The organism is Cellulomonas persica, assembly GCF_007989825.1.
Lineage (GTDB): Bacteria > Actinomycetota > Actinomycetes > Actinomycetales > Cellulomonadaceae > Cellulomonas > Cellulomonas persica.
Window position 1 is genome coordinate 1 of the sequence record NZ_BJUA01000009.1, and the last position, 55,947, is coordinate 55,947.

58 protein-coding genes (1 of these 58 only partly in view) are annotated in these 55,947 nt (G+C 73.8%); 27 read left to right on the forward strand and 31 right to left on the reverse strand.

Going from position 1 to position 55,947, the window contains the following annotated elements:
- Positions 1–573: dienelactone hydrolase family protein (locus tag CPE01_RS09995; protein WP_146806511.1), on the forward strand; the 573-nt coding region annotated here is incomplete at its 5' end.
- A gap of 17 nt (positions 574–590) precedes the next feature.
- Here CPE01_RS09995 and CPE01_RS10000 read toward each other — a convergent pair.
- Positions 591–2,510 (reverse strand): heavy metal translocating P-type ATPase, encoded by a 1,920-nt coding sequence (locus CPE01_RS10000; RefSeq protein ID WP_146806512.1) that lies wholly within the window; start codon positions 2,508–2,510, stop codon positions 591–593.
- Between the two features lie 169 nt (positions 2,511–2,679).
- Between CPE01_RS10000 and CPE01_RS10005 the strand changes: the two genes are divergently transcribed.
- Positions 2,680–3,297, forward strand: coding sequence for an RNA polymerase sigma factor (locus CPE01_RS10005; protein ID WP_246783857.1), 618 nt, complete (start codon positions 2,680–2,682; stop codon positions 3,295–3,297).
- Entirely contained in the window at positions 3,294–4,370 is a 1,077-nt protein-coding gene (locus CPE01_RS10010) for a hypothetical protein (RefSeq protein WP_146806514.1), read from the forward strand. Before CPE01_RS10005 ends, CPE01_RS10010 begins: the two co-directional genes overlap by 4 nt.
- A gap of 25 nt (positions 4,371–4,395) precedes the next feature.
- On the opposite strand, the gene CPE01_RS10015 is transcribed toward CPE01_RS10010, so the two are convergent.
- From CPE01_RS10015 to CPE01_RS10040, 6 genes are all read right to left on the reverse strand, one after another.
- Positions 4,396–5,343 (reverse strand): NAD(P)-dependent alcohol dehydrogenase, encoded by a 948-nt coding sequence (locus CPE01_RS10015; protein ID WP_146806515.1) that lies wholly within the window; start codon positions 5,341–5,343, stop codon positions 4,396–4,398.
- A 97-nt stretch (positions 5,344–5,440) separates the two neighbouring features.
- Entirely contained in the window at positions 5,441–6,262 is an 822-nt protein-coding gene (locus tag CPE01_RS10020) for a TspO-related membrane protein (RefSeq protein ID WP_146806516.1), read from the reverse strand.
- Between the two features lie 66 nt (positions 6,263–6,328).
- Positions 6,329–7,627 (reverse strand): flavin-dependent oxidoreductase, encoded by a 1,299-nt coding sequence (locus CPE01_RS10025; protein ID WP_146806517.1) that lies wholly within the window; start codon positions 7,625–7,627, stop codon positions 6,329–6,331.
- Positions 7,624–8,166, reverse strand: coding sequence for a DUF3237 domain-containing protein (locus CPE01_RS10030; RefSeq protein ID WP_146806518.1), 543 nt, complete (start codon positions 8,164–8,166; stop codon positions 7,624–7,626). Before CPE01_RS10030 ends, CPE01_RS10025 begins: the two co-directional genes overlap by 4 nt.
- Before the next feature lie 30 nt (positions 8,167–8,196).
- Positions 8,197–8,613: a DUF1905 domain-containing protein gene (locus tag CPE01_RS10035; protein ID WP_146806519.1), complete on the reverse strand. Its 417-nt coding sequence runs from the start codon at positions 8,611–8,613 to the stop codon at positions 8,197–8,199.
- 169 nt (positions 8,614–8,782) lie between these two features.
- Entirely contained in the window at positions 8,783–9,817 is a 1,035-nt protein-coding gene (locus tag CPE01_RS10040; RefSeq protein ID WP_186811493.1) for an SMP-30/gluconolactonase/LRE family protein, read from the reverse strand.
- A gap of 245 nt (positions 9,818–10,062) precedes the next feature.
- Between CPE01_RS10040 and CPE01_RS10045 the strand changes: the two genes are divergently transcribed.
- From CPE01_RS10045 to CPE01_RS10060, 4 genes are read left to right on the forward strand one after another with little or no spacing between them, the layout of a single operon-like run.
- Positions 10,063–11,145 carry a cupin domain-containing protein gene (locus tag CPE01_RS10045; RefSeq protein WP_246783873.1) on the forward strand — a complete coding sequence of 361 codons (1,083 nt, stop codon included), beginning with the start codon at positions 10,063–10,065 and terminating at the stop codon, positions 11,143–11,145.
- Complete coding sequence (locus tag CPE01_RS10050) at positions 11,142–12,011, forward strand: fumarylacetoacetate hydrolase family protein (RefSeq protein WP_246783858.1); 870 nt, start codon at positions 11,142–11,144, stop codon at positions 12,009–12,011. Before CPE01_RS10045 ends, CPE01_RS10050 begins: the two co-directional genes overlap by 4 nt.
- A 1-nt stretch (position 12,012) precedes the next feature.
- A complete protein-coding gene (locus tag CPE01_RS10055; RefSeq protein WP_146806522.1) occupies positions 12,013–12,783 on the forward strand; it encodes a maleylpyruvate isomerase family mycothiol-dependent enzyme in 771 nt (256 codons plus the stop codon).
- A 22-nt stretch (positions 12,784–12,805) separates the two neighbouring features.
- Positions 12,806–13,252: a MarR family winged helix-turn-helix transcriptional regulator gene (locus tag CPE01_RS10060; protein WP_146806523.1), complete on the forward strand. Its 447-nt coding sequence runs from the start codon at positions 12,806–12,808 to the stop codon at positions 13,250–13,252.
- 54 nt (positions 13,253–13,306) lie between these two features.
- On the opposite strand, the gene CPE01_RS10065 is transcribed toward CPE01_RS10060, so the two are convergent.
- The 4 genes from CPE01_RS10065 to CPE01_RS10080 are packed head-to-tail and all read right to left on the reverse strand — an operon-like array spanning position 13,307 to position 16,815.
- Positions 13,307–14,113, reverse strand: coding sequence for an ABC transporter ATP-binding protein (locus CPE01_RS10065; RefSeq protein ID WP_146806524.1), 807 nt, complete (start codon positions 14,111–14,113; stop codon positions 13,307–13,309).
- Positions 14,106–14,891 (reverse strand): ABC transporter permease, encoded by a 786-nt coding sequence (locus tag CPE01_RS10070; RefSeq protein WP_146806525.1) that lies wholly within the window; start codon positions 14,889–14,891, stop codon positions 14,106–14,108. The genes CPE01_RS10065 and CPE01_RS10070 overlap by 8 nt, the downstream gene beginning before the upstream one ends.
- Positions 14,891–15,802, reverse strand: a complete 912-nt coding sequence (locus tag CPE01_RS10075; RefSeq protein ID WP_246783859.1) for an ABC transporter permease — start codon at positions 15,800–15,802, stop codon at positions 14,891–14,893. Before CPE01_RS10075 ends, CPE01_RS10070 begins: the two co-directional genes overlap by 1 nt.
- A 5-nt stretch (positions 15,803–15,807) precedes the next feature.
- A complete protein-coding gene (locus tag CPE01_RS10080) occupies positions 15,808–16,815 on the reverse strand; it encodes an ABC transporter substrate-binding protein (protein WP_146806526.1) in 1,008 nt (335 codons plus the stop codon).
- A 189-nt stretch (positions 16,816–17,004) separates the two neighbouring features.
- Between CPE01_RS10080 and CPE01_RS10085 the strand changes: the two genes are divergently transcribed.
- The 5 genes from CPE01_RS10085 to CPE01_RS10105 all read left to right on the forward strand — a co-directional run bounded on the left by CPE01_RS10085 (position 17,005) and on the right by CPE01_RS10105 (position 22,583).
- Positions 17,005–17,979 carry a PaaX family transcriptional regulator gene (locus CPE01_RS10085; RefSeq protein ID WP_186811494.1) on the forward strand — a complete coding sequence of 325 codons (975 nt, stop codon included), beginning with the start codon at positions 17,005–17,007 and terminating at the stop codon, positions 17,977–17,979.
- 154 nt (positions 17,980–18,133) lie between these two features.
- Positions 18,134–19,894: an AMP-binding protein gene (locus tag CPE01_RS10090; protein ID WP_146806528.1), complete on the forward strand. Its 1,761-nt coding sequence runs from the start codon at positions 18,134–18,136 to the stop codon at positions 19,892–19,894.
- Positions 19,891–21,081 carry a thiolase family protein gene (locus CPE01_RS10095; RefSeq protein ID WP_146806529.1) on the forward strand — a complete coding sequence of 397 codons (1,191 nt, stop codon included), beginning with the start codon at positions 19,891–19,893 and terminating at the stop codon, positions 21,079–21,081. The genes CPE01_RS10090 and CPE01_RS10095 overlap by 4 nt, the downstream gene beginning before the upstream one ends.
- A 63-nt stretch (positions 21,082–21,144) precedes the next feature.
- A complete protein-coding gene (locus CPE01_RS10100) occupies positions 21,145–21,654 on the forward strand; it encodes a MaoC family dehydratase (RefSeq protein ID WP_146806530.1) in 510 nt (169 codons plus the stop codon).
- The gene (locus tag CPE01_RS10105; RefSeq protein WP_443092627.1) at positions 21,651–22,583 is read left to right on the forward strand and encodes an SDR family NAD(P)-dependent oxidoreductase; all 933 of its coding nucleotides are present in this window, start codon (positions 21,651–21,653) and stop codon (positions 22,581–22,583) included. Before CPE01_RS10100 ends, CPE01_RS10105 begins: the two co-directional genes overlap by 4 nt.
- A 27-nt stretch (positions 22,584–22,610) precedes the next feature.
- On the opposite strand, the gene CPE01_RS10110 is transcribed toward CPE01_RS10105, so the two are convergent.
- Positions 22,611–23,570 (reverse strand): PaaX family transcriptional regulator, encoded by a 960-nt coding sequence (locus CPE01_RS10110; RefSeq protein ID WP_146806531.1) that lies wholly within the window; start codon positions 23,568–23,570, stop codon positions 22,611–22,613.
- A 115-nt stretch (positions 23,571–23,685) separates the two neighbouring features.
- On the opposite strand from CPE01_RS10110, the gene CPE01_RS10115 reads away from it, so the two are divergent.
- From CPE01_RS10115 to CPE01_RS10125, 3 genes are read left to right on the forward strand one after another with little or no spacing between them, the layout of a single operon-like run.
- Positions 23,686–24,546, forward strand: a complete 861-nt coding sequence (locus CPE01_RS10115) for a fumarylacetoacetate hydrolase family protein (protein ID WP_146806532.1) — start codon at positions 23,686–23,688, stop codon at positions 24,544–24,546.
- Positions 24,543–26,693 (forward strand): acetate--CoA ligase family protein, encoded by a 2,151-nt coding sequence (locus tag CPE01_RS10120; protein ID WP_246783860.1) that lies wholly within the window; start codon positions 24,543–24,545, stop codon positions 26,691–26,693. Before CPE01_RS10115 ends, CPE01_RS10120 begins: the two co-directional genes overlap by 4 nt.
- A 56-nt stretch (positions 26,694–26,749) precedes the next feature.
- Positions 26,750–27,997: an FAD-dependent monooxygenase gene (locus tag CPE01_RS10125; RefSeq protein ID WP_146806533.1), complete on the forward strand. Its 1,248-nt coding sequence runs from the start codon at positions 26,750–26,752 to the stop codon at positions 27,995–27,997.
- Between the two features lie 196 nt (positions 27,998–28,193).
- Here CPE01_RS10125 and CPE01_RS10130 read toward each other — a convergent pair whose 3' ends face one another.
- Positions 28,194–30,128 carry an endo-1,4-beta-xylanase gene (locus CPE01_RS10130; protein WP_146806534.1) on the reverse strand — a complete coding sequence of 645 codons (1,935 nt, stop codon included), beginning with the start codon at positions 30,126–30,128 and terminating at the stop codon, positions 28,194–28,196.
- Between the two features lie 568 nt (positions 30,129–30,696).
- Here CPE01_RS10130 and CPE01_RS10135 point away from each other — a divergent pair.
- A complete protein-coding gene (locus CPE01_RS10135; protein ID WP_222592904.1) occupies positions 30,697–31,251 on the forward strand; it encodes a winged helix-turn-helix domain-containing protein in 555 nt (184 codons plus the stop codon).
- 91 nt (positions 31,252–31,342) lie between these two features.
- Entirely contained in the window at positions 31,343–31,711 is a 369-nt protein-coding gene (locus tag CPE01_RS10140) for a hypothetical protein (RefSeq protein ID WP_222592905.1), read from the forward strand.
- Positions 31,712–31,820: 109 nt separating this feature from the next.
- On the opposite strand, the gene CPE01_RS10145 is transcribed toward CPE01_RS10140, so the two are convergent.
- Positions 31,821–32,627, reverse strand: a complete 807-nt coding sequence (locus CPE01_RS10145) for a Nif3-like dinuclear metal center hexameric protein (RefSeq protein ID WP_146806536.1) — start codon at positions 32,625–32,627, stop codon at positions 31,821–31,823.
- Positions 32,628–32,762: 135 nt separating this feature from the next.
- Here CPE01_RS10145 and CPE01_RS16900 point away from each other — a divergent pair, with 135 nt between their 5' ends.
- A complete protein-coding gene (locus CPE01_RS16900) occupies positions 32,763–33,686 on the forward strand; it encodes a cold-shock protein (protein WP_146806537.1) in 924 nt (307 codons plus the stop codon).
- Between the two features lie 80 nt (positions 33,687–33,766).
- On the opposite strand, the gene CPE01_RS10155 is transcribed toward CPE01_RS16900, so the two are convergent.
- The 7 genes from CPE01_RS10155 to CPE01_RS10185 all read right to left on the reverse strand — a co-directional run bounded on the left by CPE01_RS10155 (position 33,767) and on the right by CPE01_RS10185 (position 39,691).
- A complete protein-coding gene (locus CPE01_RS10155; RefSeq protein WP_146806538.1) occupies positions 33,767–34,330 on the reverse strand; it encodes a hypothetical protein in 564 nt (187 codons plus the stop codon).
- Positions 34,331–34,568: 238 nt separating this feature from the next.
- Positions 34,569–34,853, reverse strand: coding sequence for a helix-turn-helix domain-containing protein (locus tag CPE01_RS17060; RefSeq protein ID WP_503825992.1), 285 nt, complete (start codon positions 34,851–34,853; stop codon positions 34,569–34,571).
- 19 nt (positions 34,854–34,872) lie between these two features.
- Positions 34,873–36,099 carry a cytochrome P450 gene (locus CPE01_RS10165; RefSeq protein WP_146806540.1) on the reverse strand — a complete coding sequence of 409 codons (1,227 nt, stop codon included), beginning with the start codon at positions 36,097–36,099 and terminating at the stop codon, positions 34,873–34,875.
- 4 nt (positions 36,100–36,103) lie between these two features.
- Positions 36,104–37,339, reverse strand: coding sequence for a VOC family protein (locus CPE01_RS10170; RefSeq protein ID WP_146806541.1), 1,236 nt, complete (start codon positions 37,337–37,339; stop codon positions 36,104–36,106).
- A 48-nt stretch (positions 37,340–37,387) separates the two neighbouring features.
- Positions 37,388–38,053 carry an SDR family oxidoreductase gene (locus tag CPE01_RS10175; RefSeq protein WP_146806542.1) on the reverse strand — a complete coding sequence of 222 codons (666 nt, stop codon included), beginning with the start codon at positions 38,051–38,053 and terminating at the stop codon, positions 37,388–37,390.
- 45 nt (positions 38,054–38,098) lie between these two features.
- Entirely contained in the window at positions 38,099–38,644 is a 546-nt protein-coding gene (locus CPE01_RS10180; protein ID WP_146806543.1) for a P-loop nucleotide/nucleoside kinase family protein, read from the reverse strand.
- A gap of 78 nt (positions 38,645–38,722) precedes the next feature.
- The gene (locus tag CPE01_RS10185) at positions 38,723–39,691 is read right to left on the reverse strand and encodes a DUF5692 family protein (RefSeq protein WP_146806544.1); all 969 of its coding nucleotides are present in this window, start codon (positions 39,689–39,691) and stop codon (positions 38,723–38,725) included.
- A 203-nt stretch (positions 39,692–39,894) separates the two neighbouring features.
- Here CPE01_RS10185 and CPE01_RS10190 point away from each other — a divergent pair, with 203 nt between their 5' ends.
- The 3 genes from CPE01_RS10190 (at position 39,895) to CPE01_RS10200 (ending at position 42,446) form a co-directional block, all read left to right on the forward strand.
- Positions 39,895–40,494: a TetR-like C-terminal domain-containing protein gene (locus tag CPE01_RS10190; RefSeq protein WP_146806545.1), complete on the forward strand. Its 600-nt coding sequence runs from the start codon at positions 39,895–39,897 to the stop codon at positions 40,492–40,494.
- A 75-nt stretch (positions 40,495–40,569) separates the two neighbouring features.
- The gene (locus CPE01_RS10195) at positions 40,570–41,178 is read left to right on the forward strand and encodes a GNAT family N-acetyltransferase (protein WP_146806546.1); all 609 of its coding nucleotides are present in this window, start codon (positions 40,570–40,572) and stop codon (positions 41,176–41,178) included.
- A complete protein-coding gene (locus CPE01_RS10200) occupies positions 41,175–42,446 on the forward strand; it encodes an APC family permease (protein WP_146806547.1) in 1,272 nt (423 codons plus the stop codon). Before CPE01_RS10195 ends, CPE01_RS10200 begins: the two co-directional genes overlap by 4 nt.
- A 13-nt stretch (positions 42,447–42,459) precedes the next feature.
- Here CPE01_RS10200 and CPE01_RS10205 read toward each other — a convergent pair whose 3' ends face one another.
- Positions 42,460–43,233 (reverse strand): YqjF family protein, encoded by a 774-nt coding sequence (locus CPE01_RS10205; RefSeq protein WP_246783861.1) that lies wholly within the window; start codon positions 43,231–43,233, stop codon positions 42,460–42,462.
- 160 nt (positions 43,234–43,393) lie between these two features.
- Here CPE01_RS10205 and CPE01_RS10210 point away from each other — a divergent pair, with 160 nt between their 5' ends.
- Together CPE01_RS10210 and CPE01_RS10215 are read left to right on the forward strand one after the other, a co-directional pair.
- Positions 43,394–43,969, forward strand: coding sequence for a hypothetical protein (locus tag CPE01_RS10210; protein ID WP_186811507.1), 576 nt, complete (start codon positions 43,394–43,396; stop codon positions 43,967–43,969).
- Between the two features lie 16 nt (positions 43,970–43,985).
- Complete coding sequence (locus tag CPE01_RS10215) at positions 43,986–44,501, forward strand: hypothetical protein (protein WP_146806549.1); 516 nt, start codon at positions 43,986–43,988, stop codon at positions 44,499–44,501.
- 115 nt (positions 44,502–44,616) lie between these two features.
- On the opposite strand, the gene CPE01_RS10220 is transcribed toward CPE01_RS10215, so the two are convergent.
- The 4 genes from CPE01_RS10220 to CPE01_RS10235 all read right to left on the reverse strand — a co-directional run bounded on the left by CPE01_RS10220 (position 44,617) and on the right by CPE01_RS10235 (position 48,253).
- The gene (locus CPE01_RS10220; RefSeq protein ID WP_146806550.1) at positions 44,617–45,189 is read right to left on the reverse strand and encodes a GNAT family N-acetyltransferase; all 573 of its coding nucleotides are present in this window, start codon (positions 45,187–45,189) and stop codon (positions 44,617–44,619) included.
- A gap of 71 nt (positions 45,190–45,260) precedes the next feature.
- Positions 45,261–46,073, reverse strand: coding sequence for an SGNH/GDSL hydrolase family protein (locus CPE01_RS10225; RefSeq protein ID WP_246783862.1), 813 nt, complete (start codon positions 46,071–46,073; stop codon positions 45,261–45,263).
- A gap of 113 nt (positions 46,074–46,186) precedes the next feature.
- A complete protein-coding gene (locus CPE01_RS10230) occupies positions 46,187–46,771 on the reverse strand; it encodes a dihydrofolate reductase family protein (RefSeq protein ID WP_146806552.1) in 585 nt (194 codons plus the stop codon).
- Between the two features lie 111 nt (positions 46,772–46,882).
- Positions 46,883–48,253, reverse strand: a complete 1,371-nt coding sequence (locus CPE01_RS10235; protein WP_146806553.1) for a cellulose binding domain-containing protein — start codon at positions 48,251–48,253, stop codon at positions 46,883–46,885.
- A 176-nt stretch (positions 48,254–48,429) separates the two neighbouring features.
- On the opposite strand from CPE01_RS10235, the gene CPE01_RS10240 reads away from it, so the two are divergent.
- A complete protein-coding gene (locus CPE01_RS10240) occupies positions 48,430–48,771 on the forward strand; it encodes a hypothetical protein (protein WP_146806554.1) in 342 nt (113 codons plus the stop codon).
- 4 nt (positions 48,772–48,775) lie between these two features.
- Here CPE01_RS10240 and CPE01_RS10245 read toward each other — a convergent pair whose 3' ends face one another.
- On the reverse strand, positions 48,776–49,252 hold the full coding sequence (locus tag CPE01_RS10245; protein WP_146806555.1) for a MarR family winged helix-turn-helix transcriptional regulator: 477 nt from the start codon (positions 49,250–49,252) through the stop codon (positions 48,776–48,778).
- 110 nt (positions 49,253–49,362) lie between these two features.
- Between CPE01_RS10245 and CPE01_RS10250 the strand changes: the two genes are divergently transcribed.
- On the forward strand, positions 49,363–49,947 hold the full coding sequence (locus CPE01_RS10250; protein ID WP_146806556.1) for an isochorismatase family protein: 585 nt from the start codon (positions 49,363–49,365) through the stop codon (positions 49,945–49,947).
- Between the two features lie 214 nt (positions 49,948–50,161).
- Here the strand turns inward: CPE01_RS10250 and CPE01_RS10255 are convergent, their stop codons facing one another.
- On the reverse strand, positions 50,162–51,295 hold the full coding sequence (locus tag CPE01_RS10255) for an epoxide hydrolase family protein (protein ID WP_146806557.1): 1,134 nt from the start codon (positions 51,293–51,295) through the stop codon (positions 50,162–50,164).
- Positions 51,296–51,358: 63 nt separating this feature from the next.
- Between CPE01_RS10255 and CPE01_RS10260 the strand changes: the two genes are divergently transcribed.
- A complete protein-coding gene (locus tag CPE01_RS10260; RefSeq protein WP_146806558.1) occupies positions 51,359–52,336 on the forward strand; it encodes a helix-turn-helix transcriptional regulator in 978 nt (325 codons plus the stop codon).
- Between the two features lie 52 nt (positions 52,337–52,388).
- Here the strand turns inward: CPE01_RS10260 and CPE01_RS10265 are convergent, their stop codons facing one another.
- On the reverse strand, positions 52,389–53,039 hold the full coding sequence (locus CPE01_RS10265; protein WP_146806559.1) for a class I SAM-dependent methyltransferase: 651 nt from the start codon (positions 53,037–53,039) through the stop codon (positions 52,389–52,391).
- 111 nt (positions 53,040–53,150) lie between these two features.
- Here CPE01_RS10265 and CPE01_RS10270 point away from each other — a divergent pair, with 111 nt between their 5' ends.
- Positions 53,151–54,092: a helix-turn-helix domain-containing protein gene (locus CPE01_RS10270; RefSeq protein WP_146806560.1), complete on the forward strand. Its 942-nt coding sequence runs from the start codon at positions 53,151–53,153 to the stop codon at positions 54,090–54,092.
- Between the two features lie 94 nt (positions 54,093–54,186).
- On the opposite strand, the gene CPE01_RS10275 is transcribed toward CPE01_RS10270, so the two are convergent.
- Together CPE01_RS10275 and CPE01_RS10280 are read right to left on the reverse strand one after the other, a co-directional pair.
- Positions 54,187–55,251, reverse strand: a complete 1,065-nt coding sequence (locus CPE01_RS10275; protein WP_246783863.1) for a DMT family transporter — start codon at positions 55,249–55,251, stop codon at positions 54,187–54,189.
- A 104-nt stretch (positions 55,252–55,355) separates the two neighbouring features.
- Positions 55,356–55,947, reverse strand: partial view of an RICIN domain-containing protein gene (locus CPE01_RS10280; RefSeq protein ID WP_146806561.1) — the 3' portion only. Its footprint extends 608 nt past the window's final position; the window shows 592 of its 1,200 coding nt (coding positions 609–1,200); the start codon falls outside the window, past its right edge; it ends in the stop codon at positions 55,356–55,358.

Here is a 55,947-nt window from a genome sequence, read left to right on the forward strand (position 1 = left end):
GACCCGCGCCTCGTGGCGCGGGCCCGCCGCACGGCGGCGCACGGCTACGCGGTCGCCACCATCGACGGCTCAGGTTGCGGCGTGCGGCCACGCGTCGCCGCCGACGACGAGGCGCGCGCCGAGGTGCGTCGCGCGGCGCAGGCGGGCGAGCCGCTCGACGAAGCACTCGAGGCGCTCGTCGGACCGCTGGTCGAGCGGGTCGCCCCCGAGTGGCGGACCGCGCTGGACGCCGTGCTCACGCTGCCCGAGGTCGCCGGCCCCGTGGGGTACTCCGGCTGGGCGGCGCTCGGCGTCCTGCTCGCGGCGACCGAACCGCGGATCGCGGCGATCGGGCTCTTCGCCGGGGGCTACGTGCCCCGTGCACAGCGCGCGCAGGCCGCGCACGTCACCGTCCCGGTGCTGCTCCTGCTGCAGTGGGACGACGAGGGCAACCCCCGCGAGGCCGCGCTCGACCTGTTCGACGCGTTCGGCAGCGAGCACAAGACGCTGCACGCGAACGCCGGCGGGCACCTCGGCACACCCGCGTTCGAGCTCGAGGACACCTGCCGGTTCTACGACCGTCACCTGGGGTGAGCCGCCGGCGGTCCGGCTCAGCCGGCCACGCGGGCCACGGGCTCGGTCTCGCGCGGCAGCGCGAGCTCGGCGGTCACCTGCGCGAGCTCGGCCCGCTCCGAACGGCTGGGCCGGACCGCCAGCAGCGCCCACAGGATCGTCGCGAGGTCGACCGCCTCCTGGAGCCACGCGCCGACGAGCGCGGGTACCTGGCCGGCCGCGGCGAGCACCATGAGACCGACGGACAGCGTCAGGCCGATCCCGATGGACTGCCAGGCCACCCGCATCGTCCGCTTGCCGATGTGCACGGCGCGCGCGGCGCGCGACAGGTCGTCGAGCGTGATGACGACGTCGGCGGACTCGCTCGCGGCGCTCGACCCGCGTGCACCCATCGCCACGCCGACGTCCGCGGCGGCCAGCACCGGGGCGTCGTTCACGCCGTCGCCGACCATCAGCACGGGACGCTGCGGCGCGGTGCGGATCGCCTCGACCTTGTCCTGCGGCAGCAGCTCGGCGCGCACGTCGTCGATGCCGGCACGTGCGGCGACATGGCGCGCGACCTCCTGGCCGTCGCCCGTGAGCATCATGGTCGTGCGGATGCCCGCGCGGTGCAGCGACGCCATGGTCGCGGTGGCCTCGGTGCGCAGCTCGTCCGCAAGGGCGAGGTACCCCACGTACCGCCCGTCGACTGCCACGTGGACCACCGTCACGCCCTGAGGGCGGGGCAGGTCGTCGCCGGCGGAGTCTGCCGCGCCGGCCTGGCTCGCGACGTACCGAGCACGGCCCACGACGACGACCCTCCCGGCCACGAGCCCGCGCACGCCGTGCGCCGGGGTCTCGGAGACGTCCTCGGCGGGTGGGACGTCCCCCAGGTCCTCGCGGGCTCGGTCGACGACGGCGTCCGCGAGCGGGTGCCCGGAGTACTGCTCGACCGCGGCGGCCAGGAGCAGGACCTCGTCGGCGTCGATGCCCTGCGCGTGGATCTCGGTGACCCGCGGCCGGCCGTACGTGAGCGTCCCGGTCTTGTCGAACGCGGCCGTGCGAGCCTGGGCGAGCTGCTCGAGCGTGCCGCTGCTCTTGACGATGATCCCCGCCCGCGCGGAGCGCGACATGCCGCCCATGAACGCCACGGGCGCGGCGATGATCAGCGGGCAGGGGGTCGCGACGACGAGCACCTCGGCGAGCCGGGCGGGGTCACCGGACACGAGCCACGCCGTGACCGCGAGGCCCAGCGCCCCCAGCGTGAAGGGCACCGCGACCCGGTCGGCGAGGCGCACGAACGGCGCCTTCGAGTCCCGCGCCTGGCGGACGAGCTCGATGATGCGCTGGTACTGCGAGTCCGCCGCGGTCGCGGTGGCGCGGATCTCGATCGCCTCGGCCCCGTTGACCGCGCCCGACAGCAGCCCGTCGGCCCGGTTCCGGTCGACCGGCAGGGACTCACCCGTGAGCGACGACTCGTCGAGCGTCGCGCTCGCGGACTCGAGCACGCCGTCCACCGGCACGACCTCGAAAGGCCGCACGAGCAGCCGGTCGCCGATCACCACGTCCTCGACAGGCAGGTCCGTGGGTTGCCCCGCACCGTCGAGGCGGTGCGCGATGCGGGGCGCGTTCTCGAGCAGCCCGGTCAGCGCGCGCGACGCGCGTCCCGCCGCGTAGTCCTCGAGCGCCTCGCCGCCGGACAGCATCAGGCACACGACGAGCGCCGCCCAGTACTCGCCGACGACGACCGTCGAGACGATCGCCGTCACCGCGAGCAGGTCGATCCCGTAGCTGCCGGACCGCAGGTCGGTCACCATCCCGCGCGCCTGCAGGAGCGCGACGACCACCGCGAACGCGGACACCAGCCACCGGGCGGCCGTGGGCTGCCCGGCGAGCTCCAGCGCCCCGCCCACGAGCCCGACCGCAAGCGTCGCGATCACGACCGGGTACGCGGCGAGTCGCGCCACGTAGGTGCGCATACCTCACTGGTACGCCTCTTGCGCGCACTTCTCCAGCAAGGAAAGGCGCGCCTGACCGGCGCCGAGCGGCTGGGCGGTGCCTCCCGCGCGCTGCGCTGGTGGCGGTCAGGAGGCGCGCCGGGCGTCCGGGTCGGCGTGACAACCGGGCGCTGCCGGACACTGCATGGATGTGAGCATCCTTCGCGATGAGCGCCAGGCGCCCGACACCGCCGCGGCGAGGTTTGCGACCCTGTGGGACGAGAACGCGCCGCGCGTGCAGGCGTACGCGGCACGGCACGTGGGGGTCGAGGGCGCCGAGGACGTGGTCGCCGAGGCGTTCCTGGTGGCGTGGCGACGGTTGGGCGACGTACCGGACCCGGCCCTGCCGTGGTTGCTGGTCGTCGCCCGCAACACGATTGCGAACGGGCGCCGGTCGTCGTTGCGTCGCCGTGCCCTCGAGGCCGAGCTGACCCGCGTCGCCCACCTCATGGGCCGCGACGACGACCCGCACGCGCCCGTGGGTGAGCGCGAGAGCCTGCTCGGCGCGCTCGCGCAGCTCACAGGGCGCGAACGTGAGGCGTTGCTCCTCGTCGGCTGGGACGGTCTGGGGCCGGCCGACGCCGCACGGGTCGCGGGGTGCAGCCCGGCGACCTTCCGGATGCGGCTGTCGCGGGCCCGGCGTCGGCTCACCGAGGCCGCCGACGGACCCGCCCACGCACCGGGCACCGCACCGGCACCCGACCCGGCCCATTCACCCGACCCCGCCCACACACCCGCGAACGTCCTGATCCTGGGAGTCCAGCCATGACGCGAGACCCGTGGTCCGTCCTCGTCGACGTGGCACCCGATGCCGTCGACCCCGCCTCCCTCGACCGCGCTCGCACGCGCGTCGACGCCGACCGGCACGGTGTCGCGAACCTCGGTCGGGCCCGCCGCCACACGCGCCGCGTCGTCCTCGTCGCGGGCCTGTCCGTGGCCGCCGCCGCGCTCGCGGTCGTCGTGCCCGTCGTCGGCCGCGAGGACACCGAGCGGCCGTCGCCCGTCGCCCGGATCCTCGGCGTCATCCCGGCGGCGGCCGTCGACGCGAACTGCTCCAACCAGCAGGACCCGGTGCCCGGCCCGGCGGACCCCGACCGGCCCGTCGAGCGCGGCGAGTGGTCGACGATCCCCACCGTGCGCGGGCTGCTCCACCTCGTCGGGGATCGGACACCGGAGTTCGCCGCGGTGAGCTCCGGTCCGGCTGTCTGCGACGCGATCCCGGTCACCGTCCTGCACGACGAGCCCGGCAAGCGCGGGATCGTCGTCTACCGCGACGTGACCGAGCCGTTCCACGGCGCCGAGGCGATCCTCAAGGACGCGACCGTCCGCGGGTTCCCGGCGCAGGTGCTGAGCCCGCCCGCCGGGCACCACTACCTGTCCTGGACCGACGCCGATGGGATCCGCTGGTTCGTCGAGGCGAACGGCATGACCGTGCCGGAGCTTGTCGCGACCCTCGACGCCGCGCTCGACGACACGGGCCTCGCCGCGGTGCCGGATGGCTACGAGGCCGTCCCGGTCCCGCCGCACGACCCGACGGGGACGGTGTACCGGTGGTCGGTGCAGTACGAGCAGGGCGGGTACGTGTACCTGGAGGTCACGAGCCCCGCCCGGACGCCCGTCGACGCGAGGGCGGCGTGGCCTGGCGAGCAGGAGTTCACGACGGTCGCGGGCGTGCGCGCGCTCTACCTGCCGCAGGAGCAGGGGGGCGCTGGGCTGCGGTGGGTCACCGACGACGTGAGCTACCGGCTCGTCGTGGCCGGTGCGGATCTCGCCGAGCTTCAGGAGGTCGCCGAGAGCCTCGAGCCCGTCTCTCTGGACGACCCCCGCCTGCCCGGCCGGTAGTCCGCTCCGGTTGGACGTCGCTGGGTCACGGCGTGACGACGACCTTGCCGAGCGCGCGGCCCTCGCCGACGTGCGCGAGCGCGTCCGCGACGCCGTCGAGCCCGACGGTGTGGTCGACGTGGATGGAGATCTCCCCCGTGGCGCACCTCTCGGCCAGAGGGGCGAAGTGGGACGGGCCCTGCTTCACGACGAGCACACCCAGCGAGCGCCCGGTCACGGCACCCGCGGCGGCACCGACGGTCAGCACCCGCAGCAGCGACCGCACGGACCCGCCGACGCACCGGTACACGCCGCCCGGCGCGAGCGCGCGGCGGTAGGCGAAGACGGACCGGTGGGCGACGAGGTCGAGGACCAGGTCGTAGCGCTCGCGCGTGAAGTCCTCGCGGCGGTGGTCGACGACCTCGTCGGCGCCGAGCGAGCGCATGTAGTCGAGCTTGTGCTCGTTGTCGACGCCGGTGACGTGCGCCCCGAGCTTCTTGGCGAGCTGGATCGCGAACGTCCCGGACCCGCCGCCGGCGCCGTTGACGAGCACGCGGCGGCCTGCGGCGGCCCGCGCCGTCCCCTGGAGAGCGATCGCGCCCGCCTGCGGGATCGTCGACGCCTGGACGAACGTCAGCCCGGCCGGCTTGAGGGCGAGGTCGCGCTCGCGGACCACGGCGTGCTCGGCGAAGCCGCCGAGGAGCGCGAGGTTGTCCCCGTACACCTCGTCGCCGGGCGCGAACCGCGTGACGCCGGGCCCGACGGCCTCGACCGTGCCGGCGATGTCGGACCCGAGGACATGCCGACGCGGCGCGCGGAGTCCGCTGAGGCGCGCGTAGGCGGGTGAGCCGCGCAGACCCTCCCAGTCGCTGAGGTTCAGCGACGTCGCCGCGACCGCGACCAGCACCTGGTCGTCGGCCGGACGCGGGGTCGGCACGTCGGCCAGGCGCAGGACCTCGGGCCCCCCGTACCGCTCGTACACGACTGCCTTCACGTGAGGCCTCCCGATGGGCGTCGGCGCGTGCGTGCCGCTGGTCACGCGAGCGTAGTCACCGGCCGACGTGCGCAGCGGCGATCCTGGCGACGAGGGGTCAGCGACGTCGCGCGGCGAAGGACGTGACCAGCGGGGCGAGCAGCGCGACGGCCGCGGCGACGAACGCGGCGGTCGCGACGGTCTCGTCGACGAGCGGGCCGTCGGTGCGGCCGACCCCGATCCACGTGAGCCCCCACGCCATCGCCAGGCCCACCGGGAGGACGACCGCCGGGCTGCTGCTGCCGTACAGCGCGTACGCGACGGCCAGCAGGCCGCCCGCGGCCACCAGGATCACGGACCAGGTGGTCGCACCGAGCCCGAGCTCGCCCACGTCGGCGGCCGCGAGGAACGCGGCGGTGTTCGCGAGCGTCGCGATGCTGACCCAGCCGAGGTACAGCCCGACGGTGACGTCGGTGACCGTCGAGGCGACCGCGCCGGTGTGCGCGAGGTGCACGAGCGTGACGAAGAGCCGTGCCAGGACCGCGAGCAGCACGACGATCACCGCGACGCTCGCACCGACCGACCCGGCCTGCACCACGCCGATCCACAGCGCGTTGAGCAGCATCGAGGCGAGCACCCACCACGCGACGGCCCGCAGTCGCGGGTCGGTGGCGTTGCGGGGCAGCGCCTGCACGACCGCGAACACCGCGAGGCCCGCGTAGATCACCGACCAGATCGCGAACGCGGGGCTGTCGGGCGCGACGGGCGTCGCGGTCGCGGACAGCGCGCCGTCGGCGGCCTCGGCGATCGGCTCGCCGCCGAACGCCCCTGAGCCGATGGTCGCCGCGACGATCGCGACGACGGCGCCGACGAGGACGACGACCTGCCGGACCCGGTCCGAGGTCGCGCGGTGGGCGGGCGGTGCGCTCGTGGTCTGCATCCGGTCAAGGCTGGCAAGCCTTCACCGACTCGGCATCCCGAACGGCACCGGGCCCCCGACGTGCCCTCACGCGTCGATGCGGGTGCCCAGGGTCGCGCCGGGCGCGATCGTCGGCTCGGCGGCGTTGAGCTGCTCGATCGCGAAGCCCGCGGCGGCCTTGTAGCCGGCCATGAACGCGTTGCGCTCGAGCTCGGGGACCACGTCGTCGATGTCGTCGAACTGCCCGCCGCACCGCTCGTCGACGAGATCGAGCAGCCCGAACGGGCCGTCGCCGCGGTTGCGCAGGACGAGCTGCGAGATCGGGCCGCACAGCCGCTCGTCGAACGCGGCGAGCGCGTCGGGCGTCACACCGTGCTCGAGCATCGCGGCGCCGAGCAGGCGGGCGTCCATGATCGCCTGGCTCGCGCCGTTCGACCCCGTCGGGTACATCGCGTGGGCCGCGTCGCCGACGAGCAGCACGGGCCCGTCGTGCCACGTCGGCACCGGGTCGCGGTCGATCATCGGGTTCTCGTAGGCGACCTCGGCGCGCGCCAGGAGGTCCGGCACGTCCAGCCAGTCGTAGGTCCAGTCGGCGAAGTGGTGCGCGAACTCCGCGACCTCGACGCGCCGGAACCAGCCGCTCGCCGCGCGGTCGTCGACCTCGTCGACGCGGATCTCGGCGATCCAGTTGACCGTCGCCAGGCCCGTCTCGGGGTCGGCTGGCGAGATCGGGTAGACGACCACGCGGTGCCGCGCCGAGCCCAGCCCGACGAACGACGCGCCCGTGCGGATCGGCCGTGCCTGCGTCGTGCCGCGCCACATGATCGTGCCGCCCCAGTGGATCGGCGGCTGGTCGGGGTGCATCTGCGCGCGCACCGCCGAGTGGATGCCGTCCGCGCCGATCAGCAGCGTGCCGCGCTCGCGGAACGGGCTGCCGTCCGCGCGCGTCCCGACCACGCTCACCGTCCCGTCGCCGTGCTTTTCGTACCCGGTCACGCGGTGGCCGAGCAGGAGCGCGTCGTCGCCGGCGCGCTCGCGCAGGGTGTCGGCGAGCAGCAGCTGGAGGCGGCCCCGGTGCACGGCGTACTGCGGCCAGCTGTAGCCCGCGCGCAGGCCGCGCGGCTCGGAGTAGATGTCGTTGCCGTTGCGACCGACGAGCGCCCACTCGTGCGTCGCGAGGCCGATGCCGTCGAGCACGTCGGCGCCGATGCCGAGGTCGCCGAGCTCGCGCACCGCGTTGGGCTGCAGGTTGATCCCCACGCCGAGCGGCGCGAGCTCGCGCGCACCCTCGAGCACGACGAAGGGCACGTCGAGCTGGTGCAGCGTGAGCGCGACGGTGAGGCCGCCGATGCCGCCGCCTGCGATCAGGACTCGCTGTTCGGTCACGTCTGCGGTCCTCGTTCCAGGGTGTCGGTGGGGGTGTGGTCGTCCAGGGTGTGCGGGGCGTTCAGGGTGTGCGCGTCGTCCAGCGTGTAGAGGTCGACCTGCACGGTGCTGCCGTGACGTGCGCCGGTCCCGACGAGCACGAGCCGGTTGAGCCAGCGGTAGTCCGGGTGACCGCTCTGCAGCCGGGCGGTCGAGAGCATCGAGTAGGCGTCGGGCGGCGTCGCAACGCCCGTCGCGAGCTGCGCCATGACGTCCGGCGGCCCGTACCGGAAGCCCTGGTTGACGATCTCGACGAGCGCGCCGTCGTCGGTCCGGAACGCGTAGCGCGCGTCCATCTCGGCCACGCCGTCGTCGTGCACGGTCAGCCAGTCCGCGCCCACGTCGAGGATCGACCCGCTGATCCGGCCGGTGACGCGTCCGCCCGCGATCGGCACGATGCGGCGCTCGCCGCCGTGACCGGGCCCGACGTCCAGGAGCGGCGCGAGCTCGACCTCGAGCGTGCAGAACGGCCGCAGCTGCGGTGGCGTCAGTGCCAGCACGTGTCCTCCCCGGGCCTCGGGCACCGAACCCTACCGGGGCGGCGTCCGTGCCGGGTCGTAGTAGTCGTCGTCGTCCGCCGGGTCGTGCAGCGGGCGCTGAGACGGCGACGGCGGTGGCGTGGCCGCAGACTCGTCGTCCGGTTCGTCCGGCGGCCCGTCGGGTTCCGGGACGACCACGAGGAGGTCGACGTCGTCGCCCAGCTCGACACCCTCCGCCCGACGAGCCGCGACCTTGAGCGGCACGCGGAACCCGCCGTCCTTGGGGAAGATCGACGTGGTGAAGGTCGTGCCCCCGAGCGTCACCGTCGCCGGGATGCAGCCCCAGCCGTACGTCACGCGTGACGCGACGGCCCGCAGCCGGCCGGCCTCCGGGTCCGGGAGCACGACGAAGTGGTGGGGCGCCGGACCGCGCCACCAGATCACCTCGCCGCTGAACCGCAGCTCCACCCGGCCAGCATGACAGCGCCGTCCGACACCGGGCGAGGGCGCCAGCGGCGCGGCTGCCGCGCCCGCCGCGCTGGACGTCGTACCTCGGCAACGGCGCGCGTGGTGGGTGGGGATGCGCTCGCTCAGCGAGCGCATCCCCACCCGTTGCGCGCGAGCACGCGGCGCGGCATCAGGGGATCGGGATGCGGGAGACCGTGAACGGCTCGGGTGTGCCGCCCGCGGTGCGGGTGTCGAACTGGCTGTTCACGACGAGCAGGTCGCGTCCGGCCCGCGCGATCGTCGTCGGGTCGTCGAACGACGGGTCCGACGTCCGCGAGACGACCCGGCCCTCGGTGAAGCTCCGGTCGAGGTCGACGGCGACCACCGACTGCGGGCTGCCGGCGGTCCACTCGGCAGCGAGCAGACGGTGGCCGTCGAGCAGCAGGCCGTCACCCTGGACCGAGCCGCCGTGCAGGTCGACGACCGAGACGCGGCCGTCGGTCAGCCCCACGCGGAACAGCTGCCCGGTGCGCGTCTTGGCGACGACCGCGGTCCTCCCGTCGGGCGAGATCACCAGGCCGTTGGCGTTGACGTCCTGGTCGTAGGTGAACTCGGTGCCCTCGAACGACACGACGGGCTCGAGCAGCTCGGTGCTCGTCGTCCGCTTCTCGCGAGCGTCGATCTTGTAGAGGACCGGGCGCATCGAGTCCGTCACGTAGATGTCGCCGCGCGGGCTGATCGCCAGGTCGTTGACGAACGTCGGCGTGCCGTCCTGCACGACCTCCCACGACCCGGTGAGCACACGGGTCCGCAGGTCGTACGCCCACACGCGGCCCGTGAAGCCGCCCGCGACGAGCAGCGTGCGGCCGTCGACCTTGAGCCCGACCGCGATCACGCGGCCGTCCTGGCCGCCCGGCAGGAACGGCGTCGCGGTCGGCTCGTCCAGGTCACCCCGGTAGATCGTGCCGTCGGTGGTGCTGCTGACGTAGAAGTGGTCGCCGTGCGCGGCGACGCCCTCGGGGTAGACGTCGTCGGCGGCGGGGCCGACGGGGTCCAGGAGGTACGTCGTCGGGCGGTGGTGGTGGCCGGGCCCGTGGCCGGGAAGCCCGGGAGCGTGGTGGCCGGGGCCGGGGTGGCCGGGCCCGTGCGCGGCCGCCGGGACGGCGGTGACGAGCGTGAGCGCCATGACGGCGGCGGCGAGCGAGGTGGTGAGCCTGGAGCGCATGCGGTCCCCTGCGGCGGGGTCGAGGCGTCCCATCGGGTGCGGGCCCCCGCCGTCACCGTCCGAAGAGCGACCGGTCAGAACGGGACGAACCGGCGCGCCCTCACTGTAGGAACCCCGTCCCGGTGCTGCCAGGGGGTGGCCGGTGGCTGGACGCCGCCGAGCCCTTCCGGGCGGGGCGGCTCGCGGTTATCGTTGGTATACCAACGACTGACGACGACGTCATCGAGGAGCGCATCGTGGACCAGATGGACGGCACGGCCGACACCCCCGAGCTCCAGCAGCTCTACGCCGACTTCGCGGCCAACGACCTCGCCCCGCTGTGGACCCAGCGGGACGACCTCATGCCTCTGTCGCCCGCGCCCAAGGCGGTCCCGCACGTCTGGCGGTGGAAGACGCTCTACGACATCGCCGAGCGCTCGGGCGAGCTCGTGCCGGTCGGGCGCGGTGGCGAGCGACGCGCGCTCGGCCTGGCGAACCCGGGCCTGCCCGGCACCGCCTACGCGACGCCCACGCTGTGGTGCGCGATCCAGTACCTCGGCGGTCACGAGACCGCCCCCGAGCACCGGCACAGCCAGAACGCGTTCCGCTTCGTCGTCGAGGGCGAGGGCGTGTGGACGGTCGTCAACGGCGACCCGGTCGCGATGCGGCGCGGCGACCTGCTGCTGACGCCCGGGTGGAACTTCCACGGTCACCACAACGACACCGACCAGCCGATGGCCTGGATCGACGGCCTCGACGTCCCGTTCTCGCACTACGCGGACGTCGGCTTCTTCGAGTTCGGCTCCGAGCGCGTGACCGACGAGGCGTCGCCGGACGTCTCGCGCGCGGAGCGGCTGTGGGCGCACCCCGGCCTGCGCCCGCTGTCCGGCCTGGAGGACCAGACGAGCTCGCCGTTGTCCGCGTACCGCTGGGAGCACACGGACCGCGCGCTCACCGAGCAGCTGCGGCTCGAGGACGAGGGCTACCCGGCCACCGTCGAGCAGGGTCACGCCGCGATCCGGTACACCAACCCGACCACGGGCGGCGACGTGATGCCGACGCTGCGCTGCGAGTTCCACCGCCTGCGTGCGGGCGCCGAGACGCCCGCACGGCACGAGGTCGGCTCGTCGGTGTGGCAGGTGTTCGAGGGCGACGGGACGGTCGTGCTCGGCGGGACCGAGCACCGCGTGGGGACCGGCGACCTGTTCGCCGTGCCGAGCTGGGTGCCGTGGTCGCTGCACGCGGACTCGCAGTTCGACCTGTTCCGCTTCAGCGACGGCCCGATCATCGACCGCCTGCAGTTCACGCGCACCTACGTCCCCGGCCAGCGCAACGAGGACCTGCCGTGAGGCTCGCGACCCTGCGGGTCGCGGACGCGTCCAGCACGGGGGCCGGCACCGGAACGGGCCACCGGACCGTCGCGGTGCGGATCGACGACGAGGTCGCGGTCGAGCTCGGCGCGCCCGACGTCGGCGCGCTCCTGGCCGACCCGGGCTGGCGCGGCCGCGCCGCGACCACGGACGGACCCCGGCACGCGCTCGCGGACCTCGCGCCGCACGCATGGGCGCCGCCCGTGCTGCGGCCGTCGAAGGTGGTGTGCGTCGGACTCAACTACCGCCACCACATCCTCGAGATGGGCCGCGAGCTGCCCATTCACCCGACGCTGTTCGCCAAGTACCCCGAGGCGCTGATCGGCCCGTACGACCCGATCGTCCTGCCCGCCCACGCGGCCGACGCCGTCGACTGGGAGGGTGAGGTCGCGGTCGTCGTCGGGACGCGTGCCCGGCGGCTCGACGAGACCGCGGCACGCGAGGCGATCGCGGGCCACGCGGTGCTCAACGACGTGACGATGCGCGACTACCAGTACCGCACGGCGCAGTGGCTGCAGGGCAAGACGTTCGAGGCGACCACCCCGTTCGGCCCGTGGCTGACGGTCGACGACGACGGCGCGCTCGCGGGCGAGCTGCGCACGCTCGTCGACGACGAGCAGGTCCAGCACACCGCGGTCGAGGACATGGTGTTCGGCCCGGCCGCCCTCGTCGCGTACATCTCGCAGATCGTCACGCTGCACCCGGGCGACGTCATCGCGACGGGCACGCCCGGCGGCGTCGGCCACGCGCGCACACCCCCGCGCTACCTGCGTCCGGGCCACACGTTGACCACGACGGTCACGGGGCTGGGCGAGCTCCGCAACGCCGTCGTGGCGGAGGTCTGACGTGGTCGCGCGCACCGACAGGACGACCGACCCGGACCTGCGCGCGGCGCTGCTCCTGGCCCGGCGCGGCCAGGCGTACTTCTCCCGCAAGCTCAACGAGCTCGCGAACGACGAGCTCGACGCGCCGTCCCTCGTCCCGGGCTGGACGCGCCGCCACGTCGTCGCGCACGTGGGCCTCAACGCGCGCGCCTTGACCCGCCTGACCGAGTGGGCTGCCACGGGCGTCGAGACCCCGATGTACGCCTCGCGCGAGGAGCGTGACGCGGAGATCGAGTACGGCGCGACGCAGCCTGCGCGCGCGCTGCGGAACCTGTCCGCGCACGCGGCCGTGCACCTCAACGTCGAGTGGCGTGACCTGTCCGACGAGGCGTGGCGCGCGCAGGTGCGCACCGCGCAGGGGCGCGTCGTGCCGGCGAGCGAGACGGTCTGGATGCGCACGCGCGAGGTCTGGGTGCACGCGGTCGACCTCGACAACGGCGCGTCCTTCCGCCAGTTCCCCGCCGAGCTCGTCGACGCCCTGCTCGCCGACGTCACGCGCCTGTGGCGCACGCGGGCGGACGCCGAGGGCGTCGTCGTTCCGCTGCTCGAACCCACGGACCGTCCCGCGGGCACGGCCTGGGGTGCGGTCGGCCCGAACGGTGACGACGAGGGGCGGCCTCACCTGCGCGGCCGCGCCGCAGATCTCGCGCAGTGGGCGACGGGCCGGGGCGGCGGCCCCCTGCTCACCTCGGTGGCCGGCTCGCCCGTCCCGCCGCCGCCGCGGTGGCTGTGAGCCGGCTCCGAGCGCTGGCACCATGACCGTCGTGACCGACCCGCTGCCGCTCGACCTCGCCCGGCACACCGGCTTCCTGGTGCGCCGCACGCAGCAGGTGCACCTCGCGGCGTGGGCGCAGGAGGTCGGGCCGGCGCTCACCAACGTCCAGTTCGGCGTGCTCAACGTGCTGCACCGGCTCGGTGAGGCCAGTCAGCGCGAGCTGTGCGACGCCCTGGACCTCGACCGCTCGACCGTCGCGGGCCTCGTCGCCCGGCTCGAGGCGCGCCGCCTCGTCGCCCGCGTCCGCGCCGCCACCGACCGCCGCCGCAACGTCGTCCGCCTCACCCCCGACGGCCTCGACCTGCTCCGCAGCGTCGTCGCCTCAGCCGCCCACGTCGACGACGTCCTGACCGCCGCGCTCACACCGGACGAGCGCACCACCCTCCAACGCCTCCTGACGAAGGTGGTGGGAGACGACCCGGTGTAGTCGGGTCGGGGGACATGGCAGCGTCCCTCCTGGGGAGCGGGTAGTTCCTGCGGATCAGTGCGGGACGGGGGTGGCGGCGCCGCGCTTGGCGCGTTGGATCTGCTCGTACACGTGGGTGCGGAGCTCGGTGAAGCGGGGCATCGCGCGGGTCGTGAGCTGGTCGCGCTCGTCGGGCAGGTCGATCGCGAGGTCCTCCTGCACGAACGTCGGCGAGCTCGACAGCATGAGGACGCGTTCGCCCAGGTAGACGGACTCGTCGATGTCGTGCGTGACGAACAGGACGGTGACGCCGAGGTCGCGCCACACGCGTCGTACGAGGTCCTCGAGGTCGGCGCGGGTCTGGGCGTCGACCGCCGCGAACGGCTCGTCCATGACGAGGATCTCGGGCTGGTAGGCCACGGCGCGCGCGATCGCGACGCGCTGCTGCATGCCGCCGGACAGCTGCCACGGGTAGGTGTCCAGCGCGTGGCCGAGGCCGACCTCCGCGACGGCCTGCTCGACCACGGCGCGCCGTTCGGCCTTGGGCATGCCGCGGGCCTTGAGCGGCAGCGCGACGTTGTCGCGGACGGTGAGCCAGGGGTAGAGGCTGCGGCCGTACTCCTGGAACACGAGCGCCATCTTCTTGGGCGGGGTGGTGACGGGTGCGCCGTCGAGCGTGACCGCGCCCGCGGTGGGCGTGAGCAGGCCGGACAGGCACTTGAGCAGGGTCGTCTTGCCGCACCCGGACGGGCCGACGATGCAGACGAGCTCACCGGGGCGCACGTCGAAGGTGATCGAGCCGACGGCCTCGACCGGGCCGGAGGCGCCCTGGTAGGTCTTCTTCAGCTCCCGGACGGACAGCAGGGGTGTTCGCTCAGCCACGTGCGACCTCTCTCGAGCCGTGGTACCAGTGCAGGACCCGTCGTTCGACGAGCTGGAAGACGGCGGCGACGAGGACGCCGATGAGGCCGAGCAGCAGGATGCCGCTCCACATCTCGGCGACCATGTACTGCCGCTGGAAGAACACGATCTGGTAGCCGAGCCCCGACGACGACGCGAACATCTCCGAGATCACCATGAGGATCAGGCCGATCGACAGGCACAGCCGGATGCCGGCCATGATCTGAGGGCTCGCGGCGGGCAGGACGACGTACCGGTAGGCGAGGACGCCGCGGACCCGGTAGGACCGCGAGGTGTCGACGAGCACGGGGTCGGTCCCGCGGACGCCCTCGATCGTGTTGAGCAGGACGGGCCACACGCTGCCGGAGACGATCACCGCGAGCTTCATGGAGTCGTCGATGCCGAGCACCAGCATGAGGACGGGCACGAGCACGACGGGCGGGATCGCGCGGAAGAACTCGAGCATCGGCTCGAGCAGCGCGCGCAGCCATGGCGTCGCGCCGATCGCGGTGCCGGCGACGATGCCGATGACGATCGACAGCAGCACGCCGATCGCGAACCGGCTGAGGCTCGGCAGCACGTCGTCCTTCAGCGTGTCCGGGGACAGCCACGTCGTGACGAACGCGTCGAGCACACGCGACGGCGGCGGGAAGTAGAGGTTCGTCGAGTCCTGCGTGGCGAGCGCCCACGCGAGCACGAGGATCGCGGGGAGCCCGACGACGAAGGCGATCGAGACGAGCGAGCGACGCACGGCGGCCATCAGCGAGCACCCTCCTTGCGGACCGACGGGTGCCAGTGCAGGACGCGTCGTTCGACGAGGCGCGTCGCGAGGTTCACGAGCAGCCCGAGGAAGCCCGTGACGAGGACGAGCGCGTACAGGCCGGGGGCGTCCGGCGCGGAGCGGTACACGTCGATCTGCCGGCCGATCCCGGGGTTGCCGATGACGAGCTCGGCCGTGATCGTCAGGACCAGCGCGATCGACGCCGCGAGGCGGAACCCGGTGATGACGTACGGCAGCGCGGTCGGCAGCACCACGTGCCGCAGGCGTTGCAGCCGCCCGAGCCGGAAGCTGCGTGCGGTGTCGTCGGCGACGGTGTCGACGTCCGCGACCCCGTACATCACCTGGTTGAACACCTGCCAGAACGGCGCGTAGACCACGACGACGAGCGCGGCCTCACGGGACAGGCCGGCGACGAGCACGGCGAGCGGGATGATCGCGACCGACGGGATGGGCCGCAGGAACTCCACCGTGCTGCGGGTCGCGCGCCGCAGGAACGGCACCAGGCCGATCACGGTCCCGGCGACGACCGCGGCGACGACCGCGATCGCGAGCCCGAGCGCCCACGTCACGACGGTGGCGCCGAGCGCCGACCAGAACGTCGGGTCGCCGAGCTCGGTGACCAGCCGCGCGGACGTCGTCGTGAACGGCGGCAGGTAGGTGGGGTCGACGATCTCGGCCCGGGCGACGACCTCCCACGTCAGCGCGAAGCCGACGACGCCGAGGAACCCGAGCAGCGCGGTGCGACCGGCCCCGCGCGCGGGGCGGCGAGGGCGCGCCGGGGCGCGTGCGGTCCCGTTCGTCATGCCCCCGCCCTGCGGGGCCGCACGGGCGCCGGCCCGGGCCGGGGAGCGCGTGCCCCCGAGGTCCGGGCCGGTCACCGTGTCGGCCACCTGCTTCACTCGACGATCAGGGTGTCGAGGTCCGGGGCCTTGTCGAAGTACTCGTACTGGACCGCGAGGTCGGACAGGCCCTGCAGGACGTCGACGTCGAGCTCGGTGGAGAACGTCGGGAAGCGCAGGTTCGCCGCGGCCGGCTCGGGCAGCTTCATCTCGTCGACGAGGGACTGCCGCACGGCGTCGTCGTTCTCGGCGGCCCACGCGAACGCCTCGGTGAGCGCGTCGCGCACCGCGTCGACGAGCTCGGGGTCGTCGGTCACGGTCTTGCCCGTGGTCTGCACGACGAGCGTCGGCAGGCCCGGCAGGGTGGCCTGGTACGGGTCGACGACGCGTGCGCCGCCCGCGCCGACGATGATCGAGACGAACGGCTCGGGCACCCACGCGGCGTCGATGTTGCCCGCGTCGAGCTGGGCCTGGGCGTCCGGGAAGGCCACCTCGACGAACTCGATCGAGCTCGGGTCCCCGCCGTCCGCCTCGACCGCGGCGCGGATCGTGAGGTCGCCCGCGGCGCCGATCGAGTTGACCGAGACCTTCTTGCCCGCGAGGTCGGCGGGGCTCGTGATGGCGCTGCCTGCACCGACGACGACCGAGTTGATGTCGTCGCCCTCGGTCAGGCTCTGCGCGTAGTTGGCGATGATCTTGACGTCGAGCCCCTGCAGGCTGGCCCGCATCGCGCCGAACGGCTGGCCGATCGAGAAGTCGATGTCACCGTTGATGAGGGCCGGCATCGCCTGCGCGCCGCCCTGGATCGGCTGGACGGTCACGTCGAGGCCGTGCTCGGTGAAGATGCCCGCCTCGACGGCCGCCCACAGCGGGGCCGTCTCGCTGATGGTCAGCGCGCCGATCGTCACCGCCTGCGGTGCGGTGTCGCCGTCGTCCGCGGGCGCGGTCGTCGCGTCGGCACCGGCCGTGGTGGGTGACTGGCTGGGCGAGTCGGACGAGCACGCGGCGAGGCCGAGGGTCAGCGTCGCGACGAGCGCCGCCACGAGAGCGGGACGTCGGTTCATGGGGGTCCTCAATTCTCCGTTGAATCGCGGGTGACTGACGGGCAGCTCCGCACGCCGTCGGGACCGACCAGCGCTCGGACCATGCATGACACTCGTCCAGCAATCGTGCATTTCAATGTCACGTGTGTCAATGACGTCCGGGCCGTTCGTCCCGTGCGTTCGCACGACGCGCGTGCGACAATCCGCCGCATGCCCACGGCGCCCGAGGACGGTCTCGCTCCCGCGCCCGGACGCCAGGCCGCCGGCGAGCACGCGCCCGCCGCTGCCGCGGTCCGGCGGCGCCCCGAGCAGCTGCTCCTGGCCTTCATGGGCGAGCTCATGCTCGCGGGCGGAGCGGGCCCGCTGCCGGCGTCGGTGCTGATCGCCGTCCTGGGCGAGCTCGGCGTCGGCGAGGCCGCCACGCGCGCCACGCTCAGCCGGATGGTGGCGCGCGGCCTGCTGCTGCCCGCGCGTGTCGGGCGCTCGGTCGTCTACCGGCTCACACCCGACAGCGAGCGGGTGCTGGGACAGGCGCGGGACCGCGTGTTCGACGAGGACCCGTTCGCGCCGCGCGGCACCGGCTGGACGCTCGTGACCTTCTCCGTGCCCGAGAGCAGGCGGGACGTGCGCCACCGGGTGCGCGCCCAGCTCGTGTGGGCGGGCTTCGGGCTGCTGCGCGACGGGCTGTGGATCGCGCCGGGCGAGGTCGACGTCGCCGCGGCCCTGGGTGAGATGCACGACGACGCGCGTGCGGCTCCCGACGCGGCCCGTGCGGTTCCCGACGAGGCCCGTGCGGCGGACGACGAGGGCGGTGCGGTGCACGGCGGGGGACCCGCGTCCCACGACGGCGAGCTCGAGCTCGCCGCGTTCCGCGCGCACGAGGTGCCGGGGTTCTCGGCGGCGCGCAGCGTGCGGACCGCGTGGCGGCTGGACGCCATGCGCGCGCACCACGAGCAGTTCCAGGCGCGCTGGCGGCGCGCGGAGCCCGACGCCTCCGGGTCGTTGCGCGACCTCACGGCGCTGGTCGCGGACTGGCTCGACCTGCTGCGCACCGTGCCGCGCCTCCCGGCCGACCACCTCGCCCCCGACTGGCCGGGCGCCGCCTCGGTCGAGGTGTTCCGCGGTCTGCACGCCGCGCTCACCGAGCCCGCGCGCGCCGAGCTCGCGCGCCGTCTCGCGGCCTGAGCGCACCGCCGTCGCGGCCGGCGCGATCGCGCGGTCGTTGGACATCTCGCTGACGATCGTCACGAGAACCATTGACGTCGATGCGGCACAGCGGGCACGATCGCAGGCACCAGCCGTCGCGCCGCAGCGCGGCCCGCCCACGAGGATGTGAGCAGTGGCAGACGTCTTGTCGTCCCCGCCGGACCTCGACCGCGCCAACTACGCCGCGATCTGGGACGCCGTCGCGCGGGCCGTGCCCGACCGCGTCGCGGTGCGCGCGCAAGGCGTCACGCTCACGTACGCCGACCTCGAGGAACACGCTGCCCGGCTCGCCGCGACCTTCGTCGCGCACGGCCTGGGCGTGGACTCGCGGGTCGCGATCTTCATGTACAACCGCGTCGAGTACCTGATCACGCTGTACGCGGCGTACAAGCTCGGTGCGATCCCCGTGAACATCAACTTCCGCTACCACGGGGCCGAGCTCGCCGAGCTGCTCGAGATGTCGCGCCCCAGCGCGCTCGTCCACCCGAGCAGCCTGGGTGCGGCGGTGCGGGACGCGGCGCAGCGCGTCGAGCTGCCCGGCCTCGTGCTCGTCGTCCCCGACCAGCCGCACGACGAACCGCACGACGAGGCGCCCGGCCAGACCCGCCCGGACGGTGCGTCCGACGAGGACGCCCCAGGCCGCGGCGACGCGTCGACCGACGCCATGCTGTTCGCCCGCGCGCTCGACGCCGAGCCGCTGCCCGCCCAGGACCGCGGGCCGGAGCACAAGATCTTCATGTTCACCGGCGGCACGACCGGCCGCCCCAAGGCCGTGGTCTGGACGCACGGCAACCTGTTCGACAGTCAGCTCTTCTCGATCTACGGGTCGCTTCCCGTCGCGCAGCCGACGTCCCTGGCCGACGTCACGCGCATCGCGGCGCGCGACGACCTGCCCCGCACGGTGTGCCTGCCCCTGCCGCCGATGATGCACGCGACCGCGCTGTTCAACGTGATGAACGCGATGGTGCTCGGCGGCACGGTCGTGTTCCTGCCCGCGGCGCGATTCGACCCTGCGGCGGCGGCGCGCGCCATCCAGGAGCATGGCGTGACGCGTCTGATCGTCGCGGGCAACGCGATCGTCGGACCGCTCGTCGACGTCCTGGACTCGCCCGAGGCCGCCGGGATCGACATCTCGTCGCTCGGTACGGTGCTGAGCAGCGGGATGGTCTGGTCCGACGACCTCAAGCGCCGCCTGCTCGAGCACGCACCGCACGCGACGCTCATCGACATCATCGGCTCGAGCGAGGGAGGGCCGTTCGCGTACGGCGTGGTGCGCGGGCCGGACGACCTGCCGTGCCGGCTGCGCCTGGCACCGGGCGCCGTCGTCCTGACCCCCGACCTCACCCCGGTGACGGAGGTCGGCGGGACCGGGATGCTCGCGTACAGCGGCGCGATGCCGCTCGGCTACCACGACGACCCGGCCCGCACGGCCGAGACGTACCCGGTGATCGACGGCGTGCGGCACGTGATGCCGGGCGACTGGGTGCGCGTCCTGGGCGACGGCTACGTCGAGCTGCTCGGGCGCGGGTCGGGCGTCGTCAACACCGGCGGGGAGAAGGTCTTCCCCGGCGAGGTCGAGAAGGTGCTGCTCGCGCTGCCCGGCGTGGTCGACGCGGTCGTGCTCGGCCTGCCGGACCCGCGCTGGGGCGAGGTGGTCACGGCCGTCGTCGTGCCCGCGCCCGGGACGCAGATCGCGCCCGAGCAGGTGCAGGACGAGGTGGGCCGCCGGCTCGCCGGGTACAAGAAGCCGCGGCGCCTGTACGTGCTCGACGAGCTCACGCGCAGCCCCAGCGGCAAGCTCGACATGCACCGCCTGCGCCGCCGGCTCACGGAGGTCGAGCAGCCTGCGCTGGTCGACGCGGCGGGCGCCCCGGACGGAGGTCAGGGCCGATGAGGTTCACCGACGCGCACATCCCGTTCGGCATGGCCTGGACCTCGCCGTTCGCCAAGTGGCAGGGTCCGCTGGCCGAGCTCAACAGCCTGGACCTGGCGGTCGACGTCACGGGCCGGGCGCTCGCGGACCGCGGTCTGGACCCGCAGGAGATCACCGAGTGGACGCTCGGGTGCACGGTCCCGCAGCAGTACGCGTTCTACGGCGTCACGGGTGTCGCGCGACGGCTGGGCGCAGGGGAGCACGGCGGGCCGTGGATCTCGCGTGCGTGCGCGACGTCGGCCGCGGTGGTCGAGCACCTCGCGACACAGGTCGAGCTGCGCGCGCACACGACGACGATCGGGGTCGTCACCGACCGCACGAGCAACGGCCCGCTCATGCTCTGGAGCAGTGCGGCGGGTCCGGGTGGGGCGCCGGTGAGCGAGCACTGGGTGCTCGACCCGATGAAGCTCGACCCGACCACGGGCCAGTCCATGAACGACACGGCCGAGAACACCGCGCGGTCCGCGGGGTACACGCGCGAGCAGGTCGACGAGGTCGCGCTGCTGCGCTACGAGCAGTACCGCAGCGCGCTGGCCGACGACCGCGCGGTCCAGCGCGCGTACATGGTCCCCGTCCGCATCCCCGGACGGCGCGGGGACACATGGGTCGAGGAGGACCACGGCGTCTTCCCGACGACCGCCGAAGGGCTCGCGCGGCTGCGTCCCGTCGCGCCGGACGGCGTGGTCACGTACGGCGCGCAGACGCACCCCGCGGACGGGTGCGCGGGCGTCGTCGTCGCGAGCACCGGACGCGCGCGCGAGCTCGGTCGCGACGGGGTCACCGCGCAGATCCTGGCCACGGGCTTCGCCCGGGCCGAGCCTGCGTACATGCCCAAGGCGCCCGTCCCCGCGGCGCTGCGCGCGCTGCACGACGCGGGCCTCGACGTCGCCGACGTCGACGTGGTCACGACGCACAACCCGTTCGCGGTCAACGACCTGTGGTTCGCCGAGCAGACCGGCTTCCCGCTCGAGCGCATGAACCCGTACGGGTCGTCGCTGGTCTACGGGCACCCGCAGGGGCCCACGGGCGCCCGCGCGGTGACCGAGCTGATCCACGCGCTGCACGCGCGCGGCGGCGGGACCGGACTGTTCACCGGCTGCGCTGCCGGGGACTCCGCCGGCGCCGTCGTCGTCCGCGTCGACGGCTGAGCGCCCGCCCGACCCCGGACCCGACCTGCCGAACCAGCCCGACGACGAGAGCGAGCACCCCTGATGTCCCACGACCCCGTCACCGAGGCCCCCGCCGACGCGCCGCCTCCCGCGACGACCGCCGCGACCACCGTCGCGCTGGCCGACCTGCCCTCGCTCGTCGGCACCACGTTCGGCCCGTCGTCGTGGCGCACGATCACCCAGGAGCAGGTGAACCAGTTCGCGGACCTCACCGGCGACCACAACCCGATCCACGTCGACCCGGACTACGCAGCGACCACGCCGTTCGGCGGGACGATCGTGCACGGCTACCTCACGCTCGCGCTCGTCGTGCCCCTCATGGCGGAGGTCGTCGAGGTCACGGGCGTGCGCACCGGCATCAACTACGGGCTCGACCGCCTGCGCTTCCCCGCACCCGTGCGCGTGGGCTCGCGCATCCGCGTGACGTCGACCCTGTCGGCGGTCACCGACGTCCCCGGCGGCCACCAGGCCGTCTACGAGAACACGTTCGAGGTCGAGGGGCAGGCCAAGCCCGCTGCGGTCTCCGTCATGATCGTGAGGTACTACGCATGAGCATCGACCTGACCGGGAAGTCCGCGATCGTCACCGGCAGCGGCCAGGGCCTGGGCCGCGCGTACGCCCGCGCGCTGGCCGCGGCCGGGGCCGGGGTGGTCGTCAACGACGTCAACGGCGACGCCGCGCAGGAGACGGTCGACGCGATCGTCGCCGGCGGCGGCCGGGCCGTCGCGGTGATCGCCCCGGTGGGGCCCGCGGAGACCGCGGACGCGCTCGTCGCCGCGGCCGTCGAGGCGTTCGGCGGGCTCGACGTGCTCGTCACGAACGCGGGCGTGCTGCGCGACCGCGTGCTGTGGAAGACCACGGACGACGACTTCGACACCGTGATCGCGACGCACCTGCGTGGCACGTTCACGTGCGCCCGCGCCGCCGCGGTGCACCTGCGGGAGCAGGGCCGCGGCGGGCGGATCGTGCTCGTCGGCTCGCCCGCGGGTCAGCACGGGAACTTCGGGCAGACGAGCTACGCGGCCGCCAAGGCGGGCATCGTCGCGATGGCCCGGACGTGGTCGCTCGAGCTGGCGCGCGCGGGGATCACGGTCAACGCGGTCGTGCCGACCGCGATCACGGCGATGACCGCGACGATCCCGCTGTACGCGGGCGTCGCCGCGGCGTACAGCAGGGGCGAGCCGTTGCCGCAGGTCGTGCGCCAGGAGCACGCGCTCGGGGGCCCCGAGGACGTCGCGCCGCTCGTCGTGTGGCTCGCGTCCGACGCGTCCGCCGCGGTCACCGGGCAGGCGATCGGGATCGGCGGCGACAAGCTGTCGCTCTACACGGTCCCGCGCGAGGTCGGGGTGACGTTCCGGGAGGGCGGCTGGGACGCCGACGCGATCGACGAGGCGTGGGAGACGACCTTCGCGTCGTACCTGCAGCCGAGCGGCATCGCCCTGCCCCCGCTGGACCTGCCGGCCGAGCCGTTGGCGACCTGAGCCTCGTCGTCCCGTGCGCTGCTGTCCCTAGCGGCCCGCGGTCGCGGCGGGGCGCAGCGCGACCGTGGGACGCGGGCCCGGCGGGTCGGCCAGGACGGAGAACTGGACCACGCGGTCGGTGAGCTCGGGGGCGTACCCGCCGATCACCTGCCGCACGCGCACCGACGCCGGTGCGCCGAGCTGCTCGTACGTGTCGAGGAACAGCAGGCGGGCCAGGTCGCGCGGCCAGTCGTCGGGCAGCAGGCGGCGCGGCAGGTCCGGGTCCAGGCCGGGGAACGCGCGCCACGCGTCCATGAGCGCGGTCCGCTTGACCAGGGCGTCGACGGGGGAGATCGCGCCCTTGCCGAGCGCGGCGTGCGTGGGCTGCCAGGTCTCGACGAACGTGCGGTAGAGGTCGGCGAGGCCGTCGAGGTCCCACGCGCTCTGCGGCGCGAGCGTCGTGGCGGACAGCTCGGGGGACGTCGCGACGAACGCGGTCGCGCGCGTCACGCCGAGGTCGCGGAGCTCGGCGACCGCCTGGTCGTGCCGCGGGTGCGGCGAGACCCACAGCGCGTCGTACAGCGGCGCGAACCCCAGCCAGCGCAGGCGCGTACGCAGCGCCTCGCGCGCCGAGCGGTTGGTCTCCGGGACGGAGAAGGCCACCAGGCTCCAGCGGCCGTCCCAGTCGTCGTCCGCGTGCGCGCCGAACGCGACGATGCGCTCGGCGCCCGTGCGCATGATCGACTGCGCGCGCGGCGTCATCGCGTAGAACGTGCGGCGGCCCTCGCGCGTGGACGCGAGCAGACCGTGCTTGACCATGCGGCTCAGGGCCGCGCGGGCCGCGACGTCGCTCACGCCGAAGTCGGCGAGGAGGTCGACGAGCGCGGCCGAGGGCAGCGGTGCCTCCTGGCCCCACCAGTAGTCGCCCAGGAGCGTGAGCAGCAGGCTCGGTGGCGATCCCTGACGCGTGCGCGGGATGCGCGTGCCGCTCTCGCTCGTCCGCGCCACGGGCGGCTCCCCTCTCGTCGACCACGCTCGGTGCCGACGGCGCCGATGCTTGACACATTCTACGCCGCCCGCAGATAGTGATGTCACGTTCGACCGACGCACGGGAGCGACAGCGATGAAGCTAGCCAGCACCGTCGACGCGCGCCTGCTCGCCGTCCTGGACGACCGCTCGGTCGACGTGACCGACGCCCTCGGGATCGCCGGACCCGGGGCCGGTGGGCCCCTCCTGGCGTTCCTCGAGCGGGGCGGGTCCCTCGACGCGCTGCACGCGCTCGACCTCGACGCGCTGCCGTCGCAGCCGCTGGACACCGGGCGGCTCGCGGCGCCGATCGCGCGGCCCGGCAAGGTCGTCGGCGCGCCCGTGAACTACCTCGACCACAAGGCCGAGATGGGCGAGCAGCGCACCATCGCCGACTTCGGGGTGTTCCTCAAGGCGACCTCGTCGGTGATCGGGCCGAACGAGCAGATCCGGCTGCCGTACCTCGACCTGCGCACCGACCACGAGGGCGAGCTCGGCGTGGTGATCGGCCGCACCGCGAGCCGGGTCCCGGCCGAGCGCGCGCTCGAGCACGTCTTCGGCTACGCGCCCGTCCTCGACATCACCGTCCGCTCGGGCGAGGACCGCTCGACGCGCAAGTCCTTCGACACGTTCACGCCGCTCGGCCCGTGGGTCACGACGGCCGACGACGTGCCCGACCCCGGCGCGCTCGAGCTGCGGTGCTGGGTCGACGACGAGCTGCGCCAGCACGCGTCCACGTCCGACCTCATCTACGACGTGGCCGAGCTCATCGCCTACACGAGCCATGTGATGACCCTGCACCCCGGGGACGTCATCGCGACCGGCACGCCCGCGGGCGTCGGGCCGATCGCCGCCGGGCAGCGGGTCGCGGTCGAGATCGAGCGGCTCGGACGGCTCGTCGTCGGCGTGACCGACGAGGGCGCGATCGCCTACGCGGACCGCCCGGGGCACCGGTGACCACCGTCCCGTCGGCCGACGCCCGGACGACGCTGGCGCCTGCGACGAGGCCCGCAGCCACGGGGCCGGCGTCGACGACAGGGCCGGCCGCGCCGCCCGCACCGTACGGGCTCGACCCGCTGTTCCGGCCCGCGAGCATCGCGGTCGTCGGCGCGTCCGCCCAGCCCGACAAGGCCGGTCACGCGATGCTCCAGGCCCTGCGGCGGTTCCCCGGTGCGCTGCACCCGGTGAACCCACGCGGCGGCGAGATCCTCGGGCGCCCGGTCCTCACGTCGCTGCGCGAGTCCTCGGACGTGGACCTCGCGGTGCTCGTCGTCCCGCCCGTGGCCGTCCCCGCCGCGCTCGAGGACGCCGCCGCGGCCGGGGTACGCGCGGCCGTGGTGTGCGCGGGCGGGTTCGCGGAGTCCGGGCCGCAGGGCGCGGCGGTCCAGGAGCGCGCGGCGAGCGTGGCGCGCGAGGCCGGGATCAGGCTGCTCGGGCCGAACACGTCGGGCTTCATGAACCCCGTCGACCGTGTGACCGCGAACTTCATGCCGGCGGTCGCCGACCTCACGCCCGGCACCGTGAGCATCGTCGCGCAGTCCGGCGGCGTGAACCTGACCCTCGCGTTCCTGCTCGCACGCGCCGGTGTCGGGCTGCGGCTCGGCGTCGGGCTCGGCAACGCGGTCGACGTGGACTTCCCCGAGGTGCTGGACCTGCTCGCGGACGACGACGCCACCACGGCCGTCGGCCTGCACGTCGAAGGGGTCGGCGACGGCCCGGCGCTGGTGGCCGCGCTGCGGCGCACGACCGCGCGCAAGCCCGTCGTGGCGTTCAAGGTCGGGCGCTCGGACGTCTCCGAGTTCGCCCGGTCGCACACCGGCGCGATGATCGGCTCGTACGGGGTGACGCGCGCGGCGCTCGCACAGGCGGGGGCGGTCGTCGTCGACAGCCTCGAGGAGCTCGTCGCCGCGCTCGTCGCGCTGCGTGCGGTGCGCCTGCCCGTAGCGACGCGCGTCGGCGTCGGGTTGCTCACCGGCCAGGCCGGGCCCGGGCTGGTCGTCACCGACGCGCTCGGGGCGCGTGGGATCGAGCTGCCTCCGCTCACCGCCGCGACGCAGCAGCGCCTCACCGAGCTCCTGCCGCCGCTGACGTTCCAGCGCAACCCGGTCGACACCGGCAGGCCGTCGCCCGAGTTCGGGCAGGTCCTGGCAGCGGTCGCGGGCGACCCCGGGATCGACGTGCTGGGGGTGTACGCGCTCGACGAGCCGGGCGCGCTCGACCCCGTCGCGGCCCTGGGCCCCGCCGCGGGTCGGGTGCTGTTCGCGACCGGCGGGCCACAGGACGCGATCGAGCAGCGAGCCGCCGCGCTGGCCGACGCCGGCATCCCGACGCTCGGCGGGCCGGGTGAGCTCGCGACCGGCCTCGCCGCGGTCGTCGCCGATGCCCGGCTGCGCGCGGTCCCGGACGCCCCGCCCGCGCCCGCCTCGCGCACGGTGGGACGAGCGCTCGACGAGCACGAGGCCAAGTCGCTGCTCGAGTCGCTCGGCGTGCGCTGCCCGGCCCGCCGCGTGGCCGACGACCGCGCGCAGGCCCACGCCGCGCTCGCGGACCTGACCCGCGACGGCGTGCGCGTCGTCGTCAAGGTGCTCGACGCCGCGGTCACGCACAAGTCCGACGTGGGCGGCGTGCACGTCGGCGTGCACGACCCCGTAGCCCTCGACCGGGCGCTCGACGCCATCGACGCGATCCCCTCCGGCACGACCGCTCCCGCGGGCGCGGACGCGTCCCGGCGCTACCTGCTCGAGGAGATGGCGGCTCCGGGCACCGAGCTGATCGTCGGCGCGGTGCGTGACCCGGCGTTCGGTCCGGTCGTCCTGCTGGGCCTGGGCGGGGTGGCCGCCGAGCTCGGCCGCGAGCCCGTGCTGCGACTCGCGCCGCTGTCGCCCGAGCGCAGCGAGGAGATGGTCCGCGCGCTGCCGTCCGCCGTGCTCGCGGGCTTCCGCGGAGCGCCGCCGGTCGACATCGCGGCCCTGGCCACCGTCCTGCGCGCGGTCGGCGACCTGATCGTCGACCACGGCGACGTCACCGAGGTCGACCTGAACCCCGTCCGCGTGACGCCCGACGGCCCGCTCGCGCTCGACGCGCTCGTCGTGACCGAACCCTGAGCAACCGAACCCTGAGCAACCGAACCCTGAACATCCGAACCCCAGGCAGGAGAGACATGTCCGCAGTGAGCCCGCAGCCCGTCGTCCGTGCCGACGGCCGGTCCACGGACGTCCTCGTCGTCGGCGCCGGGCCCGTCGGGCTGACCGCGGCGCTCGCGCTGCGCGCCTACGGGCTGCCCGTCACCGTGCTCGAGGCCGGTGCGCAGGGACGTCAGCGGCCCGGGAGCCGCGCGATCTTCACGCACAGCCAGACGCTGCAGATCCTCGACCGGATCAGCCCCGGGCTGGGTGCCGAGCTGTACGAGCACGGCGTGTACTGGAACACCCAGCGCACGTTCTACGAGGGCCGCGAGGTCTACGCCAAGACGTACCCGGACCCGCCCGCCGGGGTGTACCCGCACTTCACGAGCCTGCCGCAGGTGCAGATCGAGGCGTACCTGTACGACCGCGCGGTCGCCGCGGGTGTGCGGTTCGCGTGGGAGCAGGACGTCGCGCAGGTCGAGACGGACGACGACGGGGTCGTGCTCACCACGGCGGCGGGCACGCGGTGGGAGGCGGCGTACGTCGTCGGCGCCGACGGCTCGCGCTCGGCGGTGCGCAAGCAGGTCGGCGCGCGCATGGAGGGCAGCAAGGACGACGGGTGGTACGTCGTCGTCGACGTCGCCGAGCTCGAGCACCCGACCCTGCCGCGCGAGCGGCACTTCCACTACGCGCACCCGGCCGTCGGCGGGCGCAACGTGCTCGTCGTGCCGTTCGCCGGTGGGTACCGCGTCGACCTGCAGCTCGTGACCGACGACGACCCCGACGAGCTCGCGTCGCCCGACGGGGTGCGCGCGTGGCTCGACGCGGTGCTGCCGCGCGGCTACGCCGACCGCACCACGTGGGTGTCCACCTACCAGTTCCTGCAGCTCGTGGCGCACGACTTCGCCGACCCGCACCGGCGCGTGCTGCTCGTCGGCGAGGCCGCGCACCTGTTCGCGCCGTTCGGCGCGCGCGGCCTCAACTCCGGGGTGCCGGATGCGGAGGCCGCGGCCATCGCGATCGCCGCGGCGTCCCGCGCGACCGGCGCCGCGGCGCGCACGCCCGTCGAGGCGTTCGCGCTCGCTCGTCGGTCGGCGGCCCTGTTCAACCGCGACGCGGCCGGGGAGGCCCTCGCGCACCTGCGTCCCGACGACGAGGCCGCGGCCCGGATCCGCGCGGCGGCCGAGCGTGCCCCGGACGACGAGGCCGCGTCGGTCTGGCTCGAGAAGGCGCCCTACGGCCCGCGCGGCGTGCATTGCGCGCAGACGCCGTACCGCTACTGATCCGCCCGCTGCCGGTCCGCGCGACGGACCGTCCGCTGCTGACCGGTCCGCTGCTGCTGGCGGTCCGCTGCTGCTGGCCGGTCCGCTGCTGCTGACCGCCCGCGCCACCGCCGACCACCGCGGGCCGGGTGCAGCGAGGCCCCCGCGGGAGCACGATGTGCGCTCCCGCGGGGGCCTCGTCGGTGTCAGCCGGCCGTCACGGCCTGGGGTGCGGCGGCTTCGGCGGGGCAGGCTTCGGCGGCACCGGCTTCGGGTGGTGCGGCTTGTGCAGCTGGAGCTGGTCGATCGCGCGCTCCAGCTCGGCCGTCGCCCTGTTCACCTTGGCCTGCGATGCGCCCTTGGCGAGCGCGGCCTTGGCGTTCCCCAGCGCCTTGCGCACCGCCGCGGCGCTCTTCGGCGTGTACGTGCGCAGGTCGATCGCCTTCGCGTGCGCGATCGTCGCCTGGAGCGTCGAGGTGTCGGTGATCTGCCCGCGGATGCCCAGCCAGCGCTCCGGATCGGCGACGGCGACCGCCGCGAGCTTCTCGGAGAAGTCGCTGTTGAAGATCTGCGGGTTGTGCGTCGCGCGCCAGCTCAGCTGGTCCGTCAGACCCCAGAACGTGACACGGTGGATGTACGTCGAGTACTTCTTGTAGACGGCGAAGTACTCGGCGAACCGCTGGGCCTGGATCTTCTCCAGCTCGGCACGGTTGGTGATCTTGCCGACCCAGTACGTGAACCCGTCACGCGAGATCCGGTCCTTGACCGACGGGTCGGTCAGGTCGCGGTACTGCGAGCGGTCGTCGCCCTCGGGCTGGCCGTTCCACGCCTCCCAGACCTGCGTGTCGAGCTCGCTGATGTCGGCGGTCAGGCCCGCCTCGGTGATGAGCTGCAGCGAGCGCTCGACGGATGCGTGGTCCGAGCACGCCCCGGGCTGCCACTCCTGCGCGTCGTCGTCGACGACCTTGCGCAGCTGGGTGTGGTCGGAGCACGCGAACGCCGGCGTCTGGTTGATGTAGTTGTGCGACTGCAGGCCGATGCTCTCGATGAGCGGCCGCTCGTCCCGGGGGTTCTCGGCGGCGTAGCGGGCGTTGAGGTCCTTGGCCATCGTGACGATCGCCTCGCCCTTGCCCTCGGACTGGAAGACGTTGAAGTCGTTGTAGACGAGGCGCTGCTCGGGCCCGTACTTCCGGGCGAAGACGAACGCGTCGTAGATGAAGTCGGCCGGGCTCTCACCGGCCGCGGTGTCGGCGCCGTTGGCGTACGCCGCATACCAGTTCGACCAGCCGCCGTTCGGGCCGCCGCGCAGGAAGTCACGCCAGTCCTGCGTGGCCGGGTCGAACTCGTCGAGCCCGTCGACGAACGCCTCGTTGACGACGTCCCACGAGACCGTGCGGCCCTTGAAGTGCGTGAGGACGGCCTTGATGTAGCGCTCCATGTTGGCGCGCGCGAGCTCGCGGGTCCCGCCGGTCGGGCCGGAGTTGATGCGGGCCGGGGACTGGCCGTGCCAGACGAGCACGTGGCCGTGGACCTTCTTGTGCTTGGCGAGCGTCTGGTCGACGAACGCGTCAGCAGCCGCGAACGTGAACGTGAACTCGCCCGTGACGGGGTCGATGTTGGCGTTCGGCAGCAGCTGGTCCGGCTTCATGTTGTTCTCGGCCGTCATCGCGCTGTAGTGCCGGTCGACCGTCGCGACGTTCGGCGAGCCGGCCGCGTACGTCTGCGGGCCGGAGTAGATGTTCCCCACGTCGAAGTAGTCGCGGTAGACGTCCTTGAGCGGCTTGATCGCGGGCCGGAACGAGGTGGTCAGGACCACGTCGTTCTCGGGCATCGTGAACGAGTCGACCCGCGCGCCGATCCACTCGAGCTGCGTCGACGTCCACCCGCCCCACACCTGCCCCTTCTTCGGGGTCGCGGTGAGCTGGACGGTCTCACCCGGCTCGTAGCTGCCCGCGCCGCTGACGGTGCCGCCGTGACCGGTGACCTTGATCCGCACGTCGAACCCGTCGTCGGCGCTCGCGCTCTGCGCAGGTAGGGCGACGCCGGCGGCGACGAGGAAGCCGGCGACCGCCGCCCCCGCCCATCGCGCCGGACGGCGCCGCGGCGCCGTTCCTGGTCCGTCCTCACGTCGTCGTGTGACAAGCCCTGTCATAGACCCGTTCCTCTCGCTGGCACCGCTCGGAGCCGGGGGTGGCGATCAGGCGATCGGAGGTGAACAGCGACCAACCCACCTGTCCGGCATCTGTCTGGCGTCCTTCGCCGTGCGACCGAGACTTTCGACGACGAGAGCCTCTGCCAAGAGCGCACGAGCACGACCCAGGCACATCTCCATCGATGCAGAAGCGTCCTCATCGACGCAGCGTTCCTAGCCCGTACGGGTGACACGCTAGGTATCGCCCCGGGGGTCGTCAAGGCGAGACAGCGCCCGGGCGTGGTGACGAGAGCCCGTGTACGACGCCCGGTCGCGCGGACCTGAAGTTGCGTCCGGAGCACCGACAGGCCTGCGTCGAACGCGACGAGAGAGCTCGCCTCGGCGTATGCGCGGCGGCCCACGGACCGCCTAGGTCGAGGCTCTGCTTGGACTACTCGGGCGAGGAGCGGTGCTGCTGATGCCCGATCGCGCGTTCGCGCGGACCTTGACGTTTACCTGTGACGTCTAGAATCTTGTACCTGTTATGCGAACTCCGCCGCCAGCGCTGCTTCCCATCCTGCGTTCGCAGGTGCAAGGCAGGCTTCTCGCGCTGCTCTACCTCCATCCTGAGGTCGAGTACAGCATCACCGACGCCGCAGCCGGCACAGGCGCATCGGTCAAGGCTGCCCACCAGGAGATCTCCCGTCTCGTCGAGGCCGGCTTGCTCACCGACCGCCGCGCCGGCACCTCTCGTCTGGTGCGCGCCGCAGTCGACTCCCCGCTCGCGCGCCCGCTGACCGACCTGCTCGCACTGACGTACGGACCGCTGCCGGTGCTCACCACCGCGCTGTCCGGGCTGCGCGGAGCCGAGACCGCCTACATCTACGGATCGTGGGCTGCTCGGTACAACGGAGAGCCGGGGCCGCCGCCGGCCGACGTCGACGTCATCGTCGTCGGAGACGTCGATGTGGACGACCTCGACGAGCGCGCCCGCCGGGCCGAGAAGATCCTGCGGCGGGAGGTCAACGTGCGTCGCGTCCGGCCCGAGACGTGGGCGGACGGGACTGACCCGTTCGTCTCCACGGTCCGGGCCCGACCCAAGGTTGCGGTGCCCCTCGACGAACAGGAGCAGGTTGACGCATGAGGTGGGAGCAAGGGCGCGCAGACATCGACGCGCTCATCGCCGACGGGCATATCGAACGAGTGCCGGCGAGTCGTGAGCACGGGACAGGCTCGTGGAGCAGGCTGGCCGGCACCTGACATCGGCGGAAGCCACGGCCGACGGCGACCCGGAGGGCGCCTACGGCGTGCTGTACGACGCCGGACGCAAGGCCTTGTGGGCCGTCCTGGCCAACGAAGGGCTGCGCCCCACCACCCGAGGTGGGCACCTGGCCGTCTACCGAGCTGTGCTTGCGCAGCTCGACCCGCCGATGGGTGCCACGCTGCGGCCGTTCGATCGGATGCGACGTCAGCGGCACGCTGCGGAGTACCCCGCGGCGGACACCCCCGCGCTGTCGAGCCAGGATGTCCTCGACGACCTGCCGAAGATCCGCGCGATCGTCGATCTGGCGACCCGTGTCCTGGACACGATGGGGGTCTACTGACCGGCTGCCGTGCGCCGCGCCCGAGACCTCGGTGTCCGGGTGCGGCGCGCTTCCGGGCTGCGTACAGGGAAGACCCGTATGGTCTGACGAGGCCGGCGCCGTCGGGCCGTTACGCCGTGAGCGTGCGGAACGAGTCGGCGGCGGCGACGAGCTCGACCGGGACCTCGGGCACGAGCTCGCGCAACCAGCGGGCGTACTCCGCCATCCCCTCCTGCTCGGAGGGCACGTGCCCCACGACGACGACGCCCGCGCACAGCCCCGCGGTGACCGCGTCGGCGGCGTACTCGCCGGTCTCCCACTCGTGCGCCTCGCCGATGACGATCACGTCGACGTCGGGCCGGGCGAGCAGGTGCCGGTTGCGCTCGAACCCGACGAAGCCGGGCTGCATCCCGACGACGGAGACGGGCGAACCCGGGTCGCCGACGTAGCGCAGCGCGCGCGCACCGAGCGCGTCGGCGACGTGTGCGGCGAGCGCGCCGAGCGTCGTCGGCGGCAGGTCGTAGACCTCGTGGTCACCGGCACGGGCGCGCTCGAGCCAGCCGAGGGCGCGCGCGACGCCCGTCTGGATCCCGTCGGGCTCGCGGTCGTGCCACGCGTCGTGCTGGTGCAGCACGACGAGCCCGTGCTCGGCCACGAACGCTGACTTCGCCGCGAACACCGGGTCGCGGTCGGACGCCAGCGCCTCGTCGGACGCGCCGTGGTGGTCGAAGTACAGCGGCTCGTGCGTGACGACGAGGTCCAGCCCGCGCGCGGCGGCGCGCTGCAGCACGTCGAGCGTCGCCATCATCGTCACCGCGACCCCGCGCACCGGGGCGTCCGGGTCCCCCGCCAGGAAGCCGTCGACCGTCGTCGCCCGGGGCGGCACCCCCATGTGCGCGCCGATCCGCTCCGCCACCTGCCGCGCCGTCACCGTCACGCGCGTCACCCTAGTGGCCCGCGTGACGGCCCCGGACGCGCGCACAGCGGACGACGAGCGCGCCTCCCGTCTCGCGACGCGCTCCAGCCGGGGGACACTGGAGGTCGCAACATCTGCTTCGACGAGGAGTCCACCGTGCCCCAGGGAACTGTCCGATGGTTCGACGCCGAGCGAGGGTTCGGGTTCCTCGCTCCTGACGACGGGGCCGACGACCTGTTCGTGCACGCGTCCGAGGTCGTGGGCGACGACCGCGTGCTCCGCGAGGGGCAGGAGGTCGAGTTCGAGGTCGGCGAGGGGGACCGCGGCCCGCAGGCGCGCCGGGTGCGCGTCACGGCGGACCACGCGGCCGGAACGCTGGGCGTCCTCGGCACCGTCTCCTGGTACGAGCCCGGCAAGGGCTACGGGTTCGTCATGCCGGACACCGGCGGTGCGGAGATCTTCCTGCACAGCTCCGCGATCGTCGGCGGCGGGGTCGTCACCGAGGGGCAGCGCGTCGCGTTCCTCGTCGTCGACGGCGAGAAGGGTCCGCAGGCCGACCACCTGCTCCCGCTCGGCGCGGACACGAGCCCGTCGGCCGACGACGGTGCGGACGGGACCGTGACCTGGTACGACGGCGAGAAGGGCTTCGGGTTCATCGCGCCCGAGCGCGGCGGCGACGACGTGTTCGTCCACGTGAAGTCGCTCAGCGGTGGCCTGGCCGAGCTGGCCGAGGGCGACCGTGTCACGTTCGACGTGGTCGAGAGCGACCGCGGGCCGCAGGCCCGCGACGTGCGCCTCGTCGGCGGTTCGGGTCGCCGCAGCGCACCGTCGGAACCCGGTCGGCGACGGCAGGGACGCGCATCGTCAGCCGCGCCCGCGCGCGGCGGCGAGGGTGTGGTCGTGCGCTACGACCCCGAGCGCGGGTTCGGCTTCATCGCCCCGGACGCAGGCGGCGCGGACCTGTTCGTGCACGTGTCGGTGATCCGCGACGAGGAGGTCCTCGAGGAGGGCGACCGCGTCCGGTTCCGCGTCCGCCAGAGTGACCGCGGCCCGCAGGCCGACGACGTCGAGCTGATCTGACGCACTGACCCCGGTGCCGTCCCGGTCCGGTCAGGGGTGCGCGAGGAAGAAGTCGACGATCTCCTGGCGAAAGTCGGCGGTCACGGTGTGCGCACCGAACAGCTCGTCGACCTGGCGTCGTGCCTCCGCGAGGAAGGGCGCCGTGAAGGACGGCCCGGGTGTGGCGACGGTCCAGTCGATCGCGCTCCCGCGCCGATCGGCACCGAGCAGGCGTCGAGCTGACCGCCCGCGGCAAGCTCTGCGACGGCATCTGCCGAGTCGGCGGGGCTCACGCTCGAGGTCGGGTCGGCGATGCGCTCGAAGGCCTCGGGGAGCATCTTCAGCTCGTTCACGCCGTCGGCGTCCACGACGAGCAGCGAGCGGTTGAGGACCGTCATCTGCTCGGTCTTCGCGATCGCCAGATCGGTCGTCCCGACGGTGACCGCGAAGCGCTCGCGGTCGTCGGGCGCCCCGAAGTCGAGGATCACGTCGCCTGGGTCGGCACCCCCGTCGAAGTCGTGGATCGTGACGTGGGAGTGCCAGGTCTTGCCCAGGGCGGAGAGCTGGCGGTCGAACCGGTTGAAGGTCGCCGTGTACCGGACCTGGACGACGATCCCGACCCCGATATCGGTGAGGCTCAGGGTGGGGGTGCTGATGGTGGGCATGTCCGTGCTGCCTGCGTTGACCGTCGGGAGCACTCTGCCCCCTGCCGTCCCAGATCGGTGCCACACCGTGGGGCCGCAGACCGGCGTCGGGACCAAAGAGGGCGCACGCCTACGGCGTGATACTCCGCGGAGCCCGCTACGCCCGGTCCCGGCGCTCGAAGCGGGGCTCACTACTGCAGCACCTACTGCAACAGGACCTTGGCAGTAGGTGTTGCAGTAGGTCGTCGACGTGAGGCCGTCACGCCAGGCGCCACACCGCCCGAGGATCCTTGGGCGACTGCCCTTGCCATGCGACGAGGCCCGCGTCCTGCAGACGCTGGAGATGCCGCAAGGCGGTGGGCCGGGTCACGCCAGCTGCCTCCGCGACCTGACCTGTGCCGAGTGGGCGACCGACGCGACGCAGGAGATCCAGGACCCGCACCGCACCCGGCGGGAGCGCGTCTCGAACTTCGGGGAGCGTGGCGAGCTCGGCCAGCGAGTCGACCGGGTGCGCGAGGGCGGGATCGACTTCGGCGGCATCCAGGCACGTCCTGTGACCGTTCTTACAGCAGAACGAGTGGGGCTGACGCGAAGCCGCCGGCGGGTGGGCGTTCGCGCTCGCGGGGACGGTCCGGGTCGGAGCGGACCGCGGTCGTCGCGGCGAGGACCGCGCGCGTGAGGGCACGCAGCTCGAGCGTAGCGAGCGGCCGGCCGGGGCAGACGTGCTTGCCGATGCCCCAGACCAGGTTGTACGGCGCGTGGGCGTCCGGCTCGAACGCGTCCGGGTCGCCGAAGATCCGCGGGTCGCGGTTCGCGCCGGTCCAGTGGACGAGCACCTGGTCGCCCGCGGCCACCTGCCGGCCCCCGATCGTGACGGGCTGGGTCGCGATGCGGCGGTTGCTCACGAACGGGTCGTCGATCCGGAGCATCTCGTCGAGCGCGCGGTCCAGCTCCCGGTCCGGGACCCCGGCGCGCAGGTGCGTCTGCAGGTCCGGGTGGTCCGCGAGGTAGGTGAGCACGACGCCCGCGCACAGGGCCATCGAGCCCAGGTCGCCACCGGTCCAGTTCCGCAGGATCGAGACGATCTCCTCGTCGGACAGCGGCCGTCCGTCCACGCTGTCCCGCACGAGCTCGGTCGTGACGTCGGCCGGTGCGTCGTCGCCGCGTCGAGCGGCGATCAGGGACGTGATGATCGCCGTGAAGTGCTGCGCGACCGCGGCCGTGCGGGAACGGTCGCGTGACCGGGTGGCGAGGCGGTTCTCCTCGACCCACGCGAGCAGCTCCTCCTCGAGGTCCGCGGGCCAGCCCAGCCACGCGCTCTGCGCGCGCACCGCGAACCGCGCGCCCACCGCCACCGCGTCGATCCGGCCGGGGACGTCGAGGCTCGCGACGAGGTCCGTCGCGACGCGTCGCACCACGGGCTCGACGTCGCGCATGCGCTCGGGGGTGAAGTACCGGTCGACGACCGCGCGGTAGGCGCTGTGCTCGGCGCCGTCCATGCCGTTGGGGACCTGCAGGTGACGGGACACCGCGTTGGAGAAGGTCGTGTGGTCGAGCGCCGTGGCCATGACGTCCGCGTGCGAGAAGAGCGTCCACGCCCCGTCCGGGCCGTGCGCGACGGGGCAGTGCGCCCGCAGCGCGTCGTAGGCGGCCAGCGGGTCGCGGCGCACGCGCGGTCCGCGGGGGTTCCAGTCGGCACGCGTGCGACCGGCGGTGTCGGTGCGCGGCGCACGACCGCCCCCGAGGTGGTCGTCGGCCGACAGCTCGTCGCTCGGGGTGTGCTCGCTCACGAGCTCATCGTGCTCCTGTCCGGGCCGATCGTCGGGGTCCGGCCCAGCCGGCGACGACCTCCAGCTCGTTGCCCTCCGGGTCCGCGAGCCGCCACCGGGCGCCGGACTCCTCGACGACGCGCCCTCCCGCGGCGACGATCGCCTCGACGCGCGCGGGCGCGCGGTCGGCCGGGACCGCGAGCTCGAGCAGGATGCGGTTGCGCTGACGGCGCCGCTCGGTCTCGGAGGCGTCCAGCTCCTGGAACAGCACCACGGCGTTGAGCCGTCGCGGGTCGACGAGGTCCGTCGTGGCGGCTCTGCGGTCCGGGACGTAGCCGAGCGCAGCGGCCCAGAACGCGCGCAGCGCCGCGACGTCCGCGGCGTCGATCAGGAACTGCACGAACCGCGGCAGGCCGGGGTCCGGGGTGGCGCCGGCCTCGCGTGCGGCGTTCTGCAGCCGTGCGGCCAGAGTGACGACGTCGACGTCGAGCCCGTGGGCCTCGGCGTCCCACTGGTCCTTGCCGGTGTCCAGGACGACGAGCCCCGGTCGCAGGTCGACGAGCAGCGGGAACCCCGCGGCGTCGGCGAGCGCCGCCGCTGCGGACGCGAGGTCGCGCTGCTGGTCCGAGGACGTCACGCGGTAGCAGGCCACCGCGCCGAACACCGCGTGCCAGTCGGACGTCGCGTCCGCCGGCTCGTCGGACTCGTCGAGCAGGCCGCCCGGTACGAGGTCGACCTCGTTGCCGTCCGCGTCGGCGTGGCACACCCCGTACGGGCCTGACGCCTCGCCCAGACCCGCGTGCTCGACGGCGTCGGACGGTCGCACCACGTCGACGTGGATGCGGTTGCGCAGCGGCCGCACCTCGCCCGACGCGCGCACGACGAACGCAGGGTCCCGAAGCACCGGGTCGACCAGCCGGTCGCCGGCCTCGGCCACGTCCCCGAGCGCGCTGCGCCAGAACGGCCGCAGCGCGGACGGGTCGGGGGACTCGAGCACCACGTTCAGCACCTGCAGCACCGTGGGGTCGGCGACCAGTCCCAGAGCGCGCGCTTCGTCGGAGACGGCCTCTGCGAGGCCCGCAGCCTCGTCGTCGGACGCCAGCCGCACCCGCATGCCCGACGCGCGCACGTCGACCGCGGCCCCGGGCGCGACCTGCGTGACGCGTGCGGCCAGCGCCGCGCCCTCGGTCAGCGAACGCGCGTCGAACCACGCCGTCGTCAGGCCGTCGACGACCCGCCAGTCCCCACCGAGATCGGTCATATCGGCACAGTAGGACCGCCCTCCGACAGCCGCCCGGCCGGGGCGTGCTCAGAAGCGCGCGGAGAACGCCCCGTCGGTCTGGAGGAGCTGCCCGGACACCCACCGGCCCTCGGGCGAGACCAGGAACGAGACGACCGCAGCGATGTCGGCAGGCGTGCCGAGCCTGCCCAGCGGGTGCGCGGCCGTCAACGCGGTGCGCGTGTCGTCGTCCATCCACCCGGTGTCGATCGGGCCGGGGTTGACGACGTTCGCCGAGATCCCACGGGGCCCCAGCTCGCGCGCCGCGGAGATGACGATCCGGTCCAGCGCACCCTTCGACGCGCCGTACGGCAGGTTGCCGGTCGTGTGGTCGCTGGTGAGCGCCACGACCACGCCGCCGTCGGCCGGGGCCTGGCGCGCGAACGCGGCGATGAGCAGCAGGCTCGCGCGCGCGTTCACCGCGACATGCAGGTCGAAGCTCTCCGCGGTGGTGTCGAGGATCCCGCTGTTCACGTCGTGCGCATGGCTCAGGACGAGCGCCGTGACCGGCCCGCGGTCGCGCGTGACCGCGGCCATGAGCTCGTCGGGGCCGTCGGGCGTCGACAGGTCGCACGGGTAGTCCGTGCCGACGAGGTCGCTCGTCGCGACGTCCCAGCCGTCGGCGCGCAGCCGCGGCACGATGCCGGCCGCGATGCTGTCGGCGCGCGCGGCGCCGGTGACGAGAGCGAGCGGCATGAGTCCTCCGAGGGTGAGCGGGCCGGGGTCGGCGCAGCGACAGTCCTACAGCCGCCCGTCGGACGGGGCAACGGCATTCACCGCGGCGACCACCTGCTCAGCGGCCTGCTGCGGTGTCAGGTCGGTGGTGTCCACGACGTGCGCGGCGTCGTGCAGCCAGGTGCGCGCGGCCTCGGCGTACGCGTCGACGTACGCGAGCCGGAACGGTGACGGTCCCATCGCCTGGTCCTCGAGGATCCGCGCACGCAGCGCGGCAGGGTCGGCGTGCAGGACGACGTGCCGCACCGGGATGCCGTGCGACGCGAGCCCGTCGGCGATCTCCCGCCAGTAGCCCTCGACCAGCACGGTCATCGGCATCACCAGCGTCCCGCCGGTGTACTCCAGGACACGTCGCGCGGTGTCGACGACGAGCGGCCGCCACGGCGCCCAGTGCTGGAAGTTGTCCGTCGCCGGCAACCCGGGCGTGATGTCCATGAGCGTCTCGCCGACCTTCTCGGCGTCGAGGACCCGCGAGTCCGGCACGAGGCGCTGCACGAGCGCGCTGGTCGTGGTCTTGCCCACCCCGTGGGTCCCGTTCAGCCAGACGATCACGGCGGTCACGCTACGGCAGGCGCACGCACGGGCCGTCCCGCCGCGTCGGGGGACGCAGCGGGACGGCCCGATCGGTGGTCAGACCGTGGCGAACGGCTCGGCCTGGTGGGCGCCGGTCGTCGTCGGCAGCGGGAGGTTCGCCTCGCGGACCTCGCGGTACGGGCGCAGGTGCGTGAACAGCTCGTCGCGCAGGGGGTTGAGGCGGCGCGTCACGATCACGCGGACCTGGTAGACCGCGACCGCCACGTTCACGACGAGGGACAGCGCGGAGACGACGAGCAGCGCGGTCTCGTCGTGCGAGGAGTCCACCGCGAACCGCGACGACGACACGAACGTCGGGACCGCCATCGTGAACATCATCCACAGCGCGAGCGTGTGGGCGCGGTGCTGCAGCCACGCGCCCTTCTTGAGGAAGAACGCCGGGATCGTGCACGAGATCAGCAGCGCGGCGCCCGCGTAGAACGCGTGGTCACCCACGCAGTTGTAGACGTACGCGAAGTTCCACAGGTCGTAGGCGATGATCCAGAACCAGAGCATGTCCGGCCAGATCATGTCCTTGGACCTGTCGCGCGAGACGAAGATGCCCGCCCAGCCGCAGATGGTCAGCGCGTTGAGGATGCCCGCGACGCCGTTCATGTAGTTCCACGCGCCGCCGACCATGAACACGCCGTCGTGCATGCCCTGCAGCCCCGCGACCTGGAAGTCGCGGATCACGGCCTCGCCGATGTTCACCGCGAGGATGAGCGCCGGGAACAGCAGCATCCAGCGGTTCTTCGACAGCTTGTCGACGTACCGCAGCAGCATGAAGCCGAGGCAGCCGGCGAGCGCCGAGTACACCTTCACCCAGTGGAACCAGGTGCCGGTCGACGAACCCTCACCCGCGGTCGTCGGCCACACGAACACCGTCAGCACCAACGGCAGCACGACGAAGAACGCGACCGCCGCCCACTTCCAGCGGCGCGTGACCTCGTTCAGGACGATGAGCGCACCGAGGACGACGAACCACATCACCCACGACTGCCAGGGGATGGAGTCGAACAGGAACACCGTGACCTCCTCGCGGACCGACCCGGTGCCGTCCGTGGCCCGGGGTTGCCCGACGGTAGGGACGCTGCGCGTCGGCGGTCACTGGACAGCCGGCGGGATGTGTCCAGCGGGCCACCCGCGGGCGTCGTCGGCGGGATCCCGGGCCCGGTCCGCGGGGACCTTCGGCCCACGCCGACGCGCGTCGGCGGGCCGTTGCTAGGGGTGTGAGCAGCCACGACGAGGTCGCGCGCCGCCCCGACGCGCGTTCAGCACTCGCGGCGGCGCTCAAGGAACGGCTGCGTTCCGAGCCGCTCGCACGCGTCACCGTCACGCACCTGGTGCAGGACTGCGGCCTGACCCGGCAGGCGTTCTACTACCACTTCCACGACGTGCAGCACCTCGCGGCGTGGGTGTTCGAGACCGAGGTCGCCGAGCAGGTGCGCGTCGAGGCCCGGCACGACGCGTGGGCCGACGGGCTCGTGCGGCTGCTCGGCTACCTGCGGGAGAACCGCACCTCGACGGCCGCGGTGCTCGACGGCCTGGGCCGCGCGGGGCTCGAGCGGTTCCTGTTCCGGCAGATGCGGCCCGTGACCGCCGCCGTGGTGCGCGAGGTCGGCGGAGGTGGGCCGAGGCGCCCCGCCGACCACGAGCTCGTCGTCGACTTCTACACGTCCGCCGTGCTGGCCGTGGTGCTGCGCTGGGTGTCCGACGGGATGGTCGCCGACCCGTACCGGCTGGTGGGCGACGTCGAGCTCATGCTGCACGGCAGCGTGCAGGAGTCCGTCCAGCGCCTGGACGCACGCGCCTGCCGCACGGTCGCCTGAGGCCGACCGGCAGTCGGGACGTCGTCCGGTCGTGTCGCGGCGCCGCCGCCTCGTCGGTCGGGCATGCTGACCGCCGTGCACACCTACCTGCAGACCGCACGCGTCACGCTGCGCCGGTTCGCCGCCGACGACGCCGATCTGCTGATCGAGCTCGACAGCGACCCCGCGGTCATGCGCTTCCTGTCCGGGGGCGCCCCGACCGACCCCGACGAGATCCGCGACGTCGTCCTGCCGAGCATCCTCGCCGGGTACGACCGCTGGCACGGGGAGCGGGGCCTGTTCGCGGCGTACGAGAACGCGGGCGGCGCGTTCATCGGGTGGTTCTGCCTGCGTCCCGAGCGCGACGGCCCCGTCGACGAGGTCGAGCTCGGCTACCGGCTGCGCCGCGCGGCCTGGGGCCACGGCTACGCCACCGAGGTCGCCTCGGCACTGGTCGAGAAGGCGTTCACCGAGCTCGACGTGCGTGTGGTGTGGGGCGCGACGATGGCGGTGAACCACGCCTCGCAGCACGTCATGGAGAAGGTCGGGATGACCGTGACGCGGACGCTGGAGACGCCCGAGGACATGCTCGGCGTCGAGCGCTCCGACCTCGGCGGGTTCCAGTACGAGATCACCCGGGAGCAGTGGGCGCGGCGGACGGCCGAGGCCGGCTCGTCGTCGGTCCCGCGCTCGGTGAGTCCGTGACCGAGAACCCCGCGCTCGCCAGGCGGCTCGGCACCGGCGACGCCGTCGTGATCGGCCTCGGGTCGATGATCGGCGCGGGGGTGTTCGCGGCGTTCTCGCCCGCCGCCGCGGCGGCCGGGTCGGCGCTGCTCGTCGGCCTGGCGGTCGCCGCGCTCGTGGCGTACGCGAACGCGACCGCGTCCGCCCAGCTCGCCGCGCAGTACCCGACCTCGGGCGGCACGTACGTCTACGGGCGCGAGCGGCTCGGGCCGTGGTGGGGGTTCCTCGCGGGGTGGGGGTTCGTCATCGGCAAGACCGCGTCCTGCGCAGCGATGGCGCTGACGTTCGCGGCGTACGCGGCGCCCGAGGGGTGGGAGCGGCCGGTGGCGGTCGTCGCCGTCGCCGCGCTCGCGGCGGTCAACTACCGCGGCGTGACCCGGACCGCGCGAGTCGCCCGGATCATCGTCGTCGTCGTGCTGCTGGCTCTCGCCGTCGCGGTCGCCGTGAGCCTGTCCGGGGGTGAGCCGCGGTGGTCGGACGCCAGCCCGTGGTCGGGTGCGACCGGCGGCTGGTACGGGGTGCTGCAGGCCGCGGGGCTGCTGTTCTTCGCGTTCGCGGGCTACGCGCGCATCGCGACGATGGGTGAGGAGGTGCGCGACCCGCGCCGGACCATCCCCCGCGCGATCCAGGTCGCGCTGGCGATCACCGTCGTCGTCTACGCGACGGTCGGCGTGACCCTGCTGGCGACGCTCGGGCCGGACGGCACCGCCGCGACGCCCACGCCGCTGACCGCTGCGGTCGAGCTCGGCGGGCAGGGCTGGGCGGTGACCGTCGTGCGGGTCGGGGCGGCCGCCGCGTCGCTCGGTGCGCTGCTGGCCCTCATCGCCGGCGTGGGGCGTACGAGCCTCGCGATGGCGCGCGAGGGTGACCTGCCCCGCTGGCTCGCCGCCGTCCACCCGCGCCACCGCGTCCCGCACCACGCCGAGGTCGCGCTCGCGGTCGTGGTGTGCGTGCTCGTGCTCACGGTCGACCTGCGCGGTGCGATCGGCTTCTCGTCGTTCGGCGTGCTGCTCTACTACCTCGTCGCGAACCTCGCCGCGTGGACGCAGGACGACGAGCACCGCCGCTTCCCGCGTGCCCTGCAGGTGCTCGGTGCGCTCGGCTGTCTCACCCTCGTCGTGACCCTGCCCGCCGCGTCCGTGGCGGTCGGCGCCGTGGTGCTCGTCGTGGGGGTCGGGCTCCGGCTGTGGCGGACCCGGCGTCCGAGGCGCGGCGCGCCGGCGACGTAGCCCCTCGCGTGCCCTACGCCCCGGTCGCCCCGCCGGTGCCCGGCCGAGGCGCGCGGGCGTCGACGGGGGAGTCGAACGTCGTGCGGACGCCGCGGGAGAACAGCACGGAGTCCGGCGGGCGGGTCGCGACACCCGGCAGGCCGCACGCCGCGAGCAGGTGGTCGTCGAGCTCGAGCAGCTCCGCGGTCCGCAGGGGCCACGGCTCGTGCGCGTTCGGCAGGTGCAGCGTGCGGCCGAACGCCCGCGTGTGCAGCGCCCAGCGCGCGGTGAGGAAGTCCGCCAGCGCGTCGCCGGGTGCGAGCGGCTCACCCGGTCGCACGACGACGCGCGTCGTCGCGTCCCGCGGTCCCGGCCAGCGCCGCCGGGAGGAGTACGTCACGACGTCGCCCAACTCGGTCACACGCATCCGCGCCCACGTGTACGGAAGCGCCAGCGCCGCGCGTGAGCCCAGGACGAACGGCAGCCGGGCCGCCTCGAGGGTCAGGAAGACCACGGCGCGGCGGCCCTGCTCGTCGACCGAGTACAGCCGCACGTTCGTCTCGGGGAACGTGCCGAGCCACGGGATGCCCGGCCCGCGCGCCGCACCCGCGTCGACCATGCGGAACGGCACGAGGCCGACCCAGCTCGTGCCGTCGTTCACGTCGGGGCGCGTGCCGGGAGGCAGGAGCGGGGCGACGACGTCCGCCTCGACGCGCCAGTGCAGGAACGTGAGGTCACGCCACGACTGCCGCAGCACCGCACGCCCGCGCAGCGGCGGCGGAGTCGCGGTGATCGGCTCGGGCTCCACGCCGCCACTATGCCCCGCCCGCCGAGCCGCCCGCCCGCCCGCCCTCCGGCCACGTCGCTGCTGCGCGCTGCGCGTTGTGGGTGGGCTTGCGCTCGCTGAGCGAGCGCTTCTCCACCCGATCCGGCCTCCCGCCCCGGGGCGTTTGGGTACATTCCGGGGCGTGATCCGTTCCCGGAGCGTCCTTGCCCTGGTCGTCGTGCCCGTGCTGCTGCTGGGGGCGTGCGCCGGCGAAGGGGGCGCCGGGTCCACGGAACCGGCCGCCGTCGACGACATCGCGTCGAAGGCCACGCGTGCGGGGATCGCGCCCGACCTCGTGTACGTCACCGACGTCGAGGGGTTCGACCTCGCGGTGCAGTCCGTCGGGGTCTCCGGTGACGACGGGTTCTCCGCGACCTACACGCGTGAGGTCGACGACAGGCTGGCGATGGTCGCGCTCAGGACCGCCCGGACGACGGTCGTCGACCCGTCCGTCGTCGTGCCGTGCGACGAGCTGACGGACACGCCGACGACGCTGCTGTGCGGTGTGGTGCGCGGCGAGGCCTTCGTGTCGCTCGAGGGGACCGACGTCGACGCCGCGACCCTGCGCGCGGCGGGTGAGGCCGTCCGCGTCCCGACCGTCGGCGAGCTGCCACACCTGTTCTCGGAGGTCCGCGTGCCGGACGGACCCGTCGAACGCGGCGACCTGCCCGAGGACGGCGACGGCGCCCCGATCGACCCCGGGCACGCCGGCGGCTAGCGATGACGAGCCCTGGGTGAACGTCCGGCGGGTCGCGGTCGGAGTCCTGTTCTCGGTCCTGCTCGCGGCCGTGGCGGCGGTCGGTGCGTACGCGTTCCACTGGTACGTGGTGCAGCCGTCCGACGAGGAGCTGGTGGCACACGCACGCCAGATCGAGCTGGCGGGACTCGTCGCCGACGGCGAACCCGTGGTCAGCGGGAAGTGGGCGCCGTCGTTCGACCGGGGCTCCGTGGTGGTCGACGCGACGGCGGATCCGACCGTCGACGGCGCGGTCGTCCGGACCGCGCTCGAGGCCCAGGGGTGGGAGGACGCCGAGGTGCAGACGGGTGCCAGGTCGCAGATCGTGACGGCCTCGCGCGGCGGGGTCGACCTCGCCATCCGCGTGTGGTCACCGGAGGGGGGCGTCGTGGACGTGACGGCGGAGGTGACGCGGGGTGACAGCTCTCCGTCGTTGGCCGTCACGGTCCTGCTGGGGGCCGGCCTCGGCGTCGTCGCCGGTGCGTGGATCGGCGCGCGAGCCGCGAGGAGGTAGCGGCGCCGAGCAGGCACCGAGCCGGGCGCCGGCCCGGCAGTGTGGCGGTCACTGCAGGACGATCGCGTGACCGCTCGCGACGCTCCCGTGGTGGCGACGCCCCTGACGCGCGGCCTCAGTCGTTCGCGGGCCGCCACTCGGAGTCGAGCACCGCGTACAGGTAGGCGTCGTGCCACAGCGGACGACCCGCGTCGTCGGTGCTGAACGACGCGGACTGCCGGAAGTGCCCCTCGCGCCGCAGACCGAGGCGCTCGAGCAGGCGCCAGGACGCCTCGTTGCGCGGGTCGCAGTGCGCGGTCACGCGGTGCGCACCCCACTGGTCGAAGCACACGTCGAGCAGCGCGCGGCACGCCTCGGTCGCGTAACCCCGGTGCCAGTGATCGGGGTGGAAGACATAGCCGAGGCTGTGGCCGCGCCAGGCGCGCGGCTCGTCGTGGTGCAGGTAGAGGTTCCCGACGAGCGTGCCGTCGTCCTGGAGGCAGACCGCCCAGAACGACGGGTCGTGCGCACGCGCGGCCGCGAGCTCGTCACACTGCGCGCGCGTCTGCACGTCGTACGGCTCGAACCGCACGGCCTCGGGCCGCGACAGGTAGCCGTGTAGTCCCTCGCCGTCGTCGGGCGCGAACCGCCGCACGACGAGCCGGTCGGTGCGGATGCGGGACGGGCCGGTGAGGTCCACGGAGGGCATGCCCGCAGCCTCGCGGCAGCCGGGCGCTGTCGCGTCGGACCTTCGTCCGACGCGCGTCGTCGTCGCCTCGGTCAGCGGTGGCGACCGCAGCCCGGCTTCACGTGGCGGAGCGCCGAGCTCACCGCCGCCGTGTAGGCCTCGTAGCCGTCGGCGTTCGGGTGGAACGAGCCGGGGTCGGTCGCACCGAGGATCCAGGCGTCGGGGGAGTTCGCGCCGTGGCCGGTGAAGCGCTTGCGCACGTCGACGAACTCGAAGCCCGCACGGGCGCTCGCGGCGGCGATCACCTCGTCGAGGGCGTCCGCGGCGGCGTTCAGGCCCTCTTGCTCGGCCGGCGACGCCCCGAGGTATGCGCCGAACTCGGGCGAGAACAGCCGCGGGTAACCCGTCACCAGCACGCGGGCGCGCGGGGCGGCGGTGTCGACCTGGGCGTACAGCGCGTCGAGCAGGGCCGGCAGCTGCGTCCGGATGCGGGTGTCGACGACCGCGACCGCGCCGGCGCACTGCTCGTCGGTACCGCCGAGGCAGGCGACGACCGCGCTCGCCCAGCCGATGTCGTTGCCGCCGACGGTCACCGTCACGACGTCCGTCCTGCGGTCCAGCGCGTCGAGCTGACCGCCGGCGACCAGCGAGGTCGTGGTCGCGCCGGCGCACGCGACGAAGTCGTCCAGGCGCAGTCGATGACGCCCGTCGAGCTGGACGGCGTACGCGCTCTGCGACCGGCCGCACTCGCCGTACGGCGGGACTCCGTAGCCGGACGCGTATGAGTCACCCAGCGCGTCGTAGACGGCGCGCGGCGGAGCCGCGGGAGCCGCCGTCGCCGCGGACCCGACGAGGGTGAGGGCACCGATCGTGGCGAGGATCGCGGACCTCGTCGTCCGCGTCATGCGCGTCATCTTCGCACCGTAGCCACGCCGCCCGATGCGCGCCGTTCGAGCGGTCTTGCCGCTCGCCAGCGGGCCACGCAGGCCGTGACGCGATCGGGCTGCAGCCGCCGTCGTCAGTCGGCTGACGCGGCCGGTGCGACGCTGCGGACCGCGTGGCGGAGGTAGACCGTGCCGTTGGCGAAGCGGCGGTGGTCCAGCAGCTCCAGGTCGAGGCGGACGTCGGTCGGCAGCGCGGGCTTGCCGGCGCCGACCGTCACCGGGTGCAGGACCAGCACGCACTCGTCGACGAGCCCGTGCCGGAAGGCCTCCGCCCCGAGCGTCGCACCGCCGACGCTCAGGTCCTTCGGTGACTGCGCCTTGAGCCGCCGGACCGCGTCCGGGTCGAACCGGGGCTCGAGGCGCGTGCGCGCCGTCGAGACGTCCGCGAGCGTCGTGGAGTAGACGACCTTGTCGGCGTCACGCCAGACCTGCGCGTACTGCTGGACGACCGCCGGCTCGTCGGCGAGCCACTCGTCGTCCTCCCAGACGCGCATCGTCTCGTACATGCGCCGGCCGTACAGCGACGTGCCGATGCCCCGCTCGTGGTCGTTCCAGAACTGGTGCACCTCGTCGTCGGGCACCGACCAGTCGAACGCACCCGAGGCGTCCTCGAGGTAGCCGTCGAGCGAGGTGTTCGCCGCGTAGATCAGCTTGCCCATGAGTGCCTCCGGTCGACGGGGCTCCAGGTTCTCGCGACGCCGCCCCGCGAGCAACGGTGCTCACGGGGCGGCGTCGTCGGGCTGGCCGGACCGGACAGGGCGGGCTCGGCGTCAGGCCGCGCAGGTCAGGGTCGGCGTGCCGGGCGCACCGTTGCCGATGAACCCGAAGGTGGTCGACCCGCCGGACGACACGGCGCCGTTGTACGGCGCGTTGCGGACGGTCAGCGTCGAACCGGAGCTCGTCGCCACGCCGTTCCAGAGCGAGCTCACCGACGTGCCGGACGCGGTGACCTGCCACGACGTGATCGCCGAGGAACCGGCTGTCACGGTGATCTCACCCTGGTAGCCGCCGGGCCAGGTGCTGATCGCTCTGAACGTCGCGGTGCAGCCGGACGCGTCGTTCGTGGGCTCGTCCGTCGGCTCGTCGGTGGGGTCGTCGGTCGGCTCGTCCGTCGGGTCGTCGGTGGGGTCGTCGGTGGGGTCGTCCGTCGGGTCGTCGGTCGGCTCCTCGGTCGGTTCCTGGGTCGGGTCGGTGCCGCCCGTCGTCGTGTACGAGACGACCGTGCGCGGCGCCGAGCACTTGCCGCCACAGCTCGACGGCAGGGAGAAGGCGTACTCGCGACCTCCGAAGAGGTACTCGTCGTCGACGTCCTTGACCCGGATCCGGTAGTCCGTGCCGCCCGTCGTCGTCGGCTTGAGCAGGAACGACTGCCCCATGTCGACGTTCATCGTGGCGGGCGCCCACGCGCCCCCGGTGAAGTTCTCGACGCCGTGGATGCCGTTGGGCAGGTGGTTGATCGAGACGCCCGCCCACCACTTCTCCGAGCCCTGGATGAACCCGATCTCGATGTCGCCGGAGTAGTGCGGCGCCTCGATGAACTCCCACGTCACGTGCCGGTTGCCCCAGTGCGCGGGCTCGAGGTCGCCGACCGGTGCGCCGTTCTTGACGAACGTATTGATCGACGCGTGTGCCAGATCCAGGTGGTACGGGTCGTCGCGGCACCACGCGTTGGGGTCGCCGCACGAGTCCGCGACGAGCATGTCGAGCGTCGCGCCGTTGTACTTGTCCTCGACCCACGAGCCGTTGCGGCAGAACGTCTGCCCGGCGGCGCCGTCGTTGAGTCCCGTGCAGTAGTCGTCGATGGTCACCCGCACCCACCGGCCGCAGTTGCGGCCGTTGTCGAACATGCCGACCTTCGGGTCGTTCGCCGCCATCGGCCGCGGGTACATCGCGTAGTCGCCGGGAGTGTCGTAGACGTTCAGCGCGATCCAGTTCTGCGTCTCGAGCTGGTCCTGCGGCAGCCCGCAGCCGCCGTACGGCGAGCCGAGGTTGTCGAACCAGGTCGCGTTGCCCGTCACCGGCTCGGTCTCGCCGCCCGGGGGCGCCGCCTGGGCCTGCGACTGGACCGCGACGAGCGCGGTTCCCGCCAGCACCAGCGCGAGCACGCGACCCCAACGGCGTGCGCTTCCTTGCGTCGACATGACCGTGCCTTCCCGATGGACGACGAGACGGACCGAGTGTTCACCTGCACGCCGGAGGGCGGAGGCGGTGGTCCTCACCGCATGCGGGTCCGAATCGGTTATGTGGACGCGCTCAGGCGCGGGCGGACGGCAGCGATGCCCGTCGCCCAGCCGACGTGGCGTGGGACGCTGCGGGGATGTCGCTCTTGCCGCAGCGGTCCAGGGACGCGCGCAACATGCTCCTCGACGCCGCGCTCGAGTTCGGTGCGAACTGGCGGCGCGACGTCGCGGAACTCGCCGCGGAGAGGCTGCCGGAGCTGGACGGACAGGAGCGGACCGCGCTCGTCCAGGAGATCACGGACGTCCGCAGCGGGATCGAGAGCTGGGTCCTGCGACGCTGGGAAGAGGTGGGCGGCAGCTGGTCCCGGGCGGATGCCGAGTCGGCGGAGACGCATGTGCGGACGGCGTACCCCTGGGTGGACGAGCGCAACGCGGAGCACGCCGTCAGCCAGGCGACGTACTACGCCTGGCACGGCTGAGGTGTCAGGGCCGGTGCGGCGGGTGCGAGCCGTGCTCGTCGGAAGCGTGCTCGTCTGAGCGGAGCTCGTCCCAGGCGACGATGCGGGCGAGCAAGGGGACAGCGGCGGCGATCGTCTCCCTCTCCCCGGGATCGAGGGCTTGGGCGAGTGCGAGGGTGAGCCAGTCGGTCCGGCGCCGGCGTTCGCGCTCGAGCGCCGAGCGGCCCCGCTCGGTGAGCACGAGTGGTGACTTGCGGGCGTCCGTGGGGTCCGTCGAGCGGACGACGAGCCCCTCGTCCTCGAGCGTGCGGACCGTGCGCGCCATGGACTGCGGGCGGACGCGCTGTGCGCCGGCGAGCTCGCTCGTCGTGAGCGCACCTTCGCGTGCGAGCAGCCCGAGGACTGCGGTCAGCGCGTGGGGCCGGGGGTCCTCGGCGCGGCCTCGCCTGACGAGTCGGCCGAGCTGGAGTCGCAGCTCGGCGGCCAGGAGTGCGTCGTCCATGCACGCATCGTACGTCAGACGTACAGCCGGACTGCGCAGTTTGGCTAGACATCCTGCCTGCCCGCCATAGACAGTCTTGCTGTCTTTCTTCGCCCCAGTGAGGAGTCCCCATGCCCGTCGACGTGCTCGATCCCACCACCGCCCTCGTCCTGGTCGACCTGCAGAAGGGCATCACGGCTCTCCCCACCGTCCACGACCCGGCGGTCGTCGTCGCGCGAGCCGCCCAGCTCGCCGACGCAGCACGGCGAGCCGGGCGACTGGTCGTCCGGGTTCGCGTCGAGCTCGCGCCCGACGGCGGCGACCTGCTGCACGGGCGTACCGACTCGCCAGGTCCAGCCGTGGCGCAGGCTGCCGACTTCTCCGAGCTCGACCCGCGGGTCCCGGCCTCGTCGGCCGATCTGCACGTCGTCAAGCGCGGCTGGGATGCCTTCACCGGCACCGAGCTCGACTCGCGCCTGCGGCGTCGGGGCGTGCGCGCGGTGGTCATCGCCGGGATAGCGACGAGCATCGGCGTGGAGTCGACCGCACGGACGGCCCGCGAGCTCGGCTACGAGGTCGTCGTCGCTCACGACGCGGTCACCGACCTCGTCGCGTCGGCGCACGCGAACGCCCTCGACGTGATCCTGCCGAGGATCGCGCGCCTGGAGTCGGCGGCGGTGCTCGCGGACCTTCTCGCCCGACCTCGAGCCGCCTGATCGCCGCCGAACGAGACCACCGTCGTGACGCACACGCGTCGAGTCACGCGCGTGGGCGCGGACAGGCTGACGACGTGGGCTCCTCTCGCCGGGATGTGCGCGGGGGCCCACCCCCGGCGACGGTGCGGACCAAAGGGACCATTGCCCCAGCGTTCAGCGTCAGCGCCCGGGCCGGCCGCGTCGGAGGGCGGCGTCGGCCGGCCCGGGTGCGGGGTCAGGAGCGGCCGCGGAGGAACGTCCGGATGTCGTCGGCGAGCAGGTCCGTCGCGTCCATCGCGGGGAAGTGGCCGCCCTCGGCGAACTCACTCCAGTGGCCGATCGCCCGCCACGGGTCCAGCGCGCGTCGTGCGAGCGGGTGAGTGTCGAACACCGCCCAGCCCGCGGGCACGGTCGGGCTGAACGCGAAGTAGTCGATCCCCGAGTGCTCGCCCTCGTAGTAGAGCTGCGCGCTCGACGCACCGGCGCGGGTGAACCAGTACAGGCTGACGCCCGTCAGGAGCTGGTCGCGGTCGACGGTCTCGTCGGGCGTGCGGGCGTCGCCGTGGGCCTTGAACTTCTCGACGACCCAGGCGAGGAGCGCGACGGGGGAGTCGGTGAGCGCCGGGCCGATCGTGTCGGGACGGTGGTTGTGCATCTCGAGGTAGCCGCGGTCGGCGGCGACGGTCGCGCGGACGTGGTCGATCTGCGCGACCTCGTCGTCGGACAGGCCGTCGGGGAACGGGAACTTGTCGCCGACCATCGCCAGGATCCGCTGCTCGCACGCGACGTGCGTGGCGATCACGCGGTCCGGGTGGCGCGCGGCGAGCAGGCCGGCGATCCCCGACCCGATGTCGGACCCGTGGACCGAGAACCTCGCGTAGCCGAGGCGCGTCATGACCTCGGCATAGGCCTCGGCGGTCCGCGCCGGCTCCCAGCCGGTCCCCGACAGCGGCGTGGAGAACCCGAACCCGGGCGGGGACGGGATGACGACGTGGAAGTCGTCGGCGAGCAGCGGGACGAGGGCCTGGTACTCGACGAACGAACCGGGCCAGCCGTGGCACAGCACCAGCGGCATGGCCTGCGGGTTGGCGGACCTGACGTGGACGGCGTGGACAGTCTGCCCGTCGACGACGGTCGTCACCTGATCGAGCGCGTTGAGCCGTGCCTCCTGGGCGCGCCAGTCGAACCCGTCTCGCCAGTGCTCGGCGAGCTCGCGCAGGTACGGCTGGGGGATGCCGCGGCTGAAGTCGCGGCGGTCGGAGCGGCCCGGCACGGGGTGCGGCCACCGGGTGCCGGCGAGCCGGTCGTGCAGGTCGTCGAGGTCGGCCTGCGGGATGTCGATGCGGAAGGGGGTCGTGGTGGTGTCCATGGGGACGACGCTCGCAGGCGTTGCGGCAGGGTTCCTTCCGCGATCAGCGGCAGGATGCGACCCATGCTGGAGACCTCCGCCCGCCTGCTCCGACTGCTGTCGCTGCTCCAGCTCCCACGCGACTGGACGGGCCCGCAGCTGGCGGACCGGCTGGGGGTCAGCCCGAGGACGGTGCGAGCCGACGTCGGGAAGCTGCGGTCGCTCGGCTATCCGGTGGACGCCCGTCCCGGCGTCGCCGGCGGCTACCGGCTGGCGGCCGGGACGGCGATGCCGCCTCTGCTCCTCGACGACGACGAGGCCGTCGCGGTCGCGATCGGGTTGGGTCTGGTCGCGACGCGGGGGCTCGGAGTCGAGGAGACGTCGCTCGCCGCGCTCGCGAAGCTCGAGCAGGTGCTGCCGACGAGGTTGCGCCGGCGTGTGCAGGGGGTGCGCGAGGCGACGAGCGCGGTCCCGGCGCCGGAGCCACCGCTGGACCTCATGGTGCTCGGCGAGGTCGCGGGCGCGATCCGGCGCCACGAACGGCTCCGCTTCGGGTACACGACGCGCGGCGGACGGCAGGCGTCCCGTCACGCGGAGCCGCACCGCCTCGTGCGCTGGGGCGCCCTGTGGTACCTGCTCGCGTGGGACCTCGACCGGGACGACTGGCGGGTCTTCCGCGTCGACCGCATGGCCCTGCACACACCGACGAGCGCGCGGTTCCGACCGCGCCCCATCCCGGACGACGACGCCGTCGCGCTCGTCGTGCGACGCGTCAGCACGGAGGCCTGGGCGTACCGCGCGCGTGTGCTCGTGCACGCCCCCGCCGCCGTGGTCGCCGCGACGTTCCCGATCCCTCTCGACGTCACGGTTGTCGACGAGTCCACGTGCCGCCTCGAGCTGGGCGCGGACGACCCCGACCGGCTGGCGCTGTGGCTGGCGCAGCTCGACGCGGACGTCGAGGTGATCGAGGGCGACGCGCTCGCGGAGGCCTTCGCACGCCTCGCCACGAGGTTCCGGCGTGCGTCGAACGGCACTCGGTCCGCGGTGGCGGAGCGAGCCTGACGCCCGCGACGCGCGTCGACCTCCCGCGGGAGTTCGACGCGCGTCGGCGACGTCACGTGCGGGCGGCGACGAGCACGAACGAACCGAGCCGGGTCCGCACGGGCGTCACGCTCGCGACCTCGAGCCCGGCGGTGCGCACGAGCGCGGGGATCGCGTCGAGGTCCGCGTCGGGCTGCGAGTCGCGTCGGGTCCGACGAACGCCGAGCCCGTGCGTGTGGTTCTCGCCGAGGAAGTCGAGGACGTGGAGCCGCCCGCCGGGACGCAGCACGCGCCGTGCCTCGCGGAACGCCGGGATCTTCGCCTCGTCGGGCAGGTGGTGGAGCATCAGCGAGGACAGCACGACGTCGACGCTCTGGTCGGGGTAGGGCAGCGCATCGGCGAACCCGTGGTCGAGCCGCACGTCGACCCCGCGGCGGCGGGCCTTGCGTGCCGCGCGGGCGAGCGCCGCGGCGTCCGGGTCGAGGCCGGTGGTGTCGACCCCCGGGACGAGCCGTTGGGCGAGCAGCAGCAGGTTGCCGGTCCCGCAGCCGATCTCGAGCACCCGGTCACCCGGCTGCAGGCTCGCCTCGCCGAGCAGCCGACGGTGCAGGCGCTCCGCCCCGACGAGCCGGGAGAAGGGGTCGTAGAGCGGCAGGAGCCACGCCTTGCCCATCGGTGGCAGGTGCTCGCGCTCGCCTTCCGTGGCCGTGCTTCGGGTCGACATGGAGGTTCTCCCTTCGGCGGTCCGCCCCGGCGGGGGTGGCTTCCTCCAGCGTGGACGGGTCGTCCGTCGTCGACCAGGACCGCGGACAGGCAGGAGTAGGACGATGTTCCGATGGACGACGACGCGCTCCTCGACGCGGCGTCCATGCGCCTGCGCCGCCACCGGCCGGACGGTGTCCCCGTCTACGCGTGGGTCGGGCAGCCGGGCCGGCCGCCGGTCAGCCTGATGTGGTTCGGCGGCCCCGGCTCGGGAGCGCCACGGTCGGCCGTCGAGCACCGCCACGCGCACGACTTCCTCGTCCTCGCGTACGTCGAGCAGGGCGGCAGCCGTCTGCGCGCGGGCGACGTGGAGTACGACGTGACGGCCGGCGACGTGCTCGTCGTGCCGCCCGGACAGGTCGTCGGACCCGTGGGACCGCGGCCGTTCGACGGCGTCGTCCGGGCCGTGTTCTTCCCGCCCGACGCGGTCGAGGGACGCAGCCCCGGTGCGCTGCGCTCGTGGCGTCGGCACCCGCTCCTCCTGCCGTTCGTCGGGCCGGGCACGAGGACGGTGCGTCGACTGCGCGTCCCGGAGGCCGACCGGAGCCGCTGGTCCCAGCGGCTCGCGGACCTCGAGGCGGAGGTGGCGCGGGGCGACGCGGTGGGGTCCCCGGAAGCGGCGGTCGCCCATCTGACGCTCCTGCTCGTCGACGTCGCGCGCCTCGTCGACGACGCGCACGAGGGGTGGGACGACCCGCTGCTCGCCGCCGCGTTCGAGGTGCTCGCCCGGCGGTTCGCCGAACCCCTGTCCCTCGGGGACGTCGCGGCCGAGCTCGGTCTCAGCCCGGGGCACGTCACGACGGCCGTCCGGCAGCGCACGGGCCGGACCGTGCAGCAGTGGCTCGTCGAGTACCGCATGGCCGAGGCCCGCCGGCTGCTCGAGGGCGGCGACCTGCTCGTCGGGCTCGTCGGGACGCGCGTCGGGTACCCGGACCCCGCGTACTTCGCGCGCGTGTTCCGCCGGTCGCACGGGATGTCCCCCGCCGCGTGGCGGCGCGCGAGCCGAGACACCTGATCAGACCGTTGCCGCCGGCGCGGGGACCGGGCGGTTCCGCCCGGGCACGCGACCAGGTCCAGGCCGTGCTCGCCCACGTCGTGGGCGTCCGGCCTCAGTGGTCGTGGCGGTGGTGCGCGTCGGGGTAGTGCTCGTGGGTGTGCGTCCGCGCCTCATGCGTGTGCACGTGGCGATGCCGCACCCCGGGCGCCACGAGCTCGCCCGGCGCGTGCTCGTGGTCGTGGTGCCCGTCGTCGTGCGTGTGCCAGTGCTCGTGCGTCACGGCCTCGTGGTGGTGCTCGTGCGCGTGCTTCTCACTCAGGTGCAGCCACGTGCCCACGGCCATCAGCCCGCCGGCCACCAGCAGCTGCCACGTGACCGGGTCACCGAGGGCGACCGCGAGCACCGCGCCGAAGAACGGCGCGACCGAGAAGTACGCGCCGGCGCGCGCCGTCCCGACGTGCCGCAGACCGACGATGAACAGCACGAGGCTCAACCCGTACGAGACGAAGCCCAGACCCAGCGCCGCGGCCGAGGCGGCGAGCCCCGGCAGCTGTGCGCCGAGCACGAGCGCGACGACGAGGTTCGTCGGACCTGCGACCGCGCCCTTGACCATCGCGAGCCACGTCGCGTCCGTGAGCGAGACCTTCCGGGTCAGGTTGTTGTCCAGGGCCCAGCACGCGCACGCCCCGACGATCGCCGCGGCCGGCCACAGGCTGGTGACCTCGGCGTGCCCCGTCGGCACCGCGATCACGACCGCGCCGGCCACGATCGCCAGCATCCCCAGCACCACCCGGCGATCCGCCGGCTCCCGGAACACCACCCACGCGACCACCGCCGTCAGCACGCCCTCGGCGTTCAGCAGCAAGGACGCGCCCGAGGCCGGCATCGACGACAGCCCGACCATCAGCAGCACCGGCCCCGCCACACCTCCGGCCCCCACCGCGCCGACGAGCCACGGGACGTCCCGCCGCGGGAGGTGGACCCGTGGGGCGCGGCGCACCCGGCGCCACACCCCCATCCCGACGCCGGCGCCGACGTAGAGCAGGCCGGCCAGCAGCCACGGGCTCACCTCGCCCAGCAGCAGCTTCGCCACCGGCGCGCTCGCCCCGAACAGGACCGCGGCCCACAGCGCCGCCTGCACGCCCGTGTTGCGCAGCCCTCGCCTCGGCTCGATCACCCACCCATCGTCCCCCACGGCCCCGCACCCTGCGCTGCGCGAGCCGCGACGGCCCCGCCCTCCCGAGGACGAGGCCGTCGTCGGTCACGCCGTGCGCGCCGGGGTCAGCCCACCTTGACGAGCTGCCACTGCTGGTTGGTGCCGTTCCAGTCGGCGTACTGGACGATGTTGCCGCCGTCGGCGGTGGACGCCCCCTGCACCTCGACCGCCTTGCCGCTGTGGCGCGCGATCAGCTGGATGTAGCTGTCGATCGTCTGGATGCTGAACTGCTGGTTGTTGCCGCCGTGGTCGCCGTACTGCTGGATCGCCGCGCCGTCGGCGGTGGAGTTCCCGCTGACGTCCAGGACCTTGCCGGACAGCCGTGACTTCAGCCGGTAGTACCCGTTGCCGGAGCTGACGAACTGCCACTGCTGGTTGGTGCCACCGTGCCGCGACCACTGCGTGATCCGGGCGCCGTCGTTGGTCGCGTAGTTGTACACGTCGATGGCCTTGCCGCTGTTGCGGTTGACGAGCGTGTACCAGGCCGAGGTGTCCACGGTGCCGTTGCCCGGGTCGGGGGTCGGCGTGGGCGTCGGGGTCGGGTCGGTGCCGCCGGACGGGTTGCCGATGCTCCCCGGCACGGCGCGCAGCGCGGCGTACCAGGCGGCCGCCATCTTGTCGTAGCCGTTCTGGTTGGGGTGCACGCCGTCGCTGAGG

Coding starts and splice junctions, on each gene's coding strand:
- CPE01_RS10000 (WP_146806512.1), bottom strand. CDS start 2,510: ATGCGCACCTACGTGGCGCGACTCGCCGCGTACCCGGTCGTGATCGCG.
- CPE01_RS10010 (WP_146806514.1), top strand. CDS start 3,294: ATGACGCGAGACCCGTGGTCCGTCCTCGTCGACGTGGCACCCGATGCC.
- CPE01_RS10020 (WP_146806516.1), bottom strand. CDS start 6,262: ATGCAGACCACGAGCGCACCGCCCGCCCACCGCGCGACCTCGGACCGG.
- CPE01_RS10040 (WP_186811493.1), bottom strand. CDS start 9,817: ATGCGCTCCAGGCTCACCACCTCGCTCGCCGCCGCCGTCATGGCGCTC.
- CPE01_RS10045 (WP_246783873.1), top strand. CDS start 10,063: ATGGACGGCACGGCCGACACCCCCGAGCTCCAGCAGCTCTACGCCGAC.
- CPE01_RS10060 (WP_146806523.1), top strand. CDS start 12,806: ATGACCGTCGTGACCGACCCGCTGCCGCTCGACCTCGCCCGGCACACC.
- CPE01_RS10070 (WP_146806525.1), bottom strand. CDS start 14,891: ATGGCCGCCGTGCGTCGCTCGCTCGTCTCGATCGCCTTCGTCGTCGGG.
- CPE01_RS10080 (WP_146806526.1), bottom strand. CDS start 16,815: ATGAACCGACGTCCCGCTCTCGTGGCGGCGCTCGTCGCGACGCTGACC.
- CPE01_RS10085 (WP_186811494.1), top strand. CDS start 17,005: ATGCCCACGGCGCCCGAGGACGGTCTCGCTCCCGCGCCCGGACGCCAG.
- CPE01_RS10095 (WP_146806529.1), top strand. CDS start 19,891: ATGAGGTTCACCGACGCGCACATCCCGTTCGGCATGGCCTGGACCTCG.
- CPE01_RS10100 (WP_146806530.1), top strand. CDS start 21,145: ATGTCCCACGACCCCGTCACCGAGGCCCCCGCCGACGCGCCGCCTCCC.
- CPE01_RS10105 (WP_443092627.1), top strand. CDS start 21,651: ATGAGCATCGACCTGACCGGGAAGTCCGCGATCGTCACCGGCAGCGGC.
- CPE01_RS10115 (WP_146806532.1), top strand. CDS start 23,686: ATGAAGCTAGCCAGCACCGTCGACGCGCGCCTGCTCGCCGTCCTGGAC.
- CPE01_RS10125 (WP_146806533.1), top strand. CDS start 26,750: ATGTCCGCAGTGAGCCCGCAGCCCGTCGTCCGTGCCGACGGCCGGTCC.
- CPE01_RS10130 (WP_146806534.1), bottom strand. CDS start 30,128: ATGACAGGGCTTGTCACACGACGACGTGAGGACGGACCAGGAACGGCG.
- CPE01_RS10155 (WP_146806538.1), bottom strand. CDS start 34,330: ATGCCCACCATCAGCACCCCCACCCTGAGCCTCACCGATATCGGGGTC.
- CPE01_RS10170 (WP_146806541.1), bottom strand. CDS start 37,339: ATGACCGATCTCGGTGGGGACTGGCGGGTCGTCGACGGCCTGACGACG.
- CPE01_RS10175 (WP_146806542.1), bottom strand. CDS start 38,053: ATGCCGCTCGCTCTCGTCACCGGCGCCGCGCGCGCCGACAGCATCGCG.
- CPE01_RS10220 (WP_146806550.1), bottom strand. CDS start 45,189: ATGCCCTCCGTGGACCTCACCGGCCCGTCCCGCATCCGCACCGACCGG.
- CPE01_RS10225 (WP_246783862.1), bottom strand. CDS start 46,073: ATGACGCGGACGACGAGGTCCGCGATCCTCGCCACGATCGGTGCCCTC.
- CPE01_RS10230 (WP_146806552.1), bottom strand. CDS start 46,771: ATGGGCAAGCTGATCTACGCGGCGAACACCTCGCTCGACGGCTACCTC.
- CPE01_RS10235 (WP_146806553.1), bottom strand. CDS start 48,253: ATGTCGACGCAAGGAAGCGCACGCCGTTGGGGTCGCGTGCTCGCGCTG.
- CPE01_RS10240 (WP_146806554.1), top strand. CDS start 48,430: ATGTCGCTCTTGCCGCAGCGGTCCAGGGACGCGCGCAACATGCTCCTC.
- CPE01_RS10245 (WP_146806555.1), bottom strand. CDS start 49,252: ATGGACGACGCACTCCTGGCCGCCGAGCTGCGACTCCAGCTCGGCCGA.
- CPE01_RS10250 (WP_146806556.1), top strand. CDS start 49,363: ATGCCCGTCGACGTGCTCGATCCCACCACCGCCCTCGTCCTGGTCGAC.
- CPE01_RS10255 (WP_146806557.1), bottom strand. CDS start 51,295: ATGGACACCACCACGACCCCCTTCCGCATCGACATCCCGCAGGCCGAC.
- CPE01_RS10260 (WP_146806558.1), top strand. CDS start 51,359: ATGCTGGAGACCTCCGCCCGCCTGCTCCGACTGCTGTCGCTGCTCCAG.
- CPE01_RS10265 (WP_146806559.1), bottom strand. CDS start 53,039: ATGTCGACCCGAAGCACGGCCACGGAAGGCGAGCGCGAGCACCTGCCA.
- CPE01_RS10270 (WP_146806560.1), top strand. CDS start 53,151: ATGGACGACGACGCGCTCCTCGACGCGGCGTCCATGCGCCTGCGCCGC.